Source organism: Pseudofrankia saprophytica (assembly GCF_000235425.2).
Classification (GTDB): Bacteria; Actinomycetota; Actinomycetes; order Frankiales; family Frankiaceae; genus Pseudofrankia; species Pseudofrankia saprophytica.
Map to the genome: position 1 here is coordinate 171,556 of NZ_KI912267.1, position 53,973 is coordinate 225,528.

Genomic DNA, 53,973 nt, shown 5'->3' on the forward strand with positions numbered 1-53,973 from the left:
CGCGGCCGGAACGGGCACCGTCCTGCTGTGCGCCGCGGCGGGCAGCGAGCTGCTCCCCCAGTTCGGCGTGGACAGCCACGCGCTGCACGTGCGGTCCGGCGCCGTCGACCTGACCGGCGGGCTCGCGACCACGGTGCCCGGCCTGCGCCGCGACGTCGACACGGTCACCGACCTCGCGGCCGCGCGGCTGCTGGGCGTCGGCCCCGCGACCAGCGCCGTGCTCGCCACGGCGGCGGCCAACGCCGGCTGACCGTCGAGGCCATCGGGCGGCGTCATGAGCCCAGGTACGCGCCGATGGCCGAGCCAGCCAGCGGCGCGATGGGCGCGGCCGCCACCAGCAGCGGCGCGAGCGCCGCCAGCGGCGCGGGCCGGGCGAACAGGTAGCCCTGGCCCAGCTCGCAGCCGAGCAGGGCGAGGTCGGCGCGCTGCGCCCGCCGCTCGATGCCCTCGGCGACCACGACGGCGCCCAGCGAGCGCGCGACGGTGATCACCGATCGTCCGAGCCGCGAGGCCCGACCGGGGCCGAGCGGGTTCTCTATCAGGCCCCGGTCGAGCTTCACGACGTTGACGGGCAGCTCGTGCAGCGCCGCGAGCGTCGTGTGCCCGGCGCCGACGTCGTCCATCGCGATGCTTGGCCCCAGCGCCTGGACGGCCTCCAGCACCCGCGCGGCGACGGCCAGGTCGGTGATCCGGAACGTCTCAGTGATCTCGACGACGAGCCGGCGCGGGTCCAGCCCGCTGGCGGCGAAGGCCCTGGCGAACACGTCGGGCAACGCGAGGTCGGCGAGCCGGGAGGCGGAGACGTTGACGTGCAACCGGGGCGCCGGTGTGCCCTGCCCCGACGGCAGCACCGCGGCGACCTCGGCGCAGGCCCTGCCCAGCACGAGCTCGTCGAGCGTGCCCACCAGGCCGCCGTCCTCGGCGGCGGCGACGAACGTCAGCGGCGGCACCGGGCCCCGCCCCGGCTCGGTCCACCGCGCCAGTGCCTCCAGCCCGACGACCGCGCCGTCGAGCAGCCGCACGATCGGCTGGTAGTGCACGTCGAAGCCGGCCTCGTCCCAGCCGTGGCGGCGCACGGTCACGAGCGCCTCCGCCAGCCGGACGCCCAGGGCCGCCCCGGTGACCTTCCCGGCGCGGCTCACGCCGACCTGCGCGGCCCGCTTCCCCACCTGCTCCGCGCCGGCTCCCAGCGCGGCCCCCAGGTCAGCCACCGCGACGACGCCGGCCGGGAGCGGTCTCGGCAGGATGACGAGGGCGGCGGCGGCCAGCAACGGGGCCGCGAGCGCCCCCGCGGCCACCGCTGCCCGCGCGAACCCGGACGCGGGCGCGTAGCCGAGCCCCACGCCGGCGGCCTGCAGGACGGTCCAGCCCGCGAGCGTCATCGTCAGGCGGCGCAGCCAGCCGCGATCGGCCGCTGCCGCCCGCCACAGCGACCAGCCGGCCACACCGGTGGCGGCGACACCCGCGCCGGCGGCGCCGGCCTCGACGACCGTCACCGCGCTGTCGTCGGTGACCACCCGGGCGAGCCCGGCCACCAGCGCCGCGAGCAGCGGTACCACCGCGGCCGGCCGCGCCGGCACCGGCGAGGCCGGCGCCGGCCGGCTCCCGGCGTCGATGTGTGTCACGGCCGCAGCCGCCTCCCTCTGCCGCACCGCGCGGTGCTTCCCGCGCTCGGTCCAGCCATCGGAGCGCGTCGAGCTGGCGCGCCCGCTCAGGCGCGCCTCCGAACGGTGTCCTGGAGCCGGATACCCGCCGCCGCCCCGGCCCGCCAGCCCGGCGAGGGCAGGTCGGGCCGCCAGACGGTCATGCCAGTCGTGCATCCAGCTCGCGCACACTTTGACACGGACCGTATCCGTACGGTCGCGGCGCACCGCAACGAGTCGCGAATGAATCACGACCAGTCGCCGAATTGGCGATCGAGTGGGGAGTTCAGGCGCCGATCAGGCCAACGACGTCGACACACTGGCTCGCGGTGAGCGCCCCGCGACCGCTGCCTCGGTACACGCCGGAGGTCGGCATGACGTCGCGGTAGTCCCGTCCGGCCGCGATGGTCACGTACCGGCGGTCGGCGAGCCGGTCGTGGCACGGGTCGAGCGCCACCGCCACGGCGCCGGCGCCGCCGGGCGCCGCCCAGGACGGCCGGGCCGAACCCGGCGTCGTCGGGCCGGGCGGCGGCGGCGCCCAGCCGTCGGGCAGGACCACCTCGACCCAGGCGTGCGACTCGCCGTCCCCGACCAGGTGGCCGAGCACGTACCGGGCCGGGATGCCCGCCGCCCTGCACAACGCGATCATCACGTGCGCCTGGTCCTGGCAGACGCCGGCACCGCCGGCGACCGCCTGCGCGGCGGTCGTCCCGACGTGGGTCGACCCCGGGCGGTACGCGATGTTCTCGAACACCCACGCGCAGCACCGGCGCGCGGTCGTCAGCGGATCCGGGCCGCCGAGCCGGCTGGCGACCGCGGTGAGCGTCTCGTCCGCGGCGGTCAGCGGGGTGGGGGTGAGCAGCCGCCGGCCGGTGAGCGCGGACGCCGGCAGCGCGGGCCAGCCCGCGGACGGACCGCGTTCGACGATCGCCGTGACGTCGAAGTCGAGAACGGCGGGCACCTCGTCGAGGGTGACGGTCGCGGCCCGAGCCCCGTCGGGTCCGCGTTCCCAGCGGACGAGCGCCGCCGGCGCCGAGACGGCCAACTCCGAGTGCCGAGCGGTCTGGTCGCCGTGACGGCGCGGCGGCAGCACGACCAGGCGATGCGCCAGGTCGTGCGCGGGGCCGTCGTAGCTGTACCGGAGCCGCTGGTGGATCCGGTAGGTCACCCGCGCGGCCGCGGCGAGGTCCGCCACGCCCGCGTCGACGACGGGAAGGCCGAGCGGGTCGTCAACGGTGGCGGGCTGGCCGGCGCCCGGGGGAACCGCCGGGGTGCCGGGATCGGCGTGGCGCGGCCGAGACAGCAGATCCTGCACGGTCAGCGCACCATCCCATCCCCCGCCGGGCGGCGACACTCGCCAGTCTGCGGAGTGAGTCGCCTCGTAACACACCCGGAACCGATCGTCCGCCCCAAGTGTTTCCCCTTCATTAACGAATATCGCATGGACGCCGAGCGCCGTAAGCACCGAGCCGGACGCGCCGAGTGACGACCGACGCAGGACATCGGGATAAGCTGCCGAGTTCACCTCGGGCTGGCACCATCGCTGGCATGGCCGAGGTGGTGGCGACGAGGTCCGGTACCCAGTCCGAACAGGGCTCAGATCAGCAGCGTCGCAAGCCCCGCAGTGCCCTGCTGGAGCCGCTGGAAGCGCCCAGGGCCCCACTGCCGTCCGATCTCCCGGGCGACCGGTTCATCAACCGTGAGACGTCCTGGCTGGACTTCAACGCACGGGTGCTGGCGCTGGCCGAGGACGTGAGCACCCCCCTGCTGGAACGGGCCAAATTCCTCGCGATCTTCGCGAGCAACCTGGACGAGTTCTACATGGTCCGGGTGGCCGGGCTGATGCGGCGGGAGGCCACCGGGCTCACCGTGCGCTCCGCCGACGGGCTTACGCCCCGCGCGCAGCTCGACCTGATCAGCGGTCAGACCGCCCAGGTCACCGACCGCGCGGCCCGCTGCTTCACCGACGAGGTGCTGCCCTCGCTCGCGCACGCCGGCATCAGCATCCGGTTCTGGCACCAGCTCACCACCGAGCAGCAACAGCGCCTGCACGAGTACTTCCACGACCAGATCTTCCCGGTGCTCACCCCGCTCGCCGTGGACCCCGCGCACCCGTTCCCGTACATCAGCGGCCTGTCGCTCAACCTCGCGGTGACGGTGCGGGACCCGGGCGACGAGGTCGAGCGCTTCGCCCGGGTGAAGGTGCCGCAGAACGTCCCCCGGCTGATCCGGGTGGACCTGTCACCCGAGGAAGCCGGCGCCAGGCCGGGCGGTGCCGACGGGACGGCCGCCCAGAACGGCGCCACGGGCGGCGGCGAGGGCGGCTCCGAGGAGCCGGAGCCCGACCGCTACGCGTGCTTCGTGCCGTTGGAAGAGGTGATCGCCGCCCATCTGTCCCAGCTGTTCCCGGGGATGGAGGTGGTCGACTCCCACATGTTCCGGGTGACCCGCAACGCCGATCTCGAGGTCGAGGAGGACGAGGCGGAGGACCTGCTGCAGGCCCTGGAGCGTGAGCTCGCCCGCCGCCGTTTCGGCCCCGCGGTGCGCCTGGAGGTGGACGCGGACATCGACGACGGCCTGCTGAAGATGCTCTGCCGCGAGCTGGAGGTCTCGCCCCGGCACGTGCACAGGGTGCACGGCCTGCTCGACCTGTCGGTGCTGTGGGCGCTGTTCGACCTCGACCGGCCGGAGCTGAAGTTCCCCCCGCGGGTACCGGTGACCCACCCGAGCCTGGTCACCGAGGCGGGCGAGGCGGCGGACTTCTTCGCGGTGCTGCGCGAGCGCGACGTGCTCGTCCACCATCCCTACGACTCGTTCACCACCTCCGTGCAGCGCTTCATCGAGCAGGCCGCGGCTGACCCGCGGGTGCTGGCGATCAAGCAGACGCTGTACCGGACCTCCGGCGACTCCCCGATCGTGGACGCGCTGGTCGCGGCGGCCGAGGCGGGCAAGCAGGTGGTCGTGCTCGTCGAGATCAAGGCGAGGTTCGACGAGAGCGCCAACATCCGGTGGGCACGTGAGCTGGAGCGGGCGGGCTGCCACGTGGTCTACGGCCTGATCGGGCTGAAGACCCACACCAAGACCTGCCTGGTCGTCCGCCAGGAGGAGGACGGGCTGCGCCGGTACTGCCACGTCGGCACCGGCAACTACAACCCGAAGACGGCCAGGCTCTACGAGGACCTCGGCCTGCTCACGGCGGACGAACAGGTCGGTGCGGACCTGACCGACCTGTTCAACGTGCTCACCGGCTACAGCCGCCAGACGGTGTACCGGTCGCTGCTGGTCGCCCCGGAGCGCATGCGCGACAGCATCGTCGAACGGATCGAGCGGGAGGCGGCCGCCGCCAGGGCCGGCGAGCCCTCCGGGATCCGGGTCAAGGTGAACAGCCTGGTCGACGAGCAGGTCATCGACGCGCTCTACCGGGCGTCCCGGGACGGCGTACCGGTGCGCTGCCTGGTGCGCGGCATCTGCGCGCTGCGCCCAGGAATGCCCGGCCTGTCCGAGACCGTGCTGGTGCGCTCGGTCCTGGGCCGCTACCTGGAGCACAGCCGGGTGCTGGACTTCACCTCGTCGGACGAGGTCTGGATCGGCAGCGCGGACATGATGCACCGCAACCTGGACCGCCGGGTCGAGGCGCTGGTCCGCGTCACGCAGGCCGACAACCGGACAGCCCTGCGCCGGATGTTGGACTACGCGTTCTCCCCCGAGGTCTCCGCCTGGGAACTGCGACAGGACGGTCGTTGGGAGCGCCGCGCCACCGGGCCGCTGGAGAACCGTCTCTCCGACTACCAGGCCGACCTCGCCGCCTGGGCGCTGCGCCGCGCCTGAAGCCACGTCGCGGACGCGGCTCGGCCCGCCGTTTTCGCCGCCCTTCTGGCGGTGAAATACGGCGGGCCGACGCGGCCCGTTCCGGGCTAGGAGCTAGCCCTGCGACGAAACGCTGGACTTGAAGTCCGAGCCCGGGCGGAACTTCGGCACCACCGACGCGGGGACGTGCACCGGCTCGCCGGTCGCCGGGTTGCGCCCGGTCCGCTCGGCACGCTCCACCCGCTCGAAGACGCCGAAACCGGTGATCGTCACCTTCTCGCCATTCGAGACGGCCTCCTGGATCGCGTGGAACACCGCGTCGACGGCCTTGGTCGCGTTCGACCGGCCGCCTTCGATCTGCTGAGCAATGGCGTCAACCAACTGGGACTTGTTCACAACAACCTCCGGACACCCCCCGCGGCTGCGGTGGGGAGCAGATCGGGCATCACACTGCGCTGCACCGTAGGCATCTCCACTGTCGAGGGCAATTCCCAGAAGCGTGTCGCGTCACACAAACCCGCACGTCAACGGGTTCGGGACAATCGGCGACCGGATCACCACCTCCCGGTGACAGCACACGGCCGAACACGATCGGCGCAATGAACCGGCTGATTTCTGGTCTGTTTCAGACGTTCTGTTACCGTATGGTCGCCCGTCGACGCGGCCGACGCGGCCCCGTTTACTCCTGAGCGCGCAGCGCGAGCCATTGGCGGCGGGGTCAGTGCCGCTGCTCACCCTGTCCGCGGCCTGACACCAGGATGACCAGCTTCTTCAGCTCACTCGAGCGGAACGGCACCGCCGGGCCAGAGCCCCGTCGCCCCAGGAGTCCCGCCCGAGACAGCCAGGTCCCCGTCGCCAGGTGGGCGACGGGGACCTGGGTTCGGCTCGGCGAGAGGTCAGACCGGCGTGGTGGTGGGCAGCCAGGACGGGCGGTCCTGCTCGAACGCCGTGATGGCGTCGGCGTGGCGCAGCGTGAGCCCGACGTCGTCGAGCCCCTCCATGAGACGCCAGCGGGTGAAGTCGTCCAGCTCGAAGGGGGCGACGATGCCGGCGCCGCGGACCTCGCGGGCGGCGAGGTCGACGGTGATCTCCGTCGCCGGGTCCGCCTCGACGGCCGCGAGCAGCGCGTCGACGGTCTCGGCCGGCAGGACGACCGTCAGCAGGCCGTTGCCCAGCGAGTTGCCGCGGAAGATGTCGGCGAACTTCGGCGCGATGACGGCGCGGAAGCCGAAGTCCTGCAAGGCCCAGACGGCGTGCTCACGGGAGGAGCCGGAGCCGAAGTTGGGCCCGGCCAGCAGGATCGTGGCGCCGGCATGGGCCGCGTTGTTGAGCACGAACGACGGGTCGCGGCGCCACTCTGAGAACAGGCCGGCGCCGAAGCCGGTGCGCTCGATCCGCTTGAGCCAGTCGCTGGGGATGATCTGGTCGGTGTCGACGTCGCTGCGCCGCAGCGGCACCGCCCGGCCGGTGTGCGTGGTGAACGCCTCCATCGGGCGCTCTCCCTTCTGAGACGAGGTTCGAGAGGTTGTTCAGGTCGTGACCTTCAGCGGCGGGTGACCGTGCGGGCGCGGAGGCGCCTCGCGGAGGCCCGACCCACGAGCGAAGCGACGTGCTCCGGACAAGACCCGCTGTGGCTTGGTGACGTGAAGTTGGTGGGTGACCCCGCGGCGCGGAGGCGCGCCTCGCGGAGGCCCGGCCCACGAGCGAAGCGAGGTGGGCCGGGCCGCAGCGAGGTCGCCGCAGCGCCCGTGAGCGCAGGAGGACGGCGCGCGGAGGTCCCGTGGGAGCGACGGGGTCCCTGCGGAATCGGCGAAGCCGATTTCGGAGGTCGTGAGTACGGGGCCGGAGCGCGCCGCCCGCACGGAGCGAACCAATGTCAGAGATCGGCGGGAGCGGAGAGCCGGCCGGTGACGGCGGTCGCGGCCGCGACCTCGGGCGAGACCAGGTGGGTCCGGCCGCCCTGCCCCTGCCGGCCCTCGAAGTTGCGGTTCGAGGTCGACGCGCTGCGCTCACCCGGCTTGAGCGTGTCCGGGTTCATCCCGAGGCACATCGAGCAGCCCGCGCTGCGCCATTCGGCCCCGGCGGCGCGGAACACCTCGTCCAGGCCCTCCGCCTCGGCGTCGGCCTTGACCTGCATGGAGCCGGGAACGACGAGCGCCCGCACGCCGTCGGCGACCTTGCGACCCCGCAGAATGTCGGCGGCGGCGCGCAGGTCGGAAAGCCGGCCGTTCGTGCACGAGCCGATGAACACCGTGTCGACCGCGATCTCACGCAACGGAGTGCCCGCGGTCAGGCCCATGTAGACCAGCGCGCGCTCGGCGGCGGCCCGGACGCCGGGGTCGGCGAACGCCGCCGGGTCCGGCACGGAGGCGCCCAGCGGAGCACCCTGACCCGGGTTGGTCCCCCAGGTGACGAACGGCGTGAGCGTGCTCGCGTCGATGACCACCTCGCTGTCGAACACCGCGTCCTCGTCGGTCGCCAGCGTCTTCCAGTAGGCGACCGCCGCATCCCAGTCGACGCCCCTGGGGGCGTGCGGGCGGCCCTTCAGGAACTCGAACGTCGTCTCGTCGGGAGCGATCATGCCCGCCCGGGCGCCGGCCTCGATGGACATGTTGCAGACCGTCATCCGGCCTTCCATCGACAGCGACCGGATCGCCTCGCCCCGGTACTCCAGGACGTAGCCCTGGCCGCCCCCGGTCCCGATCTCGGCGATGATCGCCAGGATCAGGTCCTTCGCGCTGACGCCGTCGGGCAGCGCGCCGTCGACCGTGATCGCCATCGTCTTCGGGCGGCCCTGCGGCAGCGTCTGGGTGGCCAGCACATGCTCGACCTGGCTCGTGCCGATGCCGAACGCGAGCGCCCCGAACGCGCCGTGCGTGGCGGTGTGGCTGTCGCCGCAGACGACCGTCATGCCCGGCTGGGTCAGGCCCAGCTGCGGGCCCACGACGTGCACGATGCCCTGGCCGGGGTCGTTCATCGGGTGCAGCCGGACGCCGAAGTCGGCGGCGTTCTTGCGCAGCGCCTCGACCTGGGCGCGGGAGACCGGGTCCGCGATCGGCACCAGTGTGTCGGTGGTCGGGACGTTGTGGTCCTCGGTCGCGATGGTCAGGTCCGGCCGGCGGACGGGCCGGCCGGCGAGCCGCAGTGCCTCGAACGCCTGCGGCGAGGTGACCTCGTGCACGAGATGCAGGTCGATGTACAGCAGATCGGGCTCACCATCGGCACGGCGTACGACGTGCGCGTCCCAGACCTTCTCCACGAGTGTGCGCCCCATGTGGCCCACCCCTCCTCTGCCAGTGTTGCAGTGCTGTGTCCGTCGCGGTGCTCTGTCCCGTCGCGGGCCAGCCCAGCCAGTTCCTCTCGGACCCGACGCCTTGGCACCTCGGCGCCTCAACGCCTCGGCGCTTCAACCCCAGGGTCGTCGTCTCACGGCTTGGGATGGCAGTATCAACGTATGGAACAGCGTATCCCCTCCTCGGGTCCAGGCATCGGCACCCCCGGGCTCGACGCGGCCGCCCAGGCCGGCGACGGGGGCGCCGAGGACCTTGGCAGCCAGGAGGTGACCAGCGGGGTCGGCGTGCTGGACAAGGCCGCGCTGGTGCTCTCGGCCGTCGAGGCGGGTCCCGCGTCGCTCGGCGACCTGGTCGCCCGCACCGGGCTGTCCCGGGCCACCGCGCACCGGCTCGCGGTGGCGCTGCAGGCGCACCGGCTGGTCGGACGGGACGGGGACGGGCGGTTCGTCGCCGGGCCGCGCCTGGCCGCCGGGTCCGCGGCGGCCACGCTGTGGCCGCTGCCCTGGCAGGTGCTGCAGGCCGCGCCGACGGTGCTGGCGGAGCTACGGGACGCGACTGGCGAGAGCACCCAGCTCTACGTGCGCCGCGGTGCCGGCCGGGTGTGCGTCGCGGTCTCCGAGCGCGGCAGTGGGCTGCGCGACACGGTTCCGGTCGGCGCCATCCTGCCGATGACCGCCGGGTCCGGCGCCCAGGTGCTGCTCGCGTTCGCCACCGGGGGCGAGAGCGGCGGCGAGGCCGCCGAGGTGCCAGGGCACGGGCTGCGGGCAGGGGACGCCGGGGGGGCGGGGGCCGCGGGCGGCGTCCCGGCTGACACGGTGTTCGACGAGCGGGTGCTGGCCGAGGTGCGCGCCCGCGGCTGGGCGCAGAGCGCCGGCGAGCGGGAGGCGGGACTCGCGTCGGTGTCGGCGCCGGTCCGCGACGCCTCCGGTGCGGTGATCGCCGCGCTGTCCATGTCCGGGCCCGACGGCCGGCTGACCCGCACGCCGGGCGAGTTGTTCGGCGCCACCATCAGGGCCGCCGCGGACCGGCTGTCCCTCATCGCCGGTTACCCACGGGCATCACATGTGTCCACCCCCGGCGGACTACCCGCAGACGCGACAGCGTAGCCTTTCGGTGTCGTCCTGGGCTATATCGGCGGTCCCGATGGTGGTACATCGGGCTCGGCGGTCACGCGGGCACAGCGGTTTCGTGTCGCGTCGCGCCGGCTACCGGTGCCCGGCCGCCAGGACCCGGCCAAGCGGCCCGGTCCAGGCCAGCCGGCCCCGCCCAGGACCGACACGGGCCGCCGTTCGGGGGGTCGGGCGGGCGGCCCGGGCGAGATTGTGACCGGGCATGCCGCGCGCCCCGCCGCGGCGTCGCCGTCGTGGCCGTCACTCGTCTCCCTCCGGGGCGGCGTGTAGAGGGGGAGTCTGGCAGTGCGCACACTCGGCTCGCGGTACGTCCTGCATGAGTTGCTCGGGCAGGGCACCACCGGCGAGGTGTGGAGGGCCAGCCGCCGCGACGACGGTGCTGACGTCGCCGTGAAGATGCTGCGCCCAGAGTTCGCCGACGACCCCGTGGTCGTCGACCGGTTCCTACGCGAATGGCAGATCCTCTACGACATCGACAGCCCCGACCTGGTCCGTGTCCTCGACCTGGTGAACGAGCGGGACGCGCTGGCGATCGTGATGGAGCTCGTCGAGGGCACCGACCTGCGTGAGTACCTGCGCCACGAGGCGCCGCTGCCGGTCGACGAGGCCGCGCGGATCGTCATCGACGTGCTGTGGGCGCTCGACAACGTGCACAGCGCCGGCGTGGTGCACCGCGACGTCAAGCCGGAGAACGTGCTGCTGGAGAGCCGCGGCAACGGCCCGGCCGTCCGGCTCACGGACTTCGGCATCGCCCGGATGGTCGACACCCTGTCCCGGGGCCGCACCCCCGCCACCGGCCCGATCGGCACGCCGCTCTACATGGCTCCCGAGCTCGGCTCCGGCACGCCGCCGACCCCCGCCGTCGACATCTACTCCGCCGGCATCGTGCTCTACGAGCTGCTCGCCGGCGTGCCGCCGTTCGACGAGGCGAACCCGGCCGACATGCTCGCGGCACATCGCGAGCAGGAGCCGCTGCCCATCAAGGGTGTGCCGCGGCCGGTGTGGGACGTGCTCGCGGCGATGCTGGCCAAGTCGCCGGCCCGCCGACCGCCGACCGCCGCCGACGCGGCGCGCGCCCTCGAATCCGCGCTCCGCCGTGACCGCGACCGCGATCTGGACGACGACCGGCGGCGAAACGACGGCCGGGACTGGGACCGCGGCGAGGACACCTGGGAGCGCGGCGCCCCGATCCCTGGCCGACGAGACGCGGCCCACGACACCCTGGTCGGCGCCGGCGGTCGACGCACGGCCGCCGCGGCGGCCGGAGCGGGTGCCGCGGGTGCCGCGCTCGGCATGACGAAGGTCGCCCACGCCGAGGCCGGCCCCGGGCAGGGCCGGGGTCCCGGCCGGGTCGGCGAGCCAGGCGGCCCAGGCGGTCCCGGGTACGGGCCCGACCGGGGCTACCCCGGCGACGACTGGGACGCGGACGCGGCCACCGGCCTGGTGCCGCCCGTGCCTGGCCCCGGTCCGGGCGGGCCGCGCGGCGGCCACTGGGACGACCAGGACGCGCCGACCGGCATCCTCCCGCCCGTCCCGGGGTCCGGCCCTGGCCGGCCGGCCCACGGTGGCTGGGACGACGACGACGAACCGCCGACCGGCGCCCAGCCGGTCCGGGTGCCCGGCCCCGCCGGGTCCACCCAGTCGGACCGCAACACGATCATCTCGGCCATTCCCGCCGCGCGCCAGCCCGCGCCCGGAGGCGGCGGGCGGCCCCCCATCCAGAACAACCGCCAGCAGCGGCTCAAGATCGCCGCCGGCGCGGCGCTCGTCGTCGCCCTGATCGCGGGCGCCGGCGGCTGGGCGCTGGCCGCGTCCACCGGCGGCCAGTCCGACGCGACCGAGACCGGCAGCGAGTCCTCCCTCGGCGCGCCGGGCGTCACCTCGACCCCGTTCACCGACGTCTCCGGCAACATCATCGATCCGACGGCGACCGCGCCATACACGACCATGTTGCCCAACGGCAAGACGGTCACGGTCACCCCGGCGCCCAAGTCCTCGGCCTCCGGGTCGACGAAGCCCGGCTCCCCGTCGAACTCGACCGCCGCCGGCGCGCCGACCACCAGCGCGGCCCCGACCACGCCGTCGACCGCGACCGTCCCGAACCTTTCAGGGATGAACCAGAGCCAGGCAAACAGCGCGATCTCCGACGCCGGATTCAGCACAGCGTTGTCCGCCAGCTCCGAATGCAACGACAACGTCCCGGTCGGGCAGGTCATCTCGCAGAGTCCGAGCGCCGGAACCCGCGCGGACCGTTCCACCACCATCTCCGCGGTGATCTCGGCCTCCTGTGTCTCGGTGCCGAACGTGGTCGGTCAGCCGGCGGATGCCGCCAACGCGTCCCTGCAGCGAGCTGGCTTCGGGGTCACGTACGGCGGCGAGTGGAACTGCCCGTACGGCTACAACAACGTGACCGGCCAGTCCCCATCAGGCGGAACGGTGGTGCCGAAGGGCTCCTACGTGTCGATCTCCTACACCTGCAAGGCCTCGCCGTCGCCACCGCCGCCCTCGTCCGAGGCTCCGTCCGGCGGCTGAGCCCGCGCCGCTCCAGGCCGAACCGGCCCGCCCCGCGTTTCCGGGGGCGGGCCGGTTTCTGGTTTCTCGACCAGCGCGGCGCGCCCATGGCCCAGCCCGGCCCCGCCGCCCGGCTGCAGGTGCTCTCGGGCGCGGGCGACGCACCGCGCTGACGTCGGCGAAGATCGAAGAGGATGCCGGCATTCGGGGACGGGACCACGGAGGCCCGAACGACCAGGCGCGCCAGCCGTTGGTGGCGCCGGTCAGGACAGCGGTGGCCAGGACAGAGGCGGCAGGACAGAGGTCGTCGGAGCCCGGCCGGCAACCGCCGAGGTCAGCCCGAGCGGTCCAGGGGGAAGTCGTCGGGGGTCCGCCAGGACGACGCGGCGCGCCGCGGCCGCGGGGCGGAGTGGCCAGGATCGTCGCCGTCGACATCGCTCAGGGCGGTGCGACCGGGGCGGGGCACGTCGACCGGGATAGGCCCGTGGGAGGGCCAGTCCCAGCGCGCTGGGCGCGGGCTACCCAGTGGCGGTCGCGGGCTCGCCAGCGGCGGCGTGGGCGCCAGCGCGGGCTCGTGGGGGTAGTCCTGGCCGAGGCCGTCGGGACGCAGCCCGGGCAGGTCGGGCAGGTTGGGAAGGTGGGTCGGGTCGTTGGTGGGCAGCGACAGCTCGGCGGCCCACATGTCGACCTCGACGTTGATCTCGCCGCCGTCCGCCGTCATCCGCAGCCGGCCGCCGTGCACCTCGACCAGCCGGCGCACCACGTACAGGCCCATCCCCGCGCCGTCGGTCGGCCTGGTCGCCGAGCCGTCCCGCTGGGTGAACGGCTCGAAGAGCCGGTGGATCGTCTCCTTGTCGAGGTCGGGGCCCTGGTTGCGGACCCGCAGTACGACCTCGTCGCCGACCCGGCCCGCGATGAGCCGGACCGGGGTTCCCGGCCAGGAGTGCACGAGCGCGTTGTCGACCAGGTTCGCGACCACCTGGTGCAGCGCCTGGCGTGACATCCGCACCGGCAGGTGCTCGGGCAGGTCGACGGCCACGGCGCCCGCCATGGAGGCGTGGCGCAGGCTGCCGAGCGCCTCGCGGACCACCTCGGGCAGGTCGGAGACGGTGTTGTCGTCGATGCCGGTGGCGGTCGCCGCGGTCAGCATGTTCTCCAGCAGGCGGGACAGCCGCTCGGAGGAGTTCAGCGCCGAGTCGAGCAGGACGTCGAGCTGCTCCTCGGACATGCGGTGGCGGCGCCGGCGGATCGTCAGCAGGTTGCCGCGGATGCCGGCCAGCGGCGTCCGGAACTCGTGGGAGACCGTGGCGACCAGGTCGGTGCGGATCTTCTCGGTCTCCTCCAGCCGGGCCATCAGGCTCTGCTGGCCCTCGTAGAGCTGGTGGCGGTAACGCTCCGTCCGGCGGCGCTCCTGCTGGTTGTAGTGCCAGAAGACGACCTGGGCGCCGGCGAGGGCGACGATGAAGGCGGCGTGCATCGCGGCCAGCATCAGCGCGCTGTGCCGGGCGTCGTCGGTCAGCGAGCCGGCGGTGACCAGGTAGCGCAGCACCAGGTTCGCGATGAAGACGAACCCGATCGCCAGCACGTAGACGGACCAGTCCTCGTACAGCGCGATCAGCGCGACGACGACGAAGAAGTGGAAGTACATCGGGCCGAGCCCGTCCGAGAGATGGACGAGCACCACCGAGCAGCACAGCAGGCCGAGGCTCGCCGCCAGCGCCCGCACCCGGCGCGCGCCCGGCAGCGCGGCCGCGCAGAACAGCAGCAGCGACGGGCTCACGGCCGCCAGGCCGTGGGTGAGGCTGAAGTCGCGCAGGATCGCGTAGCCGACGATCGCCGGCAGGTGCAGAGCGAGGATCCACTTCAACAGCCGGTGGCGGGCGGTCCAGTCCTCGAACGGCAGGCGGTGGCCGTGGGGCACCAGGCTCGCGACCCACCAGCCGGCGCCGGCGGCCCTGATGCGCGGGTCCGTCTGGCTGGCCTTCTCGGCCCGCTGGCGACGCTCCACGCCTACCCGTTCGGACCGGACGCCGACGTGTTTGGTCCGCGCGGCGCGAGCCCGCTCATGCCGGCGGCGCGCCCGCTCTCCGAAGGGGGGACCGGCGGCGGACATCCGCGCAAGTTTCTACCGAGACGACCGGTAGCCGCCATGGTTGTCAAGGGTGGTGTGTGATGGCGACAGTGTCCACTTTTGACTAGGCACTCAGGACCAGCCCGGAACAGGCTAGACGGAGCATGGCGCCGCAAGCCGGCCACCGACACAGTGTGGTCCGCGGCGGCACCGCAAGGGAAGCCCCCGCTCCCGCCGGTTTCGCGAACAGCGGTGTACGGGCCTACAGGCCCACGCACGGTCGGCAGGACAAGCTCAACTCGCAGGACCCAGGTTGTTGCCCACGAGGAGGACACCGTGCCCCCAGTCGCTCTGACCGTCGCGTCTGCCCCGGCCTGCCTGTCGTCCCGGCGAGCCGCCGCTGTCGCCCCGTGCCCGAGCACCGCGGAGGCCGTCCCGACGCCGATGCCCGTGCCGGCGCTCGCGCCCGTGCTCACGCCGGTCCACCAGGAGCAGCCGGCCGCGCGGCCGCGCCTGCGCCTCGTGACCCCCGCCACCACGCCGCGGGTCGACGAGGCCGAGATCGACGAGGCCGAGATCATCGAGATCGTCCACGGCCACGGCGGCCCCGCCTCCTGCCGCTGCCGCGCCTGCACGATGGCCCGCCACCCCGCCGCCGCGCTCCTCCCCCGCCTGACCGTCGTCCGCTGACCCGACTGGGCGAAGAGGTAGCAGAGGTAGCAGTACAGCCAGTGGTGCTCTGCCTGAGCCTCCCCGGCTCAGGCAGGCAGCATGGAGCCTTCACGAACAGCAAGAAGCCCTTCAGATCACCGAGGTGATCTGAAGGGCTTCGCTCTTACCAAATGAATCCCCGAGTCTGGCGAAGCCAGACACTGGGGGTCTGGGGGTGGCCCCCAGAGTAAAATCGCGGCTCACGGGAAGATGACCAAAGTCATCGAACAACGCGAGCCAGCTCGTAGCCCCGACCGGATTCGAACCGGCGCTACCGCCTTGAGAGGGCGGCGTCCTAGGCCACTAGACGACGGGGCCAGAACTTTGAAAAACATCTACCACGTGCTCGCCGCAGTATGTCTCCACCCCGCGACGTCCCACACCATACACGACATCCGCCCGCCCCAGTGGGCGGCCATCCCCCGGCCCCAGTGGGGGGTGTCGGGGGGCGAAGCCCCCTGACACGGGGGTTCCAGGGGGTCGCCCCCCTGGGCAGACATCAAAACCCCGGGAAGTCGATCAAAGACCGACGAACAGGGTTCTGCTGGGGTACCAGGACTCGAACCTAGACTAACGGAACCAGAATCCGTTGGGCTGCCAATTACCCCATACCCCATGGGATGCCCTCGCGGGCGAGGCCTACTGTACCGCATCCGGCGAGGGTGGTCGGGACCCAGGTCGGGACATCGGACCCAGCCGGCGAGGGCCGCTCCGGCATGGCCTGGGGGTGGGCTACGGGGACCGGGTGGATGGGCTCGATACGGTCGCTGGGTGCGTATCGCTAGGTTTACAGACGGCTCGGAGCCGGCCTTCGGCGTGGTGGAGGGCTCGGTCGAGCGCGGCGAGGCGACCATGGCCGCCCTGACGCCCCACCCGTTCGGGCCTTTCACGTTCACCGGGGCCCGCTGGCCGCTTGGTGAGGTGCGGCTGCTGGCGCCCGTGCTGCCGAGCAAGGTCCTCGCGGTCGGCAAGAACTACGCCGACCACGTGAAGGAGATGGGTGGCGACGCCCCGCCCGAACGCCCGATCCTCTTCCTCAAGCCATCCACCAGCGTCGTAGGACCAGGCGACCCGATCATCCATCCCGACCCGACGAGCCGGATGGACTACGAGGGCGAACTGGCGATCGTCATCAGCCGGCTGTGCCGGGACGTGCCGCAGGAGCGGGCGATGTCGGTCGTACTCGGATTCACCTGCGCGAACGACGTCACGATGCGCGAGCAGCAGAGCACCGACGGCCAGTGGACCAGGGCGAAGGGGCACGACAGCTTCTGCCCGTTGGGCCCGTGGATCGAGACCGACCTCGACCCTTCGAACGTCGGCATCCGCACCACCCTCGACGGCGAGGTCCGCCAGAACTCCACCACCGCGGCCCTCGTCCACACCATCCCGCGGCTGATCGCCTACATGTCGGCCGCGATGACGCTGCTGCCCGGCGACGTCCTGCTCACCGGCACGCCCGCCGGCGTAGGCCCGATGCGCCCCGGCCAGACGGTGGCCGTCACGGTCGACGGCGTCGGCACCCTCACCAACCCCGTCATCGCCCGCTGATCACGCCCCGGGAGCGGGCGCCGGACCATGTCGCCGCGGTGGGTGGCCTGCGACGGGACGAGGTCGGTCCGCCCACGCTCGGCACTGTGAGCTGGACCTGGGCCGGGTGGCTGCCCGGCTGACGCGGGTGTGGCAGAGAATTCGGAGCAGATCCGGCGGTGCGCCGCGGCCGGGGGTATGAAGACCCGGCCACACGACCTAGGTCAGCGGACCGTCGGCGGGTCCACCGACGAACTGAAACCGACAAGCAGAAACGGACGGAAGGAGCGGCATGACCGAGGCCCTCTACGACGTTGGCGCGCCCGAGCCCAAGCCGATCGACGAGGAGCTGAGCGTCAAGCTCGGCCACCTGGCGGAGGACGCGATCCTGCGCGGCAAGCCGAACCGCGACGAGCGGTGCGACAACTGCCTGTACTACCTCGACACCGACAAGGACATCTCGTACTGCTGGCACCCGAAGCTGCGGATCCTGGTCGGCGGCCCCTGGTGGTGCCAGTGGTGGGAAGAGATCCCCGAGGAGGGCTGACCCCTCCCGGTCCCGGCGGAATCCGGGCGGGCGGTACCGGCGGGCTGGGTCACGTGGGCACGGGGTGCGCGCGTGACCCAGCCCGCCGTCGCGTCAGGAGGTAGCCGGAGACATGCCTTGGGAACCCTTGGGGCCCTGTGAGCCCCAAGGGGCTAGCGGCGCTGCCCTGCCGCGCGCCGCGCGTCCCCACGAGGCTCGGTGGTCGCCTCGGCCGCCGACCGCCCGGCGGCCCGCCCGGCGCGCGCCGGGGGCGGCGAGACGAGCCAGGGGTGGCGCAGGTCGTGGTACGTCGGCTCGCCGGTGAGCTCGCGCATCTCGAAGAGGATCTCGTCGATCTCCGGGAGTTGCTCGCCGTGCTCGCCAGCCCGCGCCAGCTCCTCGGAGCTGAAGTAGAAGACCCGGACGAACCGGCCGTCAGGGCCGACAGCGGTCAGACCGCCCACGACGTCCTGCCGACCGTCGGGGAGGTAGCGCAGCAGCTCCTTCTCCAAGGAGCGCAGCCGGCCCGGGTCGGTGGTCCGGCCCTGGATGACCTGCACGAAGCCCGCGTCGTCGGAGCCGCCCTCGAGCATCAGCACCGCGTCGAGGAACTCGGTGGTGACCACCGGGCCCAGAAAGAGGCGTTCCGTCCTGGCCCACCATTCCTGGTGGTCGGAGCGGGCCGACAGCCTCGCCAGCGCTTCGACCGAGGCGAACCGGCTCAGGCAGATGAACCGGTCATCCTCGGTGATGCCGGCCGTCGAGCCCAGCCAGCCGGGCGCGTCCGGTCCAATGTCGGCGAGCCATCGCTCGTGCTGGGCCCGCATCGCCGCGCGGTCCGGCACCCTTCCCTGGATCACCTGCAAGAACATCGCGACCTCCGCACCGCGTCCCGTCCGTAACCACGAACGGACGGAACGTAACCCCAGGCGACCGCGACTTCGAACCGATCTCCCATGCGTCTCCCAGGCGCCTCCTAGGCGTGGGCGTCGGGATCCGGGATCTCGCCCTGGCGGCGCAGGCCGAAGGTGACGGCGTCCTGCAGGGCCTGCCAGGAGGCCGCGATGATGTTCTCGTCGACGCCGATGGTGTCCCAGCGCGACTGGCCGTCGCTGGTCTCCACCAGGACTCGGGTCACGGCGCCGGAGCCGTCCCGGCCGTCGAGGATGCGCACCTTGAAGTCGGTCAGGTCGACGTCCTTGAGGCCCGGGTAGGCCTTCGCGAGCGCCTCGCGCAGCGCCCTGTCGAGCGCGTTGACCGGTCCGTTGCCCTCGGCGGTGGAGACGTGCCGCTCGCCGCGGGTGGTGAGCTTCACGGTCGCCTCGCTCACGACCTCGCCGTCCGCGCGCTGCTCGACGATGACCCGCCAGCTGTCCAGCGTGAAGAAGCGCTCCGCGCCGTACACCTCGTCGCGCAGCACCAGCTCGAAGCTCGCCTCGGCGGCCTCGTAGGAGAAGCCGTTCGCCTCGCGCTCCTTGACCAGCTCGACGATCCGGCCGAGGGCCTCCTTCTCGCCGGACAGGTCCAGCCCGAGCTCCCGGCCCTTGAGCTCGATGGTGGCCCGGCCCGCGAGCTCGGAGACCAGCATCCGCATGTCGTTGCCGACCTGGGCCGGGTCGATGTGCTGGTACATGTCCGGATCGATCTTGACGGCGCTGGCGTGCAGGCCACCCTTGTGAGCGAAGGCGCTGGCGCCGACGTAGGGCCGGTGCGTGTCGGGGGTCGAGTTGGTGATCTCGTCGATGGCGTGCGAGACGCGGACCAGCTCCCGCAGCCGGCCGGTCGGCAGCACGGGCGTCGACAGCTTCGTCTCCAGGCCGGCGACGACGGTGAACAGGTTCGCGTTGCCGCAGCGCTCGCCGTAGCCGTTCGCCGCGCCCTGGACGTGGGTGACGCCCGCCTGCACGGCCACCAGGCTGTTCGCGACGGCGCAGCCGGAGTCGTCGTGGCAGTGAATCCCGAGGCGCGCGCCGGTCCCGTCGATCACGGCACGCACGGTCTCGCCGATCTGGGTCGGCAGCATGCCGCCATTGGTGTCACACAGGACGACGACGTCGGCGCCGGCCTCGGCCGCGGCGCGGACCACCTCCAGCGCGTAGGCCTCGTCGGCGCGGTAGCCGTCGAAGAAGTGCTCCGCGTCGACGAAGACCCGCTTGCCCTCGGCACGGAGGTGAACGACGGTGTCGCGGATCATGGCCAGGTTCTCGGCGAGCGTGGTGCGCAGTGCGCGCTCGACGTGCCGCCGGTCGGACTTGGCGACCAGGCACACGACCGGCGTCCCCGCGTCGCGCAGCGCGGCCACCTGCGGGTCGTCGGCAGCCGTCTTGCTGGCGCGCCGGGTGGAGCCGAAGGCGGTGAGCCTCGCGTTGTGCAGGGCCAGCTCGGTCTGGGCGCGGCGGAAGAACTCCGCGTCCTTCGGATTGGAGCCGGGCCAGCCGCCCTCGATGAAGCCGACACCGAGGTCGTCGAGGTGGCGGGCGACCGCCAGCTTGTCGGCGACGGAGAGCGAGAGCCCCTCCTGCTGCGTGCCGTCCCGCAGAGTCGTGTCGTAGATGTGCAGGGACTCGGGGTCGTATGGCCGCACGCTGTGCCTCTCACGGTGTCTCGGCTACAGGCCTCGGGTACGCAGCCCAATCGCGGGGTCGCGCGCTCTTCAGCCGGATCGCCCGTAGGCCTTCGGACGGGCGCCTGGCGGGCCTGATCGCGCGTCCCTCGGCCTGATTCCAGCGTATGACCGCCGAAGGGCGAAGAAAGACCACCACGCCGGCCGAGGCCGCGATCATCCGCTGGTACCCGTGTCCGGGACCCGCGTCATCCCCTGGGGCAGGGAGCCGCCGCCGGGGTGAGAACGGGCTGCACGCTCGTCCGCGGGCCGCAGGCGCCGCCAACTGCCGGCGCCGCCGGCTACCGAGGCGGCCGGCTCGATCAGCCGGCTCTCCGCCGTGGCTGCTCCGGGCGGTGGCCGTCTCCCGGGTCGTCACGCGTCCGGCCCACTGGGTTGGGTGGCCGGAACGCGCGACGAGGACGGGTTCACCGCCGGGTGTCCACCTTACGACGTAACACCTACGACACGCCGCGACTGTGTCTCAGGTCGCCCCCGTTAACCTGCCCAGCTCGGCGCCGGTCTGCTACGCAGAAATTACCCGAACGTCACGTGACCCTCGGCTATCGAAGCATCACAGAATGCCACAGCGTCGATCTCGGTGAGGGCGCGACTGAACCCCGCGCCTCGCCTCCGGCTTCGCGCGGGGGACACCGAAACGTGCGCCTGAGGAGCTAGTCGCCAGCGAAGCGGCGCAGGCGGTCCAGCTGGAGAATGGTGATCGTCTGACCCTCGGACAGGATCCACGTGCGTCGCTCGAACTCGCGCAGGGCCTGGTTGACCGACTGACGAGAACCGCCGAGCAACGACGCGATCTCCGTCTGGGTGAGCCCCAGCTCGATGACCGGCCGGCCGGCCTCACGCGTCCGCATCAGCAGCAGTTTGGCGACCCGGCGCGGAAGGTCCAGGAAGACCAGGTCCGCGTTGGCACCGGTGAGCCGGCGCACATGCGCGACCAGAGCCCGGATGAGCTGCTCGGCCACCGCCGGGCGCTCCTTGACGAGCTCCCAGACAGCCGTCCGGTCGAGCACGAGCGCGGTACTGGGCTCGAGCGCCTCGACGCTCGCCGACCGGGTACCCGGCTCGACGATGTTCAGTTCGCCAATCGTCTCCCGCGGGCCGTGAATGTTCAGCACATGGTCACGGCCGTCGTCGGCCTTGGTGAGCACCTTCAGCCGGCCCTGGGCCACCACCAGCAGGGTGTCCGCGGGCTCCCCCTCGGTGAAGACAACCTGGCCCCGTCGGTACCGGCGCGTCACCGCGCGGGCAGCGAGTCGCCGCAGGTCCTCCTCGTCGAGCTCCTTGAGCAGCGTGGTCGCCCGGAGCAGCGCGACCGCCTCGTCGTCGTCGAGCATGGGCGAGACGTTAGCGGCTTTCACCTGTCTCCTGCTGCCCACATCACGCAGAACACGCCCGAATCGTGTTTCTGACGGGTGCGGCGCCGTAAATGCGCCAACCTCGCGCCAAACAGGGGCCACGCCCGCCATCGCTAGGCGGTAACGCGCTGCTGATTCCAGCAACGCACAACGTCACGCATCGACAAGATTCCAGCCACCGTTCCACCCTCGGTAACGACCAGGTGGCGAAAACCGCCACGGAGCATGGCGTCCGCGGCTGTATCGAGCGACCAGTCCGGATCCGCGAACACAAGGTCACGAGTGAGGTGGTCGGCAGCGATCTCCACGTCCGCGTCCTTGCCCTCGGCCAGTGCCAGCAGGAGGTCCCGCTCGGTCAGGATGCCGTAGCCCGCGCCATCGGTATCCAGCACGACCGCCGCGCCGACCCCGCGCCCGGCCATCAGCCGCGCCGCCTGCCGAAGCGTGTGCCCCGGCCCGATCATCAGCACCAACGCGCTCATTCCATCCGAAACCCGCATGAGAACCTCCGACTGGACGGCGCTTGTGCGCTTGTGAAATCGGCTATGCAGGCAAGGTAAGGTCCGATCCGCCATCTGACCAGACCCCCGCCTCCGCCCGGCGCGCCGCGTACCACGCCCGGCGCACGACGGCCGTCGCGTGCCGGCACCCGCGCCGAGGGCCGCGCCGCCTACCCGGAGGTGCCATGACCTGGCCATCCGTGCAGGCGGCGCACCCGCCACAAAGCGACGTGCCCCCGGCCAGTCCTGGCCGGGGGCACGCGGAAATCCGTCAGGTACTCGGTTACTCGCCGACGAACTCGTTCCAGTCCTTGTAGCGGTCGAGCTGACCCGTGGTGGCCTGGTGGAAGATCTCGGCGATCTCGCGGGTGACCGGGCCGGGACGACCGGTACCGATCGCGCGGTCGTCGACCTCGGCGATCGGGACGATCTCGGCGGCCGTGCCGGTGAAGAACGCCTCGTCGGCCAGGTAGAGGTCGGTACGCACGATGTGCTTCTCGACGACCTCGTAGCCCTGGTCCGCGGCGATCTGCATGACGGAGGCCCGGGTGATACCGCCGAGCGCGCCGTCGGTGAGCGGCGGGGTGATGAGAGCCCGCCCGACGACGATGAAGACGTTCTCGCCGGAGCCGTCGGCGATGTGGCCGGTCGGGCTGGTGAGGATCGCCTCGTCGTAGCCGCCCTTGATGGCCGCGACCTTCGCGAGCGACGAGTTGAGGTACTGGCCCGTGGCCTTGGCGGCCGGCGGGGTGATGTTGACGTCGTTGCGCCGCCAGCTGGAGATGATGACGCGGCAGCCCTTCTCCAGCGCCTCCTCACCCAGGTAGGCCCCCCATGGCCAGACGGCGATCATCGACTCGACCTTCGACGGCAGCGGGTTGAGGCCCATCTCGCCGTAGCCGAGGTAGATCAGCGGCCGGATGTAGCAGGACTGGATGTTGTTCGCCGCGACGGTGTCCTTGGTCGCCTGGACGAACTGCTCCCGGGTGAAGTCCGGCTCCATCATGTAGATCTTGGCGCTGCGGTAGAGCCGGGCGATGTGGTCGGTCAGCCGGAAGACCGCGGTGCCTCGGGGGGTCTCGTACGCCCGGATGCCCTCGAACACCCCCCAGCCGTAGTGAAGGGTCGGGGTCAGGACGTGGATGCGGGCGTCGTCCCAGTCGACGAGATCCCCGTTCATCCAGATCTTCGAGGTCGGCGTGATGGCCACAGGCGTACTCCTCAGCAGGGCACCGATAGGAAGCCGGTCGAGCGGAGCTCGACTCAAGGGTCCGGAGGTCGGGATCCCCGGGGGTCCGCGCCAGCGGATCCCCGGGGGAGGTGTCCCCCGGGCAAATATCGCGGGCCACGGGAAGCTGACTAATGGTCAGCGAGCAGGGTGACCCGCCACGGGGCCGAGCTTCGCCGTGGTCTGGCCCTGTCGGCTGCCGTCGTACCGGATCTACGGCTCTATCGAGGATAGCCGTTCGACGTCCGAGTGAGGAGTAGCCATGAATATCGGACGTCCATCGATCCCAGCCCGGTGCCGAGGAACGCTCGACACCGGGCTCCGGGCAACTCCGGAATCGTCTCCGCGCCGGGGCCGCAGGGGTCGCGAGCCGGCGGGGAGACGTCCGTGGCCTGGGATCGCCCGAGATCGCCCGAGATCGCCCGAGATCGCCTGGGATGGCCTGGGATGGCCTGGGATGGCCTGGCGTGGCTGAGCTACGAGGCGGAGGTCGCGCGCTGGGCCAGGTCCTCGCCGACCTCGCGGGTCGACGAACGGTGGCCTGGAGCCGTGGCACGGGCCGCGAGCGAGCCGGCGACCGCCTGCTCGACGCGCGCCGCCTCGGCGGTAAGGCCGAGATGGTCGAGCAGCATGGCGACCGAGGCCACGGTGGCTGTCGGGTCGGCGATGCCCTTGCCGGCGATGTCCGGGGCGCTGCCGTGAACCGGCTCGAACATGCTCGGGTGCGCGCCGGAGGGGTCGAGGTTGCCGCTGGCCGCGAGCCCGATGCCGCCGGTGACCGCGGCTCCGATGTCGGTGATGATGTCGCCGAACAGGTTGTCGGTGACGATCACATCGAACCGAGCCGGATCGGTGATGAAGAACATGCTCGCCGCGTCGGCGTGCTGGTAGTCGACGCTGATCTCGGGGAACTCGGGCGCGACCTCGGCCACGGTCCGCGACCACAGGTCGCCGGCCTTCGTGAGCACGTTGTTCTTGTGAACGAGGGTGAGCTTGCGCCGCGGGCGGCGCTGGGCACGGCGGAAAGCGTCCCGAACCACCCGCTCGACGCCGAACCGGGTGTTGATGCTCTCCTCGGTCGCGATCTCCTGTGGGGTGCCCTTGCGCAGCACGCCCCCGGCACCGGCATATGGGCCCTCGGTGCCCTCCCGGACGACGACCATGTCGATGGTCGGGTCGCCCGCCAACGGCGAGGTCACCCCCGGGTACAACTTCACCGGGCGCAGGTTGACATGGTGGTCGAGCTCGAACCGCAGGCGCAGCAGCAGACCCCGCTCCAGTACGCCGGAGGGCACACCGGGATCGCCGACGGCGCCGAGCAGGATCGCGTCGTGCCCGCGGAGCTCCCCGAGCACCGAGTCGGGCAGTGTCTCGCCGGTCTCCCGCCAGCGGCGCGCACCGAGGTCGTACTCGGTGGTCTCCACCTTGTCGTGCACCGCCCGAAGGACCCGCAGGCCCTCCGCGACCACCTCCGGGCCGATCCCGTCGCCACCGATAACCGCAAGCTTCATGGCCGTTCAGCCTATCCGCCGACGACCGGACGCTCTCGGGGCGTCGGACCGACGGCCCGCACCGCCCCGAGAGGATTGGCTACAAAACGCGTCCAACCGCACACGGCTGAGCTGCCCGCCAGGCGCCCAAAACCAGGCACCCGAGGAGACCTCCTGGCCCACCCAACCTGGCCGACGGCGCCCAACCTGGCTCCATCACAGACTGTGGCCGATGATGGTGTCCGGGGACATCACCACCGACCACAGTCAATGATCGAATAACGGAGTGTGGTCGATGGTCGCCTCTCCGAAGGAGACCATCGACCACGGTTCGCACGAAATCAGGTCGCGGCGCGGGTGCGGGCCGCGCGGTTGACCGCGCTCACGACGGCGCGCAGCGAGGCGGTGACGATGTTCGGGTCGACACCGACGCCCCAGAACACCCTGCCGCCGTCGGCGTCCTCCACCTGGACCTCCAGGTAGGCGGCGGCGCGGGCGTCGGCGCCGGCGCCGATCGCGTGCTCGTGGTAGTCGTGCACCCTGACGGTCACGCCCCTGGTCGACAGCGCGTCGACGAACGCGTCGATCGGCCCGTTGCCGGTACCGATCAGCACCTCCTCGGCGCCGTCCCGGCGGACCGAGACATTCACCTCATCACGCGCCCCCTCGCCGGCGGACGTCGTGAACCGGACGACCTCCAGCGCCGGGTGACCCGCGGTGGAGTCGAGGAAGTACTCCTCGCGGAACATGTCCCACAGCGCGGCGGCGGTGACCTCGCCGCCCTCACCGTCGGTGTGCCGCTGGACGACCTGGGAGAACTCGATCTGCAGCCGGCGCGGCAGGTCCAGTCCGTGCTCGGACTTCAGCAGGTAGGCGACGCCACCCTTGCCGGACTGGCTGTTGACCCGGATGACCGCCTCGTAGGTGCGGCCGACGTCCTTCGGGTCGATCGGCAGGTACGGCACCTCCCACAACCGCTGCCCGGTCCGATCCATCGCCTCGAGGCCCTTCTTGATGGCGTCCTGGTGGGAGCCGGAGAAGGCCGTGTAGACGAGGTCGCCGCCGTAGGGGTGGCGGGGGTGGACGGGCAGCTGGTTGCAGTACTCGGTGGTCCGGCGGATTTCGTCGATGTCGGAGAAGTCGATCATCGGATCGATGCCCTGGGAGAACAGGTTCATCCCCAGGGTGACCAGGCAGACGTTGCCGGTCCGCTCGCCGTTGCCGAACAGGCAGCCCTCGACCCGGTCCGCGCCGGCCAGCACGCCCTGCTCCGCGGCGGCGACCGCGCAGCCACGGTCGTTGTGCGGGTGCAGCGACAGCACCACGGCGTCGCGGCGGGTCAGGTTGCGACCCATCCACTCGATCTGGTCGGCGTACACGTTCGGCGTCGACATCTCGACGGTGGCCGGCAGGTTCAGCACGACCGGGCGGTCCGCCGTCGGCTCCCACACGTCCATCACGGCCTCGCAGACCTCGACGGCATAGTCGAGTTCGGTGCCGGTGAACGACTCGGGGCTGTACTGCCAGCGCAGGTCGGTGCGGTCGTCCAGCAGCTTCTCGGCGTACTGGACGGTCCAGCGGGCGCCCTGGACGGCGATCTCCGTGATCCCGGCGCGATCCTGGCCGAAGACGACTCGCCGCTGCAGGGTGGATGTCGAGTTGTACAGGTGCAGCAGCGCCTTGCTGGAGCCGACCAGGGACTGCACGGTCCGCTCGATCAGCTCCTCGCGGGCCTGCGTCAGCACCTGGATGGTGACGTCGTCCGGGATCAGGTCGCTCTCGATCAGCTGGCGGATGAAGTCAAAGTCGGTCTGGCTGGCCGCGGGGAAGCCGACCTCGATCTCCTTGTAGCCCATCCCTACCAGCAGCTCGAACATCTTCAGCTTGCGTTCGGGCGTCATCGGGTCGACCAGCGCCTGGTTGCCGTCACGCAGATCGACGCTGCACCACAGCGGCGCCTTGGTGATCTGGGCGTCCGGCCACGTCCGGTCCGGCAGCGCCACCGGCTGGAACGGCCGGTACTTGTCGATGGGCATGCCAGAGCTGGCCTGCGAATTGTTGATCACTGCAGCTGCTTCCTGTCGGGACTCTCAGCTTTGAGAGTCACCCGGGTGCTGACGCGCGGGGACGGTGCCGCCGATAGGAGACGCGCCCCGAGATTCACCGCGACGGGGAAGCCAGCCGGAAGTCAGGCCCCGCCGCGGCGGCTAAGGAGCAGGCCGGCCAGCCGTGGCCGCGAGAGCGGCGACAGCGGCGAGGCAGGAAGCGAGGCACACATGGCGCCAACACAGTACCCCAGCCGCGGACCTCGTCCAGCTAGTCCAGGTAGTCGGCTATCGGGCAGACCAGTCACGGGGCAGCTGAGCGGGCGCGGTGTGGCCCAGGTCCCAGAACACAATCGACCCGCGAAGGGCTTGACTCGCACCGGGATCGTCAGCCAAGGTAGGCGGGTGCGTCTGAGCCTTCTTGTACGCGGAGAGCGTGCGTAGTCGATCGCCCCAGCCAGCCTGGGACAGACTCGTACGCAGCCCCTCAGTGCCCTTGGCACGAGGGGCTTTTTAGTGCCCGCAGTGACATCAAGGACTGAGCTCACCCCCGGCCAACGTCAAGGAAGACGGCAGATGACTAGAGAGATCACCGGAGCCCAGTCGCTCGTCCATTCCCTGGAAGCGGTCGGGGCCGACGTTGTCTTTGGCATCCCGGGCGGCGCGATCCTGCCCGCCTACGACCCGCTGTACGACTCGACGCGGGTCCGGCACATCCTCGTCCGTCACGAGCAGGGCGCCGGGCACGCGGCGGAGGGCTACGCGCAGGCGACGGGCAAGGTCGGCGTCTGCATGGCCACCTCGGGCCCCGGAGCGACGAACCTGGTGACCCCGATCGCCGACGCCTACATGGACTCGGTGCCGATCGTCGCCATCACCGGCCAGGTCGCCCGCGCCTCGATCGGGACGGACGCCTTCCAGGAGGCGGACATCTGCGGCATCACGATGCCGATCACGAAGCACAACTTCCTGGTCCAGTCCGCCGACGACATCCCGCGCACGATCGCCGAGGCGTTCCACCTGGCATCCACCGGCCGGCCGGGCCCCGTGCTCGTCGACCTGCCGAAGGACGTCATGCAGTCGCTCACGTCGGTGCTGCCGCACGAGGTGTGGCCGCCGGCGCTCGACCTGCCCGGCTACCGGCCGGTGACCCGCCCGCACGCCAAGCAGGTGCGCGAGGCGGCCAAGATGATCAGCTCGTCACGCCGGCCTGTGCTCTACGTCGGTGGCGGCGTGCTCAGGTCCCGCGCCGCCGCGGAGCTGCGCATCCTCGCGGAGCTGACCGGCATCCCGGTGGTCACCACGCTGATGGCACGGGGCGCCTTCCCCGACTCGCACCACCTGCACCTGGGCATGCCCGGCATGCACGGCTCGGTGGCGGCCGTCACCGCGCTGCAGAAGGCGGACCTGCTGATCGCGCTGGGCACCCGGTTCGACGACCGGGTCACCGGCAAGCTGTCGACGTTCGCGCCGCACGCGCAGATCATCCACGCCGACATCGACCCGGCCGAGATCGGCAAGAACCGGGCCGCCGACGTGCCGATCGTGGGCGACTGCCGGGAGGTCATCGCCGACCTGATCGGCGCGCTGCAGGCCGAGACCCGCTCCGACCTGGGCGGCTGGTGGGAGCAGCTGAACAGGTGGCGCGGGACCTACCCGCTCGGTTACACGGAGCCCGCGGACGGCTCGCTCGCGCCGCAGTACGTCATCCAGCGGATCGGGCAGATCGCCGGCCCGGACGCCGTCTACACCGCCGGCGTCGGCCAGCACCAGATGTGGGCGGCGCAGTTCATCTCGTACGAGAACCCGTACACGTTCCTGAACTCCGGCGGCGCCGGGACGATGGGCTACGCCGTGCCGGCGGCGATGGGCGCCAAGGTCGGCCGCCCCGACACGACCGTCTGGGCTATCGACGGCGACGGCTGCTTCCAGATGACCAACCAGGAGCTCGCGACCTGCGCGCTGGAGGGCATCCCGATCAAGGTCGCCGTCATCAACAACGGGGCGCTCGGCATGGTCCGCCAGTGGCAGACGCTGTTCTACGACCAGCGCTACTCGAACACCAACCTCGGCACCCACCCGACCAGCTCCCGCACCGGCGCGAAGCGGGTCCCGGACTTCGTCCGGCTCGCCGAGGCGCTCGGCTGCGTCGGGCTGCGCTGCGAGACGGCCGCCGACGTCGACAGCACGATCGAGAAGGCGATGGCGATCGACGACGCGCCGGTGGTCATCGACTTCGTCGTCCACCCCGACGCGATGGTGTGGCCGATGGTCGCCGCCGGCTCGAGCAACGACGAGATCAAGGTCGCCCGTGACCTCGCTCCCGACTTCGACTACAGCGGCGACGCCGAAGTGAACCTCTAGTGCGCCGCAGGTGCCCCTCCTTCGCTCGTTCGGTTCGAAAGGCGCAGACGCCGTGACCAGCCACCACACGCTGTCCGTTCTCGTCGAGAACAAGCCCGGAGTCCTGGCCAGGGTGGCCAGTCTGTTCTCCCGGCGCGGTTTCAACATCGAGTCGCTGGCCGTCGGGCCGACCGAGCACAGCGACGTCTCCCGAATGACGATCGTCGTCGCCGTCGACGAGCTGCCGCTGGAGCAGGTCACCAAGCAGCTCAACAAGCTCGTCAACGTGCTGAAGATCGTCGAGATGGACCCCGACGTCTCGGTCCAGCGCGAGCTGCTGCTCGTCAAGGTGCGCGCCGACGCGTCCGCCCGCTCGCAGGTGCTCGAGCTCATCGGCCTGTTCCGGGCCAAGGTCGTCGACGTGGCCTCCGATGCCGTCACCATCGAGGCGACCGGCACCCATGACAAGCTGGACGCGCTGGTCCGGGTCCTGGAGCCGTTCGGGATCAAGGAGCTGGTCCAGTCCGGCATGGTCGCGCTCGGCCGCGGCTCCCGCTCGATCACCGACCGCAGCCTGCGCGCCCTGGAGAGAACCGCCTAGGCGACGCCTGGGCGGCGCCTCCCGACCCACCAGCCCTGGGTCTGCGATCATGCCGGTCGCCGGTCGTCCGGCTCTGGAAACGCCAATCCGCGCGCGTGCGCAGCACGTGCACCGGTACCACGAACACGCAACGAGGAGATCGCGCACGATGGTCGAGATCTACTACGACGACGACGCCAACCTGGAGGACCTCGCCGAGCGCAAGGTCGCGATCATCGGGTACGGCAGCCAGGGCCACGCGCACGCGCTGAACCTGCGGGACTCGGGCGTCGACGTCCGCGTCGGCCTGCCGGAGACCAGCAAGAGCCGCGCGAAGGCCGAGGAGGAGGGCCTGCGGGTCGTCACCCCGTTCGAGGCCGCCGCCGAGGCGGACATCATCATGATCCTCGCGCCCGACACGGCGCACCGCAAGATCTACGCCGAGTCGATCCTGCCCAACCTCAAGGCGGGCGACGCGCTGGCCTTCGGTCACGGCTTCAACATCCGCTACAACCTGATCACCCCGCCCGAGGGCGTCGACGTCTTCATGATCGCCCCCAAGGGCCCGGGCCACCTGGTCCGCCGGGTGTTCCAGGAGGGCAAGGGCGTCCCCTGCCTCGTCGCGGTCGAGACCGACGCGACCGGCAAGGCCCTGGCGACCGCGCTCGCCTACGCCAAGGGCATCGGCGGCACCCGCGCCGGCACGCTGCGCACCACCTTCACCGAGGAGACCGAGACCGACCTGTTCGGCGAGCAGGCGGTGCTCTGCGGCGGCGCGTCCGCACTGGTCCAGGCCGGGTTCGAGACCCTCGTCGAGGCCGGTTACCAGCCGGAGATCGCCTACTTCGAGTGCCTGCACGAGCTCAAGCTCATCGTCGACCTCATGTACGAGGGCGGCATCTCCCAGATGCGCTACTCGATCTCCGACACCGCCGAGTACGGCGACGTCACCCGCGGCCCGCGGGTGGTCACTCCGGCGGTCAAGGGTGAGATGCGCAAGATCCTCGACGAGATCCAGGACGGCACCTTCGCGCGCGAGTGGGTCGCCGAGGACGACGCGGGCCGCCCGAACTTCACCAAGCTCGTCGAGGACGGCAAGACCCACCAGATCGAGAAGGTCGGTTCCAAGCTCCGCTCGATGATGTCCTGGATCTCCAGGTAGGAGCCTTCCGACCAGGTCGCTCGGGTCGCGGCGCCGCCAGCTCCGGGCGGCGGTGACCCGAGGTGCCGGTCGCATTCACGGCCCGTTTGGTGACGGTTGACCAACCGTCACCAAACGGGCCGTGTTTATGAGACGAGCGTCACACTGATCGCCCGGTAGGCTCTGGCGGCCGGGGATGCGTGCCCATGTCGCCCGGGGCGGTGGCCGAGCCGCATCTCTGTGCTCTCGATGAGGAGATCCCAGTGCCCGTCGTACTCGTTGCCGAGGAGCTTTCGCCGGCCGGGCTGGAGGTACTGTCCGGGGACTTCGAGGTCCGCCACGTGGACGGCGCCGACCGGTCGGTGCTGCTGCCCGCGCTCGCCGACGTGGACGCGGTGATCATCCGGTCTGCGACGAAGATCGACGCCGAGGCGCTGGCCGCCGCGCCCAGGCTCAAGGTCGTCGCCCGCGCGGGCATCGGCCTGGACAACGTCGACATCCCCTCGGCGACGACCCGGGGCGTCATGGTCGTCAACGCGCCGCTGTCGAACATCGTCAGCGCCGCCGAGCACGCGATCGCGCTGCTGCTCGCCGTCGCCCGCCGGGTGCCAGCGGCCGACAAGTCCCTGCAGAACGGCGAGTGGAAGCGCTCGAAGTACACCGGTGTCGAGTTGACCGAGAAGGTCGCCGGCGTCGTCGGCCTCGGCCGGATCGGGCAGCTGGTCGCGCAGCGGCTGGCGGCGTTCGGCATGCAGCTGGTCGCGTACGACCCCTACCTCGCGCCGGCCAGAGCCGCGCAGATGGGTGTTCGCCTCGTCGACCTCGACGAGCTGCTGCGGATCAGCGACGTGATCACGATTCACCTGCCGAAGACCCCGGAGACCCTCGGGCTCATCGGCGCGGACGAGCTGACGAGGACCAAGCGGGGCGTGATCGTCATCAACGCGGCCCGGGGCGGCCTGGTCGACGAGCGGGCGCTCGCCGAGGCGGTGCGCTCGAAACAGGTCGGCGGCGTCGGCGTCGACGTCTTCCTCAAGGAGCCGACCACCGCCTCGCCGCTGTTCGGCCTGGAGAACGTCGTCGTCACCCCGCACCTGGGGGCGTCGACAAACGAGGCACAGGAGAAGGCGGGCCTCGCGGTCGCCCGCTCGGTGCGCCTGGCGCTGCAGGGCGAGTTCGTGCCGGACGCGGTCAACGTCCAGGCCGGTGGCGTGGTCGCCGAGGAGGTCCGGCCCGGCCTGTCGCTGGCGGAGAAGCTCGGCCAGGTGTTCACCGGCATCGCCGGCGGCCTGCCGTCGAACCTGACCGTCGAGGTCCGCGGCGAGATCACCGAGTTCGACGTCTCCGTGCTGCAGCTGGCCGCCCTCAAGGGGGTGTTCGCCGACGTCGTCGAGGAGCAGGTCACCTACGTGAACGCTCCGCTGCTCGCCAAGGAGCGCCATGTCGAGGTCGCGCTCGAGACCCACCGCGAGAGTCCCGACTACCGCAACCTGGTGACGCTGCGCGGCGCGCTGCCCGACGGCACCGTGGTCTCGGTCGCGGGGACGCTGGTCGGCACCCGGCAGGTCGAGAAGATCACCGCGATCGACGGGTTCGAGGTGGACCTGCGGCCGGAGGCCCACCTGGCGTTCTTCCGGTACGAGGACCGGCCGGGCATCGTCGGCGCCATCGGCGAGCTGCTGGGCGACGCGAGTATCAACATCGCGAACGCACAGGTCAGCCGCGTGGAGGCGGGTGGGCAGGCACTGATGTCGCTGTCCCTGGACGACGCCGTCCCCGCCGACATCCTGCAGGAGATCGCGAGGATCATCGGCGCGCCCTACGCTCGCGCCGTCAGCGTCACCGTCGGCCGCTAGCACCGCCCGCCGCTTCCCCGCCGCTCCCCCGCCGGGTCGCTGCCGCTCGCGCTCGCAGATCCGAGAACGACCTGGACGGGCGCGAAACCGGTGGGGAAGACGTTGGGGGGCCGTTGGCACCGACGACAGTTCCGTCTCGCGCCGTGGGTGAATATGGCCCGCGCCGGAACGGCACTACACGTGGTCACTCTATTACCGGGCGTCGATTCCCGAGGCCGATCAGCCCATCGCGCGCGCGCCGGCAGCCGGCGACCATGGGGCATTCGTTGTGGTCTGTACAGTCGTTGAGGGAAAGACCATCGTGATGGGCCGGCGCGGGTTTACCGTTGCTCCCATGGCGTCGCCGGAGCGGGAGCCCGCGGAGCACCGGGATCCCTTCGAGAACCTGCATCTGGATGATGGTTTCGTCCGGGCTGCCCGGTTCATCGAGCCGTCCGCGGCCGAGCGCGGCCGGTCGGTCGACCGCCGGGATCCAGGGCGTTGCCAGGTCGTACCGGCCAACCGCCGGCTGCCGGCTGGCATGCACCGGATGGTCTGGGCGCCGCGGCCGGGTTTCCGTCGCCGCAGGGCCGCCCGCGTCGTCGCCTTCCTCGCCGTGCTCGCCGGAGTGATCAGCATCGTCGTCGCGCTGCGGCACAGCAACCGGGCGGCCACGACGGCCGGCGCGGCCTCGGGTAGCACGGTCATGAACCCCACCGCCTCCGCGCCGTTGGCGCCGCACACCGCCGGTGGAGTGCTCGTCCCGCCGGCGCTCCTGTCGTCGCTGCGCGTGGGCGACTGCGTGAACTGGGACCCGGCAAGCGCCGCGGGGGCCGAGAGCGCCAAGGTCGTGCGCTGTGGCCAGCCGCATCGGGTCGAAGTCATCAAACTGGTCGACCTGAGTGGGAACCTGCCCGGCGTATGGCCAGGTGAGAGCAATCTTGACAGCCTGGTGCAGTCCAGCTGTGGCGACGCGTTCAACAACTACGTGAGCCACGTGTCACCGGGGCGCTCCCCGGTCTCCGGGCACGCGCAGCCGGGCGCCTCCCCGGTCTCCGGCGCGCTGGAGCCCAATGCCGCCGCCTGGGACAAGGGCGTGAAGACGCTCGCCTGCACCGCGCAGCTCCCCGGGCTGACGTCACTGATCGACCAGCTCGGCGCCGTCGCCACACCGGCCTGACGCCCACCGGCCACGCGTCCGGTCTCGCCGGCCACACTCCTGGTCCCGCCGGCCACCGGTCCGGCTCCCCCCGGGTACCTCGACCTACCCGGCGATCATCACCTTAAGTAATCAACTTCGCGCATCCCACGCCCCTGCTGCGGCGCCTACCACCCGAGCCGAGCACAACGAGCGGAGGATGGCTACGCAGCGTAAGGTACGGCGGTCGGAACCCCGGTGAAGACACCCGGGGAATTGTCCTAGACACGGACCGTCGTGAGGATCGGGGGGTGGCGCCGTGCCACTGACTCCAGGCGGTTTCACGGCCATGCCAGGCCGTCGGCGCCGCGGGTCGCGCCGCGGGGCCGCTCTCGCGGCGGCCCTGGTCGTCCTGCTCGGCGCCGGGGCCGGCGGCGGCTACCTCTGGAAGGTCCAGCGGGACCATGCGGCGGCCGACCGGGCCGTCCGGGCGACCGCCCTGGCCTATCTCGCGGCCTGGCGCTCGATCGACGACGCCACTCCCCCGTCCGTGACGCCGGCCGTGGGAGGCGGCGGCGTGCCGATCTCGCCAACCCCACCCGCCGGGCCGACCACCTCGGTGGCGCCCGCCGCGCTCGTCCTGCCCGCCGCGGCCGCCCCCGGAACGGCCCTGCCCAGCGACGCCGCCACGCGTGGCCGCCAGGGCACCGGTGCCGGTGCTGGTGGGGGTGCCGGCGGGGGTGCTGGTGGGGGTGGCGGCGGGGGTGCCGGCGCTGGTGCAGGCGCGGGTGCGGGTGCGGGCCAGGCCGGGATCACCGCAGTGACCGTCCCGGGCGACGTCGACGTTCCCACGCTCATCGCGGCGATGGCCGACATGCGCGACCGGCTGCGGCTGACCGACGCGGCGTTCGCCCTCGGCGACGCCCACCGCGACGCCACCACCGCGACCGTCCCGTACACGGCGACCCTTCACCTCGCGGGTGAGCCCGCGCCCTGGCCGTACTCCGGCAAGCTGACGCTGACGAAGGCCACCGACGGGTGGAAGGTGCGGGCACTGCTCGGTTCCGTACACCCCCAGCTCGCGCCGGGCCTGCACTTCGACCGCACCGGGTCGACGGCGCGGCGCGGCGAGCTCCTCGACCGCGCCGGCCAGCCGCTGGCGACGGATCCGGAACTCGCGGGCAACCTGATCGGCCAGGTGTCCCCGCCAAGCGGCCTGCAGCGGGCCTACGACAACCGGCTCGCGGCGAGCGGCGGCCAGGTCGTGCTGCGCGACGCGCGGGGCGCCGTCGTGGCGACGCCGTACAGCTGGACGATGGCCGCCGGCGAGAAGATCCGCACCACCGTCGACCTCGGGGTGCAGCGGGCGGCGGAACAGGCGCTGGCGACCTCGCGGTGGCCGGCGGGCGCGCTGGTGGCGATCGACGTCCGCACCGGCGGCGTCCTGGCCCTGGCGAACCATCCCCTCAACGGCTACGGACGGGCGCTGCGCGGCACCTACCCGCCCGGCTCCACCTTCAAGATCGTGACAGCGACCGCGGCACTGATGAGCGGCCGCGATCGGAACACCATGCTGGACTGCTCCGCGACGGCCTCCGCCGGAGGGCGCAGCTTCTCCAACGCCGAGAACGAGAAGTTCGGGCCGCTGACGCTGCGCGACGCGTTCGCGCGCAGCTGCAACACCGCCTTCATCAATCTGGCCGGCTCGCTGCCGCCGGACGCGCTGGCCCGGGCCGCCCGCCTGTACGGCTTCGACGGAAACCCGCCGCTGCCGATCGCGAGCGTCGGCGGTCTCTTCCCGACGCCGAAGGACGTTGTGGAGACGGCGTCCGCGTCGATCGGCCAGGGCCGGGTGGCTGCCTCCCCGCTGCAGATGGCGAGCGTCGCCGCCGCCGTGGCCAGCGGCGCCTGGCGCGCGCCGTTCGTGGTCGGCGGCCCCACCCGGACGAACCAGCTACCGCCGAAGATCCTCCCGGACCTGCGCGCGTTCATGCGGGCGGTGGTCACCGACGGGACCGCGGCGGGCGTGCCGTTCCCCGGTGAGGTCTTCGGCAAGACCGGCACCGCCGAGTACATCGACGGCAACCCGCCGCCGACGCACGCCTGGTTCGTCGGCTACCGCGGCCCGGTCGCCTTCGCGGTCCTCATCGAGAACGGCGGCTTCGGCGCCGAGTCCGCCGCTCCCGTCGCCGCCGCCTTCCTCAACGCCCTCGACGGCAACCTGCCCGCCCCGTCCACCACCGCGAGCTCCGCGCCCGCCGGCGCGCCCGCCGACACCCCCGGCTGAGATCAGGGCGCGGCGGGTTCGGCGGGCAGGATCCGGCGTAGCGGGGGGCGCTGGTAGTGGGCGGGGCGGCGGGTCCACTCGCGGGGGTAGCCGAGGGAGACCTCCTCGAAGCGGACGCCGTCGTACACCGTGGTGCGGGGGATGTGCAGGTGGCCGTAGACGACCGCGGCGGCGCGGAAGCGCAGGTGCCAGTCGGCGGTCAGCTCGGTGCCGCACCACTGGGCGAACTCGGGGTAGCGCAGCACCCTGGTCGGCTCCCGGACCAGCGGGAAGTGGTTGACCAGCACGGTCGGCGGGCCGTCCGCCGGGAGCTCGGCCAGCCGCTTCTCGGTCTGCGCGACCCGGGTCCGGCACCAGTCGTCCAGGGTCGGGAACGGGTCGGGGTGCAGCAGGAACTCGTCGGAGCAGACCACGCCGGTGGAGTGGGCGTAGGCGAGCGCCTCGGCCTTCGTCGACGTGCCCGCGGGGCGGAACGTGTAGTCGTAGAGCAGGAACATCGGCGCGATGACCACCGGCCCGCCGGGACCGTCCCAGACCGGGTACGGGTCCTCGGGGGTGAGCACGCCCAGCTCGCGGCAGATGTCGACGAGGTGCCAGTAGCGGGCGACCCCGCGCAGCTGGACCGGGTCGCGCTTGGGCGTCCACAGCTCGTGGTTGCCGGGCACCCAGACCACCCGGGCGAACCTGCTCGCGAGCAGCGCGAGCGCCCAGCGGATCTCGTCCACGAAGTCCGCGACGTCACCGACCACGAGCAGCCAGTCGTCGTCCCCGGTCGGACGCATCGCCTCGACGACGGCCCGGTTGTCCGGGTATCGGACATGGAGATCGCTGGTGGCGTACAGCGTCCCGGTCGAGGCGGCCATCGGGCTCCATGCTCCCATACCGGACGCCCTCAGCGGCAGCGCGGCGACCCCGCGGTCCGGCGGACCGTGGCGGCTCAGCGAGCCCATAGGCTCGCCCATCCAACGCGGTCCCACGGCGGTAGTGGGAAGTGTGGTGGATGGGAGCGTCCATGGACGCGCCCATCCACCACGATGTCGTCGGTCAGGCGGCGCCGAGGCGTTCCAGGAGGAGGGAACGGATGGTGGCGGCGTCGGCCTGGCCCTTCATCGCCTTCATGACGGCGCCGACGAGCGGGCCGACGGCGTTGAGCTTGCCGGCGCGGACCTTGTCGGCGATGTCGGGAGCGGTCGCGATCGCCGTGTCGACGGCGGCGGACAGCGCCGAGTCGTCCGTGACGACCGCGAGGCCGCGGGCGGCGACGACCTGGTCCGGGTCGCCCTCGCCGGCGAGCACCCCGTCGATCACCTTGCGGGCGAGCGCGTCGGTGAGGCTTCCCTCGGCGATCAGCTCGATGACGCGAGCCACCTGCACCGGCTGGATCGCGAGCTCGGCCGGGGTGACGCCGGAGTCGGCCGCGCGCCGGGCCAGCTCGTTGAGCCACCACTTGCGGGCGGCCGGGGCCGACGCGCCGGCGGCGATCGTCTGCTCGACGAGGTCGAGCGCGCCGGCGTTGCGCAGGTCCACCAGGTCGCGCTCGGAGAAGCCATGCTCGGCGATGAGCCGCGCGCGCCGCTGCGAAGGCATCTCCGGCAGCGAGGCGCGGACCGCCTCGACGTACTCCCGGGACAGGGCCACCGGGGCCAGGTCGGGCTCGGGGAAGTACCGGTAGTCGGTCGCCTCCTCCTTCGACCGGCCCGACGACGTGCGCCCGGAGGCCTCGTCGAAGTGGCGGGTCTCCTGGATGATCCGCTCCCCGGCGTCGAGCCGTCCGGCCTGCCGGACGATCTCGGAGCGGATGGCACGCTCGACGGAACGCAGCGAGTTGAGGTTCTTCGTCTCGCTGCGGGTCCCGAACGGCTTCTCCGCCTCGCCCGGGCCGACCCGAAGGCGCAGCGACACGTTCGCGTCGCAGCGCAGCGAGCCCTGCTCCATCCGGACGTCGGACACGGCGAGCGCGCGACACAGCTCGCGCAGCTCCTCGACGTAGGCGCGGGCCACCTCGGGCGAGCGCACGTCCGGTTCCGTGACGATCTCGACGAGCGGGATGCCCGCCCGGTTGTAGTCGACCAGCGAGTGGGTCGCCCCGTGGATGCGCCCGGTCGCGCCGCCGACGTGCAGCGACTTGCCGGTGTCCTCCTCCATATGCACCCGGGTGATGCCGACCCGGTGCAACTCGCCGTCGACCTCGACCGCCAGCCACCCGTTCACGCACAACGGCTCGTCATACTGGCTGGTCTGAAAGTTCTTCGGCATGTCCGGGTAGAAGTAGTTCTTCCGGGCGAAACGGGACCAGCCGGCGATCTGGCAGTTCAGCGCCAGCCCGATCATCACGGCGAACCGGACCGCCGCCTCGTTGATCACCGGTAGGGCCCCGGGCAGGCCGAGGCAGACCGGGCAGACCTGACTGTTCGGCGGCGCGCCGAAGCCGGTCGCGCAGCCGCAGAACATCTTCGACGCGGTGCCGAGCTCGACGTGCGTCTCCAGGCCGATCACCGGCTCGTAGCGGGCGAACGCGTCCTCGTAGGACGGGGTGGCAATGACGGCGGCCGGGGTACTCACCTGGACTCCTCGACGTCTGATGTGTCGGTCTTGACCGCGGTGGCGGCGTCGGCCGGCTGGCCGGGCGCCTCGTCCTCGCTCTCGCCAGGGCCCGGACCCGGCGTGCCGCCGGAGCCGGCGTCCGGCCCCGGGCGCCCCGGGCGGGTGTCGCGGAAATGGACGCGGGTGAGGTAGATCGCGGCCAGCAGCCCGACCGTTCCCCACACCAGCAGGATCGGGCTCCTGGAGAGCCCACCGAGAACGAGCACGATGACGGTGAGGACCCACACCGCGATCAGCAGCGTCCGGTCCTGCCGCGTGCTGCGCAGCTTGACCATGGCGGTTGTCCTTCCGTGTGGTACGGCGTTTCAGCGGTACGGCGCGATCGCGATCCGGCTGCTGGACGCCGCGCCGGCTAGAGAGCGGGGGCGGCGTCCAGGAAGCGGTGGCCACGGCGGGCGTCGAGGGCGGTTTCCAGCGCGCCGCCGACCTGGTACAGGCGGTCGTCGGCGAAGGCCGGAGCCATGATCTGGAAACCGACCGGCAGGCCCTCGGACAGGCCGGCCGGCACGCTCATCGCCGGCACGCCCGCGAGGTTCGCCGGGATCGTGCACAGGTCGTTGAGGTACATCGCGATCGGGTCGTCGACCTTGGCCCCGATCGGGAACGCGACCGTGGGCGTGGTCGGCGACACCAGGACGTCGACCTGCTCGAACGCCGCGGCGAAGTCGCGGCTGATCAGCGTCCGCACCTTCTGCGCCTGGCCGTAGTAGGCGTCGTAGTAGCCGCTCGACAGGGCGTAGGTACCGAGGATGATGCGGCGCTTGACCTCGGGGCCGAAGCCGGCCGCGCGGGTGCGGCTCATGACCTCCTCGGCGCCGGCCACCCCGTCGTCGCCGACCCGCAGGCCGTAGCGCATCGCGTCGAACCGGGCCAGGTTGGACGAGCACTCGCTGGGCGCGATCAGGTAGTAGGCCGCCAGCGCGTAGTCGAAGTGCGGGCAGCTCACCTCGATGATCTCGGCGCCGAGCTGGGCGAGCAGCGCGACCGCCTCGTCGAAGCGGGCCTGCACCCCCGGCTCGTAGCCCTCGCCGGACAGCTCGCGCACGACGCCGATCCGCATGCCGAGCACCTCGCGGCGGGCCGCGGCCTCGACGATCTGGGGCACCGGCCCGTCGACGCTGGTGGAGTCCATCGGGTCGTGCCCCGCGATCGCGGCGTGCAGCAGCGCGGCGTCGGTGACGGTGCGGGCGAGCGGGCCGGCCTGGTCGAGCGAGCTGGAGAACGCCACCAGGCCGTAGCGGCTCACCCCGCCGTAGGTCGGCTTCACGCCGACGAGGCCGCAGACGGCGGCCGGCTGGCGGATGGAGCCACCGGTGTCGGTGCCGATCGCCAGCGGCGCCTCGAACGCGGCGACGGCGGCCGACGAACCGCCGGAGCTGCCGCCGGGGATGCGGCTGAGGTCCCAGGGGTTGCGGCTCGGCCCGTAGGCGGAGTTCTCGGTGGACGAGCCCATCGCGAACTCGTCCATGTTCGCCTTGCCGAGGATCACGACGTCGGCGGCGCGCAGCCGGGCCGTCACGGTCGCGTCGTACGGCGGGTGCCAGCCCTCGAGGATCCTGCTGCCGCAGGTCGTCGGCATTCCTCTGGCGGTGAGCACGTCCTTGAGCGCGAGCGGGACGCCCGCGAGCGGGCCGAGCCGCTCGCCGGCGGCGCGGCGGGTGTCGACGCCGGCCGCGGCGGTGAGCGCGCCCTCGGCGTCGACGTGCAGGAAGGCGTGGACGGCGTCGTCGACCTTGGCGACCCGGTCGAGCGCCGCCTGGGTGGCCTCGACGGCGGAGAGCTCGCCGGCCGCGATCGCGGCCGCGGTCTCGGCGGCGGTGAGCCGGACGACGTCGGTAGGTACGTCGGTCATGGCTGCTGTCGGTCCCTCACATGTCTATGAGCCAGAGGGGGTGCGAAAACGATCTTCCTTCGCGCTCCCGGAGGCTGCTGTCTCTGAAGTCTGGCGGCATCGGATGCGCGGCCCGCCGCGGGGCCCGCCTGGTGGCTCGTGACCCCTCGCGACCGCTCCCGCCCGGCGACCGACGCCGGGAGCGGTGAAGCGGGCTCACTCGTCCGGGTCGAGGATGCGGGGCACCCGGAAACGGCCGTCTTCGCTCGCCGGGGCGGCAGCCAGCGCCTCGTCGGCCGGGAGCGACGGCCGGGTCACGTCGGCCCTGAAGACGTTGGTCAGCGGCACCGCGTGGCTGGTCGGTGGGATGTCCGCCGCCGCGACCTCGGCAACCCGGGCGACGGCGGACAGGATCTGGTCGAGCTGAGGGGCGAGCGCGTCGAGCTCGGCGTCGGACAGCGACATCCGCGACAGGCGGGCGAGGTGCGCGACCTCGTCCCGGGTGATGGCCATGGCGGTAGGCCCCCTCATCGGCGGCGGGCGCGAGCCCACCGATCGTCAGCTACGGCGGGCGCGGTGCCCACCGATTTTCTTCACCGGCCGCGGTCGCCAGGGCCCTGTCACGGTCGTCCGCGACCGTCCGCACGGCGGCCACGGGCCGCTCGGGCAGCCGCTACGGCGTGACCAGGCGGGCCTGGGCGACCAGCCGGGCCTGGCCGCGCCGGGGCGTCCTGGGCGCGACGGCGCCGGACGCGATCCGCGACGACCGGCGACGCCACGGCGTATCTGCGTGTCGGTGTGATGTCATCGTACGGGTCGGCGGGTGTCCTTCGCCGTGGCCCGCCCGCTGGCGGGGTGCCCGCCGGGCGGCCGCCGTCCTCACGGTTGGGGTGACCACCGTGACACCCCGGTCCGCCCGTCCGCTACGCACCGGCACCGCCCCGGACGGCCTGCGGCGGCCCGCGGCGCGAAACACAAGGGAAAGCCCCCCGATGTCACCGGACCGTCACGCCGGTCGGGAATGCTCGGCGTCATGTCGTACCTCCTCCGCCTGCTTCTGCCCGACCGACCCGGCGCGCTGGGGGCTGTCGCGACAGCGCTGGGACGGGTCGGGATCGACATCGTCAGCCTCGCGGTCGTCGAGCGGTCGACGGACGGCGCTGTGGACGACCTGCTGGTGCTGCTACCGCCGGGTGGCCTCGCGGACGGCGTGCTGACGGCGGCCCAGTCGGTACCGGGCGTCCGGGTGGAGTCGCTGCGCCCCTACCTCGCCAGCGGTGGCGGGGTCAGCGACGACCTGGACCTCGTGGACGCGCTCACCGACCGCCCCCGGGACGCCCCCGCCGTGCTCGCCGAGCTGGTCGCCGGCGTCTTCCATGCCGACTGGGCGATGCTGCTCGAGCAGGTCGCTCCGGGCGACGTGCGGATCAGGGAGTCCTCCGTCGGCGCTCCCGCGCTCGGCGTCGACGACTACGCCAGCCCGCCGCGCGCGACCCGGCCGGTGCCCTGGCTGCCGCTCGCCGAGGCCCGCGAGATCGACCCCGACGAGGGCGGCCTGCCGGCCCGCTGGGCCGAGCGTGGCATGGAGCTGGCCGCCGCCCCGGTCGGCTGCCCCGAGCTGGTCATCCTCGTCGGCCGTCCCGGCGGCCCGAAGTTCCGCTCCTCCGAGATAGCCCGCCTGGCCCACCTCGCCGGCATAACCGCGTCTCTGACCCGCCGCCCCGCCCTGTAGCGCGATCATTTCGTCACCGTCGCCCGGAGCCTGACGATCTCCAGCGCGGCCGCGACGTCCAGGAGGTTCTCCGCCAGGGGACGAGGCAGGAGCTGGTCGGCCCGGGCGAGGCGGCGCAGAACCGTGTTGCGGTGGGTGTAGAGGCGCTCGGCGGCGCGGGAGGCGTTGAACTGCTCACGCACATAGGTCGAGACCGTGTCGCGGATCTCGGCGTCGGCACTCGCGAGCGGGCCGAGGGCATCACCCACGAACTCGTCGGCGAGCGCGGGATCGACGGTCATGAGCGCGACGAGCTGGACGTCCTGGAACCGGGTGACCGGCTGGCGCGCGGTGATCCTGGCCAGCATCCGCTGGGTGGTCGCCGCGTCCAGGTGGCTGCGGCGGAATCCGTCGAGATCCCGGCCGCCACGGCCGATCGCGATCCTGACGCCGCTCAGGGTCCGCAGCCGGGACTCGAGCTGCGCGCTCGGAGGTATCTCGTCGACGGGGAGCCAGACCCACAGGGCGGCGACGCTCGCGACGACCGTCAGCCGTCGGGTCGCGCCGCCGGCACGCATGAGGGCCTCGGCCGCGGCCTCGAGGTCCGCGCTCACGCCGGAGCCCAGCGCCTGGCCGTCGCCCGGCGCGGTGGCCCAGACGATGGCGGCGGTCTGCGGCCCGGCGAGGCCGTAGCCAAGCTGGGTCTCGGCGTGTCGCCTGGCGAGCGGAGCGCCTTCGAGAAGGAGGGTCACGGTCGCCATCCGCTCCGCGTGGCTGCCACGGGTGAGCTCGTCACGTTCGGCCTCGACCTGCGCGGAGACGGCCTCGACGGTGTCGTCGACGAACGTGGAGATGGAGAGGGCCGAGATGTCGAGCAGGGCCTGGAGCTCCTCGCGGTCCGAGGTGAGCTCGAAGCAGATGTCCATCCAGAGGCGCCAGGCGGCGCTCTGGGAGGTGCGGTACGAGTCGAGCGCGCTGCGGTCCAGCCCGCGCCGCACCAGGTCCCTGGCCAGTTCCATCGCCTCCGGGCCGAGGTAGGGCGGCACCCGCTCGGTGGGCCGCTGGACGTTCGAGGCCGCCCACTGCCGCAGATTGGCCGCGTTCGCCCGGGCGGTGGCCTCCGCGAGGGCGGGATCGGCGGCGACCGTCCGTCTCCCCAGGCCACCGAGCGACGCCGCGTTGAGCTGGGCGAGCGCTTCCGGCGCCGGCGACAGCACCGTCTCGGCGCCTCGGCGCATCAGCTCACGCACGCGATCGGAGGGCACCGGCCACGACGGCTTCATGCGGGCAGTCTGCACCATAGAATGCCCAAAACCGAGGCAGATCGCGCTGGCCTTCCAGGCTCCCGCCGACGCACGGTGGCCAATGTCGCAGTCGTGTCCTGAGCGGAGCCACCATGCAGAGCCCAGCCGAGCCAGCCGAGATGGAGAGCCTCGACGTCCTGATCATCGGAGCGGGCGTGTCGGGCATCGGCGCCGGTCGCTACCTGCGGACCGAGCACCCCGCCAAGAGCTTCGCGATCCTGGAGGCCCGCGCGTCCCTGGGGGGAACGTGGGACCTCTTCCGCTATCCCGGCATCCGCTCCGACTCGGACCTGCACACCTTCGGCTACGAGTTCAAGCCGTGGCTGGACAAGGAGTCGATCGCCGACGCGCCGCGCATCCTCGACTACCTGCGCGAGGCGGCGGACGAGAACGGTCTCGGGCCGCGCATCCGGTACAACCACCGCGTCGTGCGGGCCACCTGGTCCTCGCCGACGGCTCGCTGGACGGTGGAGGCCGAGCGCCGCCTGACTCAGGACGGGCCGGCCGAGCGCGTGTCGTTCCGTGCCCGCTGGATCTTCGCCGCCACCGGGTACTACCGGTACGACGAGGGCTACACCCCGGTCTTCGAGGGCCGGGACCGATTCGCGGGCGAGATCGTCCACCCGCAGACCTGGCCCGACGACCTCGACTACGCGGGCAGGCGCGTCGTCGTGATCGGGAGCGGGGCCACGGCGGTCACGCTGGTGCCGGCACTGCTCCGGAGCGAGGGCGCGGGCGCTGGCGCGGCCGCGCACGTGACGCTCCTGCAGCGCACGCCCACGTACATCCTGCCCGTGCCCCGCGTGGACCGGACCGCGATCCGTCTTCGCAAGGTCTTCGGAGAAAGGCGCGGCCACGCCCTCACCCGGCGCAAGAACATCGCCCGTCAACGCCTGATCTGGGTTTTCTGCCAGAGATACCCGGCCATCGCGCGGCGCGTGATCCGGTACCTCAACCGCAGGGCGCTGCCACCTGGCTTCGATCTCGACACGCATTTCAACCCGCCGTACAACCCCTGGGACCAGCGCGTGTGCGTGGCGCCCAACCGCGATCTCTACCGCGCGCTCGCGGCCGGGAAGGCCTCGATGGTGACCGACCAGATCGCGTCGTTCACCGAGACGGGCATTCTCCTGCGGTCGGGCGAGGAACTGCCCGCGGACATCATCGTGACCGCGACGGGTCTCAACATCCAGGTCCTTGGCGGCGCCCAGCTGGAGGTCGACGGAAAGCCGATCTCGTTCCGAGAGACGGTCGTATACCGGGGGCTGATGCTCAGCGGCGTCCCGAATCTCGCGCTCGCCGTCGGATACACGAACTCGTCGTGGACCCTGAAGATCAGTCTGCTGTGCGAGTACTTCTGCCGGCTGCTCTCCCACATGGACGAGCACGGCTTCGACACCGCCTGCGCCGTGGCGGACCCCGAGATGGCCACCCGCCCGCTGCTGGACTTCGGTGCTGGCTACGTGCAGCGCGCGCTCGGCAGCCTGCCGCGCCAGGGACCGCGTGCTCCCTGGGTGATGTCCAGCAACTACCACGACGACAGGAAGCTGATCCGTCGCGGACCGATCGCCGACGAGCAGCTCCGGTTCACGCGCGCCGCCGAGGGCGGCGCGACCGGCAGCTCCGCGAACGACACGGCCACCGACCTTCGCCAGGAAGCCGGCACATGACCCCCGCATCCACCACATCCACCGCATCCCCGCTCCGCGGCAAGGTCTCCGTCGTCACCGGCGCCGGCTCTGGAATCGGCCGGTCCCTGGCACTCGCGATCGCGCGGCGGGGTGGTCGGCTCTCGGTCTGCGACGTCAACGCGGACGGGCTCGCGGAAACCGTCGAGGCGGTTCGGGCGCTCGGGGCCGAAATCCACTCGCTCCCCGTCGACGTGGCCGACCGCGCGGCGGTGATCGGGTACGCCAAGGAGGTCCGCGCCCATTTCGGGGTCGTCCACCAGCTGTACAACAACGCCGGAATCGCCAGCGGCGGCGGGTTCCTCGAGACCGACTACGAGCTGTTCGACAGGGTGCTCGCCGTCAACCTCTCCGGGGTCGTCTCCTGCACCAAGGAGTTCCTTCCGCACCTCATCGAGTCAGGCGACGGTCACCTCGTCAACGTCTCCAGTCTGAACGGGTTCCTGGCACAGCAGTTCCTCGGCGCCTACTGCACGTCCAAGTTCGCGGTCCGCGGCTTCACCGAGTCGGTCCGCGCCGAGATGCTGAGCCTCGGCCACCCCGTGCGGGTCACCGTCGTGCACCCCGGCGGTGTCGCCACCAACATCGCGCGTTCGGCGGCCGCGCCGGCGTCGTTCACCGCCGACGAGCTCGACCTCTTCCGCGCCCGGCAGCTCGTCTACGAGCGGAAGCTGCTCAAGATGCCGCCAGACAAGGCGGCGGAAATCATCATCCACGGCGTCGAGCGCGGCAGGAAACGCATCCTGGTCGGTTCCGACGCGCGCACCCTGGACCGCGTCGTCCGGCTCCTGCCGACCGCCTACCTCAACCTGCTCGTCCGCGCCGAGCGCATCCTCGCCCGCTGAGCCGCCCGCCCGCATGGCGCCCGGCTCATACCTGGCTACCAGTTAGAGGCTGTTCGGTTTCGGACCGACACCGACCACGTCCACGATCCCCTCGGTCCCCTTGAAGTCGTCCGGGTTGGCTGTATAGAGGGGGAGCTGATTGCTCACGGCGGTTGCGGCAATCATCAGATCGACGGCACGTTTGCGTGGCTCGCGCCCTGCCGCACGGACCGCGGCACAGAGCTGGCCGTAGATCCTGGCCGCGCTCTGGTCGTACGGAAGCGGGTCGAAGGTGGCTTCCACGTGCTGCAACAGTCCAACCCGTCCAGCCCGCCTCATCGGATCTTCTGTCGCGTGCGGGCCGAACGAAAGTTCTCCGAGCGTTATCGCCGTAATCAGGATCCTGTCGGGAAGCTCCGCGGCGTCATAGCGCGAGAGCGCGGCGATGACGTTCGTGTCCACGACCGCGGCCTCGTGGACCGTCACAGCCCGGTCCCCTCGAACGGATCGCGCCCGCTCTGATCAAGAGCCTCCTCCAGGTCGGCGCGTAGCTCGACCGGGTCGACGACCGGGGCTGTCGCGAAGATCGCGAGGACCTCCTCCTTGGGAACCGCGCGTCGGCGGCGAACCGGAATGATCTCCGCCAGCGGTTCGCCGTTCAGCGTCAGCGTGTAGGCGCTTCCCTGTCGCAGCCCACGGGTGACGGCCCCGGAATCGGCCACGAACTGGCGAACACTGATGACTTTGGTTCGCTCATCGAGAGGCGCCATCTCCCAAGGGTAGCCCGCACGTACTACGCCGTACCACGGTCGAGCGCGGGCTATCGCCGCGCGGCAAACCTCACCGTCTCCGACGAGACCTCTCAGCGGCACGCCCCGCACCCCATGCCGCGACACACCCGCCCCTACCCGATCAGACACTGTCTACTCAGACAGTACCAGTGCGAGCGACCGAAGATCGGCGCATCTCCGCCCGTTGGCGTGATCGCCGGTTGCGCCCTCTGGCGGTCGTGGAACGCCGGCAGTTACGACCACCCAAGGGCCCAAAACACGATCATGATCACGACGGAACGAGGCCGACCTTGCGAGAGGCAGCTACTCCGCGGCCACGGGGGTCTCCGCGACCTCAAGAGCCTTCTCGGCGTCGAGGGCTTCGGCGCCGGCTGGGGCCTCGCCGATGGTGGCGAGGGCCTGGGCGGCTTCGGGGCCGCTCTCGAGGAGGGCGGCGAAGCCGGGGCCGTCGAGGATGGGGACCTTCAGCGAGAGGGCCTTGTCGTACTTGGTGCCCGCGTTCTCGCCGGCGATGACGAAGCTGGTCTTCTTGCTGACCGAACCGCTCACCTTGCCGCCGAGGTTCTGGACCGCCTCGGTCGCGGAGTCACGGGTCCAGCCCTCCAGACTGCCGGTGATGACGACCGTGACGCCGGCGAGCGGGCGCGGCCCATCGTCGGCGCCGTCGTCCGCGACGGTGACGCCCCCGGCGCGCAGCCGCTCCAGCAGGTCGACATGCCCCGGGTCGGCGAACCAGTCGACGGCGGCGGCGGCGATAGTCGGGCCCACGCCGTCGACGACGGCCAGCTCCTCGAGCGAGGCCGCCCGGATCGCGTCGACCGAGCGCAGCTCCCTGGCGAGCGCCTGGGCGGCGGCCGGGCCGACGTGCCGGATCGACAGGCCGACCAGCAGCCGCCACAGCGGGCGGTGCCGGGCCGCCTCGATCCCCTTGAGGATCTGCTCGACCTTCTTGCCGGGCACGGGCTGGCGCAGCGCCGTCTTGCCGTCCGGGCCCTTCACCGGCTTCCCGTCCGGGCCGCGGACCGTCTCCAGCCGCTCGAACAGCGGCAGGCCGGCGAACGACGCCTCGGTCAGGTGGAACACGTCGGCGATGTCCTTGATCCGCCCGGCCTCGATCAGGTCGATCGCGCTCTCCCCGCCGAGGCCGTCGATGTCGAGGGCGCCGCGGGAGGCGAGGTGGATGATCGCCTCCCGGCGCTGGGCGGGGCAGGCGACCGTGTTCGGGCAGCGGGTGTCGGCCTCGCCCTCGGGGCGGACCAGCTCGGTGCCGCACTCGGGGCAGTGCGTCGGGAAGACGAACTCGCGCTCGGTGCCGTCCCGCAGGTCGACGACCGGGCCGAGGACCTCGGGGATGACGTCACCCGCCTTGCGAAGAATGATCATGTCGCCGATGAGGACGCCTTTGGCCTTCACCTGGTCGGCGTTGTGCAGGGTGGCAAGGCCGACGGTGGAGCCGGCGACCACGACGGGCTCCAGGACGGCGAACGGGGTGACCCGGCCGGTGCGACCGACGTTGACCTCGATCGACTTCAGCCGGGTCGTCACCTCCTCCGGCGGGTACTTGTAGGCGATCGCCCAGCGCGGCGCCTTCGACGTGGCCCCGAGCCGGCCCTGGAGCGTGAAGTCGTCGACCTTGACGACGACGCCGTCGATCTCGTGCTCGACGTCGTGGCGGTGCTCGCCCCACTCGCGGATGTACCCGAGCACCTCGTCGATCGAGCCGAGGACGCGGTAGCGCGGCGAGACGGGCAGCCCCAGCTGGGCGAACGCCTCGTAGGCCGCCGACTGCGAGGGCACGTCGAAGCCGCGGTGGGCGCCGATGCCGTGCACGTACATCGCCAGCCCGCGCGTCGCCGTGACCTGCGGGTCCTTCTGCCGCAGCGAGCCGGCGGCGGTGTTGCGCGGATTGGCGTACAGCTCCTTGCCCGCGGCGGCGCGCGACGCGTTCAGCGCCTCGAAGGCCGCGACGGGAAAGAACACCTCGCCGCGGACCTCGAGCAGCGCCGGCACCTTCGACCCGCGCAGCCGGGCCGGCACGCTCGCGAGCGTGCGGATGTTGGCGGTGATGTCCTCCCCCACCCGCCCGTCGCCGCGGGTCGCGGCGCGCACCAGCACGCCGTCCTCGTAGACGAGGTCGACGGCCAGCCCGTCGATCTTCAACTCGCACAGCCAGGCGTCGACCGGCGCCTCCCGGGTGGCCCTCGTCGCCCAGGCCTGGAACTCGTCCTCGTCGAACGCGTTGTCGAGCGACAACAGCCGCTCCAGGTGCGTCACCGGCTCGAACAGGTCCGACGGGGTCTCGGTGACCTTCTGGGTCGGCGAGTCCGGCGTGCGCAGCGCGGGGTGGCGCTCCTCGAGGGCGACGAGCTCGCGGTAGAGCGTGTCGTACTGCGCGTCCGGAACGGTCGGCTGGGCGAGCACGTAGTACTGGTAGGCGTACTCGTCGAGCAGCCGGGTCAGCTCCGCGGCCCGCGCCCTGGCCTCGGCCGGGATCTCGGCCGCGCCCCCCCGGACCCCGCCGGCGGCGACCTCGTCCTCCTCGGCGCCGGTCGGCGCCGCCGCCTCGGCCGCGCTCATTCCGGCGACTCCACCAGCACCCGGGCCGCGGCCCGGCAGTGCCGCATTGCCAGGCGGGCATATCGCTCACTCGCGCCGGCGAGTCCACAGGTGGGAGTCACGGCGACCACCTCCGCGAGCAGTTCGGGACGGAATCCGAGCCGGCGCCACAGCGCCCGGACCGGGTCAACCGTACGACCCGGGTCCGACAGTTCCGGTCCGCCCCGGTCCGCCCCGCCGCCGTCTCCCTCCCAGCCGTCGCCGCCATCGACCTCGGTGTCCTCCCCGCCGCCAAGCAGCCCGAGCCGCCCGGCGGCGCCGCGCGCCGTGTTAGGCGCGGACGCCCTGGCCCCCGCGGCGGCCGCGACCACCGCCCGCCGGCGCAGTTCGCTGCCGGCCGTCGCGTCCGCGGCGACCCCGGCCGACGGGGATGGCGGTGGCGACGCGCCCGGCTGGTCGGTCGACGGGACGACCCCCATCAGGAGGCGCATCCCGGCCTCCACCGCCTCGCCGATGACCTCGTCCGCCTTCTGGGGGAGCAGCGTGGCGTCCAGGCTGACGAACTGGGCGCCCGCGCTGCGCAGCAGCTTCAGCGGCACGTCCGGCGCGCAGCAGTGCACGCCGGCCCCGACCACCCCGTCCACCCCGCGCGCGGCCGCCAGCACCAGGGCGATCCGTTCGGCGGCGGGGCCCTCCTCGACGGCGCGCACCACGGAGAACCCGCTCGGCGTGCGGACCCTGCCGGCGATCACGGCCGGTAGCGTCGGCTCGTCGAGCTGCACGAGCAGCCGGGCGCCCGGCACCCGCCGGGCGATGGTGGTGAGCATCTCCGCGAGCCCGGCGGCGAGCGACTCGGCCAGGTCGCGGGTCGCGCCCGGGTCCGACAGCGCCTTGTGCCCGCGGGTCAGCTCGACGCCGGCCGCGAGCGTCCACGGCCCGGCGACGGCGATCTTGAGCGGGCCGGCGTACCCCTGCGCCGCCTCCTCGAGCGCGTCCAGGTCGTGCTCGACCAGGCCGCGCGCCCGGCGGTGGTCCATGCCTATCCGGGGCACCAGCCGCCAGCCGGACGGCTGAAGGTCCACCGGCAGGTCCAGCGCGATCACGGCCGCCCGGCCCAGCATGTCCCCGCCGGGACCACGACCCGGCAGCTCGACCAGATGCGGCAGGTCCGGCAGCTCGTCGAACACCAGTTTCGCGGCCGCCAGCGGATCGATTCCCGGCAGCGACCCGACCCCCGTCGCCGCCCCCGCGGGCCACAGCGCCGTCTCGGCCGTCCCGCCATCAGTCGTCATGAGATCCACGCTATGTCTACGGTTCGCTCCGTGCGGGCACGGCGCTCCGTCTCTGGTTCGCTCCGTGCGGGCACCGCGCTCCGGCCCCTCACTCGCTTCGCTCCCAAGGGACCTCCGCGCGGTGTCCTCCTCCGCGAACGTGCGCTCCGGCGACCTCCGCTGCGGCACCCCTACGTCGCTTCGCTCGTAGGGATGCCTCCGCGGAGGCGCGCCTCCGCGCCGCACGGTCACCTTTCGCTTGACCGCGTGAGAGAGCAGGTCAGGCCTGGTCTGGTGGGCCACTTCGCTGCGCTCGTGGGGTGGCCTTCGTGCCTGATCGGTGGCTCACACAGGATCTAGCTCCGGATCGACCCGGTCTTGGACTCGTGTCGTTTAAACGGGTAGCAAACCAAGCTGGCACTGAGGCCACCCCACGAGCGAAGCGACGTGGCTCCATCGGGACTTGCTGTGGTTTCGCAACGTTCAAGCGGGTCGCAACCGAGCTGGCGCGGAGGCGCGCCTCCGCGGAGGCCCGGCCACCGAGCGAAGCGAAGGTGGTTGGGCCGCAGCGGAGGTCGCCGGAGCGCACGTGAGCGGAGGAGGACACGGCGCGGAGGTCCCGTGGGAGCGAAGCGAGTACGGGGCCGGAGCGCCGTGCCCGCACGGAGCGAACCAGTTATGCAGTGCGCAGGATGTGGCCGCCGCCTAGGACTCGGTCGCCGTCGTAGAGGACTACGGCCTGGCCGGCGGCGGTGCCGCGGACCGGCTCGCGCAGGTGGACGGCCAGCTCGCCGTCGCGGGCGGTGACGGTGGCTGGCACGGCGTCACCGTGCGCGCGCACCTGGGCGGCGCAGTCGACCTCGACGCCGTCCTCATGCGGCCAGACGGCGGCGTCGGCGGCGAGCCGCCAGACGTCGAGAGCCTCGGCCGGGCCGACGGTCACCGCCCGGGTCACCGGGGAGATGCCGAGCACGTAGCGGGGGCGGCCGTCGGGCGCCGGGCGGCCGAGGCGCAGGCCGCGGCGCTGGCCGACGGTGAACGCGAACGCGCCGTCATGCTCACCGAGCGTCTCGCCGGTCGCGGCGTCCACGATCGGGCCGGGCTGGGAGCCGAGCCGGTCCCGCAGCCAGGCGCCGGTGTCGCCGGACGGGACGAAGCAGATGTCATGGCTGTCCGGCTTGTCCGCGACGCCGAGCCCGCGGGCGGCGGCCTCGGCCCGCACCAGCTCCTTGGTGGTGTCCCCCAGCGGGAACATCGCCCGGCGCAGCTGCTCGGGGCGCAGCGTGCCGAGCACGTAGGACTGGTCCTTGGCCGGGTCGACCGAGCGGCGCAGCACGCCGTCGGCGGACAGCTGGGCGTGGTGACCGGTCACGACGGCGTCGAAGCCGAGCGCGAGCGCGCGGCGCAGGACGGCGGAGAACTTGATCCGCTCGTTGCACCGCACGCACGGGTTCGGGGTGGCACCCGCGGCGTAGGCCGCGACGAAGTCCTCGATGACGTCGGTCTCGAACCGGTCGGCGAGGTCCCACACGTAGAACGGGATGCCGAGCACGTCGGCGGCGCGGCGCGCGTCGTGGGCGTCCTCGACCGTGCAGCAGCCGCGGGCGCCGGTGCGCTGCGCGTCCGGGGAGCGCGACAGCGCCAGGTGGACCCCGGTGACGTCATGGCCGGCGTCGACGGCGCGGGCGGCGGCGACCGCCGAGTCGACCCCGCCCGACATCGCGGCGAGCACCCGCATCACGCCACCTCCCCGGTGTCTCCCTGAATCGGCCGTGCCGATCCGCGTCCGGCCGCGTCCGTCGATCGCGTCGCCTTCCAGCATGCCTGAGCAGGCAACCGGTTTGCGAACCCGCGAACGTCGCCCTCACCGCCGCCGGACCGTCAGGAACCGCCCAGGCCCGCCAGCTCGCCGGCTCGGCTGGCGCGTTCGTAGACCGGGGCCATCGCGTCGGCGACCGCGGCGACGTCGGCCTCTGTCGACGTGTGCCCCAACGAGAAACGCAGCGACCCGCGCGCGTTGTCATCACCCGCGCCCATCGCCAGCAGCACGTGCGAAGGGCGGGCCACCCCGGAGGTGCAGGCGGAGCCGGTCGAGCACTCGATGCCGCGGGCGTCGAGCAGCATGAGCAGCGAGTCGCCCTCGCAGCCGGGGAAGCTCAGATGGGCGTTGCCGGGCAGGCGGCCCGGGCCCGGCGGCGCGCCGTTGAGCACCGCCGTGGGGACCTTGGCCAGCACCTGGCGGATGAGCTCGTCGCGCAGCGCGGCGAGGCGCGGCGCCTCGGCCGGCAGGTCACGGACGGCCGCGACGGCCGCCGCGGCGAAGGCAGCGGCGCCGGCGGTGTCGAGGGTGCCGGAGCGCACGTCGCGCTCCTGCCCGCCCCCATGGGTGAGCGCGGTGACGGTGAGGCCCCGGCGCAGCACCAGGGCGCCGACCCCGACCGGACCCCCGATCTTGTGGGCGGTCACCGTCATCGCGTCGACGCCGGAATCTGCGAACGAGACCGGTACCTGTCCGAAGGCCTGCACGGCGTCGGTGTGGAAGGGAATGCCGCGGGCCTGGCAGGCCGCGGCGAGCTCCGCGATCGGCTGCACCGTCCCGACCTCGTTGTTCGCCCACATCACCGACACGAGGGCGACGTCGTCCGGGCCGTCGGGCCCGGCGGTGAGCGCCGCCAGGAGCGTCTCGGGCCTGACCAGCCCGGTCTCGTCCACCGGCAGCGGCTCGACGACCGCGCCCTGCGCCTGCCCGAGCCAGTGCGCCGGGTCGAGCACGGCGTGGTGCTCGACCGCGCTGACCAGCACCCGGCGCCGGCGCGGGTCGGCTGCCCGGCGGGCCCAGTACAGGCCCTTCAGGGCGAGGTTGTCGCTCTCCGTCCCGCCACCGGTGAAGATCAGCTCGGACGGCCGGCAGCCGAGCTGGGCGGCCAGCGACTCACGCGACTCCTCGACGACCCGGCGCGCCCGCCGCCCGCCCGCGTGCAGGGACGACGGGTTGCCCGCGACGGCGTGCGCCGCGGTGAACGCGGCGAGCGCCTCCGGTCGCATCGGCGTCGTCGCCGCGTGGTCGAGGTAGTTCACAACTCAACAGGTTAGCCGCGGTCGCCCGGCCGCCCACGCCGTCGGCCACCCGCCCGGGGACGGCTGGCCGGCAGCAGCGGACACGCGGTCCGAGCCCGCGCGCAGCCCCACCAGACGCCCAGGCTGTAGGCGGCGTCGTCGGCGAACCGGAGCAGCACATACGGCAGGAATCCGACATCGGGCCGGGTGACCCACCAGTCCCTCGCGGCCGGGACGGCGACGGACAGGGCGAGCACGCGGCGACCCGGCCGGCCCGTGGCCAGCACCGGCCACCAGCCGCGCCGGACGTTGTCGGCCGCGGCCTCCAGCGCGTACCGGCGCCCGGCGATCACCATCACCCAGGCGAGCCGGGTGGGCCGCGGCGCCGCGGCCAGGCGCCGCGCGAGCCGAACCGCCGTGACCACGCTCCGGATCGCCGTGACCGCCGCGACCACGCAGGCCACCTCGCGGCGACGGACGACGCGCCATCGCGGTCGCGGCGCGCCGGTGAACGGGAGGGCTGACACCGCCGTGGCCATCGCGTTTGCC

General features: G+C 72.3%; 41 protein-coding genes, 2 tRNA genes and 1 pseudogene. 16 read left to right on the forward strand and 28 right to left on the reverse strand.

Annotation, left to right across the window (positions count from 1 at the left end):
• Positions 1–250, forward strand: a 250-nt coding sequence (locus FRCN3DRAFT_RS47775; protein WP_035931095.1) for a 2-phospho-L-lactate guanylyltransferase, incomplete at its 5' end; no start/stop codon positions are given.
• 22 nt (positions 251–272) lie between these two features.
• On the opposite strand, the gene FRCN3DRAFT_RS50190 is transcribed toward FRCN3DRAFT_RS47775, so the two are convergent.
• Together FRCN3DRAFT_RS50190 and FRCN3DRAFT_RS47785 are read right to left on the reverse strand one after the other, a co-directional pair.
• The gene (locus FRCN3DRAFT_RS50190; protein WP_007516357.1) at positions 273–1,625 is read right to left on the reverse strand and encodes an EAL domain-containing protein; all 1,353 of its coding nucleotides are present in this window, start codon (positions 1,623–1,625) and stop codon (positions 273–275) included.
• A gap of 304 nt (positions 1,626–1,929) precedes the next feature.
• The gene (locus tag FRCN3DRAFT_RS47785; RefSeq protein ID WP_335341687.1) at positions 1,930–2,958 is read right to left on the reverse strand and encodes a transglutaminase family protein; all 1,029 of its coding nucleotides are present in this window, start codon (positions 2,956–2,958) and stop codon (positions 1,930–1,932) included.
• Between the two features lie 233 nt (positions 2,959–3,191).
• On the opposite strand from FRCN3DRAFT_RS47785, the gene FRCN3DRAFT_RS0235300 reads away from it, so the two are divergent.
• Positions 3,192–5,471 (forward strand): RNA degradosome polyphosphate kinase, encoded by a 2,280-nt coding sequence (locus FRCN3DRAFT_RS0235300; protein ID WP_007516354.1) that lies wholly within the window; start codon positions 3,192–3,194, stop codon positions 5,469–5,471.
• Between the two features lie 93 nt (positions 5,472–5,564).
• Here FRCN3DRAFT_RS0235300 and FRCN3DRAFT_RS0235305 read toward each other — a convergent pair whose 3' ends face one another.
• From FRCN3DRAFT_RS0235305 to leuC, 3 genes are all read right to left on the reverse strand, one after another.
• The gene (locus FRCN3DRAFT_RS0235305) at positions 5,565–5,846 is read right to left on the reverse strand and encodes an HU family DNA-binding protein (protein WP_007516353.1); all 282 of its coding nucleotides are present in this window, start codon (positions 5,844–5,846) and stop codon (positions 5,565–5,567) included.
• 500 nt (positions 5,847–6,346) lie between these two features.
• Positions 6,347–6,940, reverse strand: coding sequence for a 3-isopropylmalate dehydratase small subunit (gene leuD, locus FRCN3DRAFT_RS0235310; protein ID WP_007516352.1), 594 nt, complete (start codon positions 6,938–6,940; stop codon positions 6,347–6,349).
• Between the two features lie 386 nt (positions 6,941–7,326).
• Positions 7,327–8,724, reverse strand: a complete 1,398-nt coding sequence (gene leuC, locus FRCN3DRAFT_RS0235315; RefSeq protein WP_007516351.1) for a 3-isopropylmalate dehydratase large subunit — start codon at positions 8,722–8,724, stop codon at positions 7,327–7,329.
• Between the two features lie 180 nt (positions 8,725–8,904).
• Here leuC and FRCN3DRAFT_RS47790 point away from each other — a divergent pair, with 180 nt between their 5' ends.
• On the forward strand, positions 8,905–9,849 hold the full coding sequence (locus FRCN3DRAFT_RS47790; RefSeq protein WP_007516350.1) for an IclR family transcriptional regulator: 945 nt from the start codon (positions 8,905–8,907) through the stop codon (positions 9,847–9,849).
• A gap of 309 nt (positions 9,850–10,158) precedes the next feature.
• Complete coding sequence (locus FRCN3DRAFT_RS0235325; protein WP_007516349.1) at positions 10,159–12,405, forward strand: serine/threonine-protein kinase; 2,247 nt, start codon at positions 10,159–10,161, stop codon at positions 12,403–12,405.
• A 313-nt stretch (positions 12,406–12,718) separates the two neighbouring features.
• Here FRCN3DRAFT_RS0235325 and FRCN3DRAFT_RS0235330 read toward each other — a convergent pair whose 3' ends face one another.
• Positions 12,719–14,497, reverse strand: a complete 1,779-nt coding sequence (locus tag FRCN3DRAFT_RS0235330) for a sensor histidine kinase (protein ID WP_007516348.1) — start codon at positions 14,495–14,497, stop codon at positions 12,719–12,721.
• Positions 14,498–14,791: 294 nt separating this feature from the next.
• Between FRCN3DRAFT_RS0235330 and FRCN3DRAFT_RS0235335 the strand changes: the two genes are divergently transcribed.
• Positions 14,792–15,145, forward strand: coding sequence for a hypothetical protein (locus FRCN3DRAFT_RS0235335; protein ID WP_007516347.1), 354 nt, complete (start codon positions 14,792–14,794; stop codon positions 15,143–15,145).
• Positions 15,146–15,411: 266 nt separating this feature from the next.
• Here the strand turns inward: FRCN3DRAFT_RS0235335 and FRCN3DRAFT_RS0235340 are convergent.
• Positions 15,412–15,484, reverse strand: a tRNA-Glu gene (locus FRCN3DRAFT_RS0235340).
• A 226-nt stretch (positions 15,485–15,710) separates the two neighbouring features.
• Positions 15,711–15,782 (reverse strand) — tRNA-Gln (locus FRCN3DRAFT_RS0235345).
• Positions 15,783–15,937: 155 nt separating this feature from the next.
• On the opposite strand from FRCN3DRAFT_RS0235345, the gene FRCN3DRAFT_RS0235350 reads away from it, so the two are divergent.
• Both FRCN3DRAFT_RS0235350 and FRCN3DRAFT_RS0235355 read left to right on the forward strand, forming a co-directional pair.
• Positions 15,938–16,717 (forward strand): fumarylacetoacetate hydrolase family protein, encoded by a 780-nt coding sequence (locus tag FRCN3DRAFT_RS0235350; RefSeq protein ID WP_007516346.1) that lies wholly within the window; start codon positions 15,938–15,940, stop codon positions 16,715–16,717.
• 271 nt (positions 16,718–16,988) lie between these two features.
• Positions 16,989–17,243 (forward strand): hypothetical protein, encoded by a 255-nt coding sequence (locus tag FRCN3DRAFT_RS0235355; RefSeq protein WP_007516345.1) that lies wholly within the window; start codon positions 16,989–16,991, stop codon positions 17,241–17,243.
• 152 nt (positions 17,244–17,395) lie between these two features.
• On the opposite strand, the gene FRCN3DRAFT_RS0235360 is transcribed toward FRCN3DRAFT_RS0235355, so the two are convergent.
• The 7 genes from FRCN3DRAFT_RS0235360 to leuA form a co-directional block, all read right to left on the reverse strand.
• A complete protein-coding gene (locus FRCN3DRAFT_RS0235360) occupies positions 17,396–18,094 on the reverse strand; it encodes a hypothetical protein (RefSeq protein ID WP_007516344.1) in 699 nt (232 codons plus the stop codon).
• A 104-nt stretch (positions 18,095–18,198) separates the two neighbouring features.
• Positions 18,199–19,806, reverse strand: coding sequence for a citramalate synthase (gene cimA, locus FRCN3DRAFT_RS0235365; protein WP_007516343.1), 1,608 nt, complete (start codon positions 19,804–19,806; stop codon positions 18,199–18,201).
• Between the two features lie 692 nt (positions 19,807–20,498).
• On the reverse strand, positions 20,499–21,203 hold the full coding sequence (locus FRCN3DRAFT_RS0235370) for a Crp/Fnr family transcriptional regulator (protein WP_007516342.1): 705 nt from the start codon (positions 21,201–21,203) through the stop codon (positions 20,499–20,501).
• A 110-nt stretch (positions 21,204–21,313) separates the two neighbouring features.
• Positions 21,314–21,700, reverse strand: a complete 387-nt coding sequence (locus FRCN3DRAFT_RS0235375; protein ID WP_007516341.1) for a CBS domain-containing protein — start codon at positions 21,698–21,700, stop codon at positions 21,314–21,316.
• A gap of 283 nt (positions 21,701–21,983) precedes the next feature.
• A complete protein-coding gene (ilvE, locus tag FRCN3DRAFT_RS0235380) occupies positions 21,984–22,910 on the reverse strand; it encodes a branched-chain-amino-acid transaminase (RefSeq protein WP_007516340.1) in 927 nt (308 codons plus the stop codon).
• 494 nt (positions 22,911–23,404) lie between these two features.
• A complete protein-coding gene (locus tag FRCN3DRAFT_RS0235385; protein WP_007516339.1) occupies positions 23,405–24,439 on the reverse strand; it encodes a 3-isopropylmalate dehydrogenase in 1,035 nt (344 codons plus the stop codon).
• A gap of 320 nt (positions 24,440–24,759) precedes the next feature.
• The gene (gene leuA, locus FRCN3DRAFT_RS0235390) at positions 24,760–26,454 is read right to left on the reverse strand and encodes a 2-isopropylmalate synthase (RefSeq protein ID WP_035931100.1); all 1,695 of its coding nucleotides are present in this window, start codon (positions 26,452–26,454) and stop codon (positions 24,760–24,762) included.
• Between the two features lie 534 nt (positions 26,455–26,988).
• Between leuA and FRCN3DRAFT_RS0235395 the strand changes: the two genes are divergently transcribed.
• The 6 genes from FRCN3DRAFT_RS0235395 to FRCN3DRAFT_RS47795 all read left to right on the forward strand — a co-directional run bounded on the left by FRCN3DRAFT_RS0235395 (position 26,989) and on the right by FRCN3DRAFT_RS47795 (position 35,787).
• Positions 26,989–28,827, forward strand: coding sequence for an acetolactate synthase large subunit (locus FRCN3DRAFT_RS0235395; RefSeq protein ID WP_269799871.1), 1,839 nt, complete (start codon positions 26,989–26,991; stop codon positions 28,825–28,827).
• A 52-nt stretch (positions 28,828–28,879) separates the two neighbouring features.
• The gene (gene ilvN / locus FRCN3DRAFT_RS0235400; protein WP_007516336.1) at positions 28,880–29,407 is read left to right on the forward strand and encodes an acetolactate synthase small subunit; all 528 of its coding nucleotides are present in this window, start codon (positions 28,880–28,882) and stop codon (positions 29,405–29,407) included.
• 148 nt (positions 29,408–29,555) lie between these two features.
• Positions 29,556–30,548, forward strand: a complete 993-nt coding sequence (ilvC, locus tag FRCN3DRAFT_RS0235405; RefSeq protein WP_007516335.1) for a ketol-acid reductoisomerase — start codon at positions 29,556–29,558, stop codon at positions 30,546–30,548.
• 242 nt (positions 30,549–30,790) lie between these two features.
• The gene (serA, locus tag FRCN3DRAFT_RS0235410) at positions 30,791–32,383 is read left to right on the forward strand and encodes a phosphoglycerate dehydrogenase (protein WP_007516334.1); all 1,593 of its coding nucleotides are present in this window, start codon (positions 30,791–30,793) and stop codon (positions 32,381–32,383) included.
• 334 nt (positions 32,384–32,717) lie between these two features.
• Positions 32,718–33,542, forward strand: coding sequence for a septum formation family protein (locus FRCN3DRAFT_RS0235415; RefSeq protein WP_232794348.1), 825 nt, complete (start codon positions 32,718–32,720; stop codon positions 33,540–33,542).
• 307 nt (positions 33,543–33,849) lie between these two features.
• On the forward strand, positions 33,850–35,787 hold the full coding sequence (locus tag FRCN3DRAFT_RS47795; protein ID WP_007516332.1) for a penicillin-binding transpeptidase domain-containing protein: 1,938 nt from the start codon (positions 33,850–33,852) through the stop codon (positions 35,785–35,787).
• Between the two features lie 2 nt (positions 35,788–35,789).
• On the opposite strand, the gene FRCN3DRAFT_RS0235425 is transcribed toward FRCN3DRAFT_RS47795, so the two are convergent.
• The 5 genes from FRCN3DRAFT_RS0235425 to gatC form a co-directional block, all read right to left on the reverse strand.
• Positions 35,790–36,650 (reverse strand): metallophosphoesterase family protein, encoded by an 861-nt coding sequence (locus FRCN3DRAFT_RS0235425; RefSeq protein WP_027141233.1) that lies wholly within the window; start codon positions 36,648–36,650, stop codon positions 35,790–35,792.
• A 181-nt stretch (positions 36,651–36,831) separates the two neighbouring features.
• Positions 36,832–38,349 carry an Asp-tRNA(Asn)/Glu-tRNA(Gln) amidotransferase subunit GatB gene (gene gatB, locus FRCN3DRAFT_RS0235430; protein WP_007516330.1) on the reverse strand — a complete coding sequence of 506 codons (1,518 nt, stop codon included), beginning with the start codon at positions 38,347–38,349 and terminating at the stop codon, positions 36,832–36,834.
• On the reverse strand, positions 38,346–38,666 hold the full coding sequence (locus FRCN3DRAFT_RS0235435) for a hypothetical protein (protein ID WP_007516329.1): 321 nt from the start codon (positions 38,664–38,666) through the stop codon (positions 38,346–38,348). Before FRCN3DRAFT_RS0235435 ends, gatB begins: the two co-directional genes overlap by 4 nt.
• Positions 38,667–38,743: 77 nt before the next feature.
• Positions 38,744–40,243, reverse strand: coding sequence for an Asp-tRNA(Asn)/Glu-tRNA(Gln) amidotransferase subunit GatA (gatA, locus tag FRCN3DRAFT_RS0235440; protein ID WP_007516328.1), 1,500 nt, complete (start codon positions 40,241–40,243; stop codon positions 38,744–38,746).
• 195 nt (positions 40,244–40,438) lie between these two features.
• Positions 40,439–40,735 carry an Asp-tRNA(Asn)/Glu-tRNA(Gln) amidotransferase subunit GatC gene (gene gatC / locus FRCN3DRAFT_RS0235445; protein ID WP_007516327.1) on the reverse strand — a complete coding sequence of 99 codons (297 nt, stop codon included), beginning with the start codon at positions 40,733–40,735 and terminating at the stop codon, positions 40,439–40,441.
• 520 nt (positions 40,736–41,255) lie between these two features.
• Between gatC and FRCN3DRAFT_RS0235450 the strand changes: the two genes are divergently transcribed.
• Positions 41,256–41,954, forward strand: coding sequence for an ACT domain-containing protein (locus FRCN3DRAFT_RS0235450; protein WP_007516326.1), 699 nt, complete (start codon positions 41,256–41,258; stop codon positions 41,952–41,954).
• A 5-nt stretch (positions 41,955–41,959) separates the two neighbouring features.
• Here FRCN3DRAFT_RS0235450 and FRCN3DRAFT_RS0235455 read toward each other — a convergent pair whose 3' ends face one another.
• Positions 41,960–43,216 carry a PucR family transcriptional regulator gene (locus FRCN3DRAFT_RS0235455; RefSeq protein ID WP_198536196.1) on the reverse strand — a complete coding sequence of 419 codons (1,257 nt, stop codon included), beginning with the start codon at positions 43,214–43,216 and terminating at the stop codon, positions 41,960–41,962.
• Between the two features lie 113 nt (positions 43,217–43,329).
• Here FRCN3DRAFT_RS0235455 and FRCN3DRAFT_RS0235460 point away from each other — a divergent pair, with 113 nt between their 5' ends.
• Together FRCN3DRAFT_RS0235460 and FRCN3DRAFT_RS0235465 are read left to right on the forward strand one after the other, a co-directional pair.
• Complete coding sequence (locus FRCN3DRAFT_RS0235460) at positions 43,330–44,907, forward strand: flavin-containing monooxygenase (protein ID WP_007516324.1); 1,578 nt, start codon at positions 43,330–43,332, stop codon at positions 44,905–44,907.
• The gene (locus tag FRCN3DRAFT_RS0235465; protein ID WP_007516323.1) at positions 44,904–45,770 is read left to right on the forward strand and encodes an SDR family NAD(P)-dependent oxidoreductase; all 867 of its coding nucleotides are present in this window, start codon (positions 44,904–44,906) and stop codon (positions 45,768–45,770) included. Before FRCN3DRAFT_RS0235460 ends, FRCN3DRAFT_RS0235465 begins: the two co-directional genes overlap by 4 nt.
• 42 nt (positions 45,771–45,812) lie before the next feature.
• Here the strand turns inward: FRCN3DRAFT_RS0235465 and FRCN3DRAFT_RS0235470 are convergent, their stop codons facing one another.
• The 7 genes and pseudogenes from FRCN3DRAFT_RS0235470 to FRCN3DRAFT_RS0235500 all read right to left on the reverse strand — a co-directional run.
• Positions 45,813–46,235, reverse strand: a complete 423-nt coding sequence (locus tag FRCN3DRAFT_RS0235470; protein WP_007516322.1) for a type II toxin-antitoxin system VapC family toxin — start codon at positions 46,233–46,235, stop codon at positions 45,813–45,815.
• Positions 46,232–46,519 (reverse strand): hypothetical protein, encoded by a 288-nt coding sequence (locus FRCN3DRAFT_RS0235475; protein WP_007516321.1) that lies wholly within the window; start codon positions 46,517–46,519, stop codon positions 46,232–46,234. Before FRCN3DRAFT_RS0235475 ends, FRCN3DRAFT_RS0235470 begins: the two co-directional genes overlap by 4 nt.
• Positions 46,520–46,843: 324 nt before the next feature.
• Entirely contained in the window at positions 46,844–49,117 is a 2,274-nt protein-coding gene (ligA, locus tag FRCN3DRAFT_RS0235480; RefSeq protein ID WP_007516320.1) for an NAD-dependent DNA ligase LigA, read from the reverse strand.
• Positions 49,114–50,388, reverse strand: coding sequence for a uroporphyrinogen decarboxylase/cobalamine-independent methonine synthase family protein (locus FRCN3DRAFT_RS0235485; RefSeq protein ID WP_007516319.1), 1,275 nt, complete (start codon positions 50,386–50,388; stop codon positions 49,114–49,116). Before FRCN3DRAFT_RS0235485 ends, ligA begins: the two co-directional genes overlap by 4 nt.
• 655 nt (positions 50,389–51,043) lie before the next feature.
• Positions 51,044–52,105, reverse strand: coding sequence for a tRNA 2-thiouridine(34) synthase MnmA (gene mnmA, locus FRCN3DRAFT_RS0235490; RefSeq protein WP_007516317.1), 1,062 nt, complete (start codon positions 52,103–52,105; stop codon positions 51,044–51,046).
• Between the two features lie 143 nt (positions 52,106–52,248).
• Positions 52,249–53,445 carry a cysteine desulfurase family protein gene (locus FRCN3DRAFT_RS0235495; RefSeq protein WP_007516316.1) on the reverse strand — a complete coding sequence of 399 codons (1,197 nt, stop codon included), beginning with the start codon at positions 53,443–53,445 and terminating at the stop codon, positions 52,249–52,251.
• Between the two features lie 11 nt (positions 53,446–53,456).
• Positions 53,457–53,973 (reverse strand): annotated as a pseudogene (locus FRCN3DRAFT_RS0235500) (mycofactocin biosynthesis glycosyltransferase MftF); the annotation flags it as partial.

Bases quoted from the DNA above. Each gene is read 5' to 3' on its own strand.
- FRCN3DRAFT_RS0235300 (WP_007516354.1), top strand. From the start codon at position 3,192: ATGGCCGAGGTGGTGGCGACGAGGTCCGGTACCCAGTCCGAACAGGGC.
- leuD (WP_007516352.1), bottom strand. From the start codon at position 6,940: ATGGAGGCGTTCACCACGCACACCGGCCGGGCGGTGCCGCTGCGGCGC.
- leuC (WP_007516351.1), bottom strand. From the start codon at position 8,724: ATGGGGCGCACACTCGTGGAGAAGGTCTGGGACGCGCACGTCGTACGC.
- FRCN3DRAFT_RS47790 (WP_007516350.1), top strand. From the start codon at position 8,905: ATGGAACAGCGTATCCCCTCCTCGGGTCCAGGCATCGGCACCCCCGGG.
- FRCN3DRAFT_RS0235330 (WP_007516348.1), bottom strand. From the start codon at position 14,497: ATGTCCGCCGCCGGTCCCCCCTTCGGAGAGCGGGCGCGCCGCCGGCAT.
- FRCN3DRAFT_RS0235355 (WP_007516345.1), top strand. From the start codon at position 16,989: ATGACCGAGGCCCTCTACGACGTTGGCGCGCCCGAGCCCAAGCCGATC.
- FRCN3DRAFT_RS0235360 (WP_007516344.1), bottom strand. From the start codon at position 18,094: ATGTTCTTGCAGGTGATCCAGGGAAGGGTGCCGGACCGCGCGGCGATG.
- FRCN3DRAFT_RS0235375 (WP_007516341.1), bottom strand. From the start codon at position 21,700: ATGCGGGTTTCGGATGGAATGAGCGCGTTGGTGCTGATGATCGGGCCG.
- FRCN3DRAFT_RS0235385 (WP_007516339.1), bottom strand. From the start codon at position 24,439: ATGAAGCTTGCGGTTATCGGTGGCGACGGGATCGGCCCGGAGGTGGTC.
- leuA (WP_035931100.1), bottom strand. From the start codon at position 26,454: ATGCCCATCGACAAGTACCGGCCGTTCCAGCCGGTGGCGCTGCCGGAC.
- ilvC (WP_007516335.1), top strand. From the start codon at position 29,556: ATGGTCGAGATCTACTACGACGACGACGCCAACCTGGAGGACCTCGCC.
- FRCN3DRAFT_RS0235415 (WP_232794348.1), top strand. From the start codon at position 32,718: ATGGCGTCGCCGGAGCGGGAGCCCGCGGAGCACCGGGATCCCTTCGAG.
- FRCN3DRAFT_RS47795 (WP_007516332.1), top strand. From the start codon at position 33,850: ATGCCAGGCCGTCGGCGCCGCGGGTCGCGCCGCGGGGCCGCTCTCGCG.
- FRCN3DRAFT_RS0235425 (WP_027141233.1), bottom strand. From the start codon at position 36,650: ATGGCCGCCTCGACCGGGACGCTGTACGCCACCAGCGATCTCCATGTC.
- FRCN3DRAFT_RS0235435 (WP_007516329.1), bottom strand. From the start codon at position 38,666: ATGGTCAAGCTGCGCAGCACGCGGCAGGACCGGACGCTGCTGATCGCG.
- gatA (WP_007516328.1), bottom strand. From the start codon at position 40,243: ATGACCGACGTACCTACCGACGTCGTCCGGCTCACCGCCGCCGAGACC.
- gatC (WP_007516327.1), bottom strand. From the start codon at position 40,735: ATGGCCATCACCCGGGACGAGGTCGCGCACCTCGCCCGCCTGTCGCGG.
- FRCN3DRAFT_RS0235450 (WP_007516326.1), top strand. From the start codon at position 41,256: ATGTCGTACCTCCTCCGCCTGCTTCTGCCCGACCGACCCGGCGCGCTG.
- FRCN3DRAFT_RS0235455 (WP_198536196.1), bottom strand. From the start codon at position 43,216: ATGAAGCCGTCGTGGCCGGTGCCCTCCGATCGCGTGCGTGAGCTGATG.
- FRCN3DRAFT_RS0235460 (WP_007516324.1), top strand. From the start codon at position 43,330: ATGCAGAGCCCAGCCGAGCCAGCCGAGATGGAGAGCCTCGACGTCCTG.
- FRCN3DRAFT_RS0235465 (WP_007516323.1), top strand. From the start codon at position 44,904: ATGACCCCCGCATCCACCACATCCACCGCATCCCCGCTCCGCGGCAAG.
- FRCN3DRAFT_RS0235475 (WP_007516321.1), bottom strand. From the start codon at position 46,519: ATGGCGCCTCTCGATGAGCGAACCAAAGTCATCAGTGTTCGCCAGTTC.
- ligA (WP_007516320.1), bottom strand. From the start codon at position 49,117: ATGAGCGCGGCCGAGGCGGCGGCGCCGACCGGCGCCGAGGAGGACGAG.
- FRCN3DRAFT_RS0235485 (WP_007516319.1), bottom strand. From the start codon at position 50,388: ATGACGACTGATGGCGGGACGGCCGAGACGGCGCTGTGGCCCGCGGGG.
- mnmA (WP_007516317.1), bottom strand. From the start codon at position 52,105: ATGCGGGTGCTCGCCGCGATGTCGGGCGGGGTCGACTCGGCGGTCGCC.